At 41.3% G+C, this 57,130-nt stretch carries 62 protein-coding genes and 1 riboswitch (2 of these 63 only partly in view); of the genes, 35 read left to right on the forward strand and 27 right to left on the reverse strand.

Annotation, left to right across the window (positions count from 1 at the left end):
• On the forward strand, window positions 1–141 hold the 3' end of the coding sequence (locus tag HNR63_RS11965; protein ID WP_085788628.1) for a TerC family protein. It extends 549 nt beyond the left edge of the window; 141 of the gene's 690 nt are visible here — the last part of the coding sequence; its start codon lies beyond the left edge, outside the window; its stop codon occupies window positions 139–141.
• A gap of 127 nt (window positions 142–268) precedes the next feature.
• Here HNR63_RS11965 and cdr read toward each other — a convergent pair whose 3' ends face one another.
• Window positions 269–2,707, reverse strand: coding sequence for a CoA-disulfide reductase (cdr, locus tag HNR63_RS11970; protein WP_181520855.1), 2,439 nt, complete (start codon window positions 2,705–2,707; stop codon window positions 269–271).
• Between the two features lie 179 nt (window positions 2,708–2,886).
• On the opposite strand from cdr, the gene HNR63_RS11975 reads away from it, so the two are divergent.
• From HNR63_RS11975 to HNR63_RS11990, 4 genes are all read left to right on the forward strand, one after another.
• Window positions 2,887–3,603, forward strand: coding sequence for an arginase family protein (locus tag HNR63_RS11975; RefSeq protein ID WP_085788626.1), 717 nt, complete (start codon window positions 2,887–2,889; stop codon window positions 3,601–3,603).
• Window positions 3,604–3,700: 97 nt separating this feature from the next.
• Window positions 3,701–3,931, forward strand: a complete 231-nt coding sequence (locus HNR63_RS11980; RefSeq protein ID WP_009360812.1) for a FeoA family protein — start codon at window positions 3,701–3,703, stop codon at window positions 3,929–3,931.
• Window positions 3,928–5,931 (forward strand): ferrous iron transport protein B, encoded by a 2,004-nt coding sequence (gene feoB / locus HNR63_RS11985; protein ID WP_181520856.1) that lies wholly within the window; start codon window positions 3,928–3,930, stop codon window positions 5,929–5,931. The genes HNR63_RS11980 and feoB overlap by 4 nt, the downstream gene beginning before the upstream one ends.
• Before the next feature lie 14 nt (window positions 5,932–5,945).
• Window positions 5,946–6,092, forward strand: a complete 147-nt coding sequence (locus HNR63_RS11990; RefSeq protein ID WP_085789030.1) for a FeoB-associated Cys-rich membrane protein — start codon at window positions 5,946–5,948, stop codon at window positions 6,090–6,092.
• 16 nt (window positions 6,093–6,108) lie between these two features.
• Here the strand turns inward: HNR63_RS11990 and HNR63_RS11995 are convergent, their stop codons facing one another.
• A complete protein-coding gene (locus tag HNR63_RS11995) occupies window positions 6,109–6,387 on the reverse strand; it encodes an acylphosphatase (RefSeq protein WP_181520857.1) in 279 nt (92 codons plus the stop codon).
• Between the two features lie 114 nt (window positions 6,388–6,501).
• Here HNR63_RS11995 and HNR63_RS12000 point away from each other — a divergent pair, with 114 nt between their 5' ends.
• On the forward strand, window positions 6,502–7,233 hold the full coding sequence (locus tag HNR63_RS12000; RefSeq protein WP_216367535.1) for a DUF4397 domain-containing protein: 732 nt from the start codon (window positions 6,502–6,504) through the stop codon (window positions 7,231–7,233).
• Between the two features lie 25 nt (window positions 7,234–7,258).
• Here the strand turns inward: HNR63_RS12000 and HNR63_RS12005 are convergent, their stop codons facing one another.
• From HNR63_RS12005 to HNR63_RS12035, 7 genes are read right to left on the reverse strand one after another with little or no spacing between them, the layout of a single operon-like run.
• On the reverse strand, window positions 7,259–7,756 hold the full coding sequence (locus HNR63_RS12005; protein WP_181520858.1) for an NAD(P)-dependent oxidoreductase: 498 nt from the start codon (window positions 7,754–7,756) through the stop codon (window positions 7,259–7,261).
• Window positions 7,757–7,760: 4 nt separating this feature from the next.
• The gene (locus HNR63_RS12010; protein WP_181520859.1) at window positions 7,761–8,468 is read right to left on the reverse strand and encodes a sirohydrochlorin chelatase; all 708 of its coding nucleotides are present in this window, start codon (window positions 8,466–8,468) and stop codon (window positions 7,761–7,763) included.
• Window positions 8,469–8,471: 3 nt separating this feature from the next.
• Window positions 8,472–9,245 carry a uroporphyrinogen-III C-methyltransferase gene (cobA, locus tag HNR63_RS12015; RefSeq protein WP_171335077.1) on the reverse strand — a complete coding sequence of 258 codons (774 nt, stop codon included), beginning with the start codon at window positions 9,243–9,245 and terminating at the stop codon, window positions 8,472–8,474.
• Between the two features lie 9 nt (window positions 9,246–9,254).
• Complete coding sequence (gene cysC / locus HNR63_RS12020; protein WP_171335076.1) at window positions 9,255–9,842, reverse strand: adenylyl-sulfate kinase; 588 nt, start codon at window positions 9,840–9,842, stop codon at window positions 9,255–9,257.
• Window positions 9,839–10,918: a sulfate adenylyltransferase gene (gene sat, locus HNR63_RS12025; protein WP_099668961.1), complete on the reverse strand. Its 1,080-nt coding sequence runs from the start codon at window positions 10,916–10,918 to the stop codon at window positions 9,839–9,841. Before sat ends, cysC begins: the two co-directional genes overlap by 4 nt.
• A gap of 44 nt (window positions 10,919–10,962) precedes the next feature.
• Window positions 10,963–12,009, reverse strand: coding sequence for a sulfate permease (cysP, locus tag HNR63_RS12030; RefSeq protein WP_181520860.1), 1,047 nt, complete (start codon window positions 12,007–12,009; stop codon window positions 10,963–10,965).
• Window positions 12,010–12,023: 14 nt separating this feature from the next.
• On the reverse strand, window positions 12,024–12,731 hold the full coding sequence (locus HNR63_RS12035) for a phosphoadenylyl-sulfate reductase (RefSeq protein WP_181520861.1): 708 nt from the start codon (window positions 12,729–12,731) through the stop codon (window positions 12,024–12,026).
• A gap of 183 nt (window positions 12,732–12,914) precedes the next feature.
• On the opposite strand from HNR63_RS12035, the gene HNR63_RS12040 reads away from it, so the two are divergent.
• Window positions 12,915–13,892: an HD-GYP domain-containing protein gene (locus HNR63_RS12040; RefSeq protein WP_181520862.1), complete on the forward strand. Its 978-nt coding sequence runs from the start codon at window positions 12,915–12,917 to the stop codon at window positions 13,890–13,892.
• Here the strand turns inward: HNR63_RS12040 and HNR63_RS12045 are convergent.
• Complete coding sequence (locus tag HNR63_RS12045) at window positions 13,887–14,105, reverse strand: DUF1128 domain-containing protein (RefSeq protein ID WP_035062907.1); 219 nt, start codon at window positions 14,103–14,105, stop codon at window positions 13,887–13,889. The two genes, HNR63_RS12040 and HNR63_RS12045, sit on opposite strands and share 6 nt — an antisense overlap.
• Window positions 14,106–14,162: 57 nt before the next feature.
• Between HNR63_RS12045 and HNR63_RS12050 the strand changes: the two genes are divergently transcribed.
• Genes HNR63_RS12050 through HNR63_RS12060 form a run of 3 tightly spaced genes read left to right on the forward strand, consistent with a single transcriptional unit; the run spans window position 14,163 to window position 15,761 of the window.
• On the forward strand, window positions 14,163–14,633 hold the full coding sequence (locus HNR63_RS12050) for a low molecular weight protein-tyrosine-phosphatase (protein ID WP_181520863.1): 471 nt from the start codon (window positions 14,163–14,165) through the stop codon (window positions 14,631–14,633).
• Window positions 14,634–14,645: 12 nt separating this feature from the next.
• The gene (locus tag HNR63_RS12055) at window positions 14,646–14,909 is read left to right on the forward strand and encodes a glycine/betaine ABC transporter substrate-binding protein (protein WP_181520864.1); all 264 of its coding nucleotides are present in this window, start codon (window positions 14,646–14,648) and stop codon (window positions 14,907–14,909) included.
• 18 nt (window positions 14,910–14,927) lie between these two features.
• Window positions 14,928–15,761 carry a YihY/virulence factor BrkB family protein gene (locus tag HNR63_RS12060; protein ID WP_181520865.1) on the forward strand — a complete coding sequence of 278 codons (834 nt, stop codon included), beginning with the start codon at window positions 14,928–14,930 and terminating at the stop codon, window positions 15,759–15,761.
• Window positions 15,762–15,967: 206 nt separating this feature from the next.
• Here the strand turns inward: HNR63_RS12060 and HNR63_RS12065 are convergent, their stop codons facing one another.
• Window positions 15,968–16,117 (reverse strand): BH0509 family protein, encoded by a 150-nt coding sequence (locus HNR63_RS12065; protein WP_009360828.1) that lies wholly within the window; start codon window positions 16,115–16,117, stop codon window positions 15,968–15,970.
• Between the two features lie 62 nt (window positions 16,118–16,179).
• Entirely contained in the window at window positions 16,180–17,352 is a 1,173-nt protein-coding gene (locus tag HNR63_RS12070) for an MFS transporter (protein ID WP_181520866.1), read from the reverse strand.
• Window positions 17,353–17,491: 139 nt separating this feature from the next.
• Between HNR63_RS12070 and cax the strand changes: the two genes are divergently transcribed.
• Window positions 17,492–18,541 (forward strand): calcium/proton exchanger, encoded by a 1,050-nt coding sequence (cax, locus tag HNR63_RS12075; protein ID WP_181520867.1) that lies wholly within the window; start codon window positions 17,492–17,494, stop codon window positions 18,539–18,541.
• Between the two features lie 124 nt (window positions 18,542–18,665).
• Window positions 18,666–19,418 (forward strand): YfkD famly protein, encoded by a 753-nt coding sequence (locus HNR63_RS12080; RefSeq protein WP_235341072.1) that lies wholly within the window; start codon window positions 18,666–18,668, stop codon window positions 19,416–19,418.
• Between the two features lie 40 nt (window positions 19,419–19,458).
• Here the strand turns inward: HNR63_RS12080 and yfkAB are convergent, their stop codons facing one another.
• Complete coding sequence (yfkAB, locus tag HNR63_RS12085; protein WP_085789017.1) at window positions 19,459–20,583, reverse strand: radical SAM/CxCxxxxC motif protein YfkAB; 1,125 nt, start codon at window positions 20,581–20,583, stop codon at window positions 19,459–19,461.
• A gap of 113 nt (window positions 20,584–20,696) precedes the next feature.
• Between yfkAB and HNR63_RS12090 the strand changes: the two genes are divergently transcribed.
• The 6 genes from HNR63_RS12090 (at window position 20,697) to HNR63_RS12115 (ending at window position 26,470) form a co-directional block, all read left to right on the forward strand.
• Window positions 20,697–20,891, forward strand: a complete 195-nt coding sequence (locus HNR63_RS12090) for an SE1561 family protein (protein ID WP_026011859.1) — start codon at window positions 20,697–20,699, stop codon at window positions 20,889–20,891.
• 91 nt (window positions 20,892–20,982) lie between these two features.
• Entirely contained in the window at window positions 20,983–22,506 is a 1,524-nt protein-coding gene (locus tag HNR63_RS12095) for a fumarate hydratase (RefSeq protein ID WP_181520868.1), read from the forward strand.
• 150 nt (window positions 22,507–22,656) lie between these two features.
• Window positions 22,657–23,373 (forward strand): delta-lactam-biosynthetic de-N-acetylase, encoded by a 717-nt coding sequence (gene pdaA, locus HNR63_RS12100; protein ID WP_395857491.1) that lies wholly within the window; start codon window positions 22,657–22,659, stop codon window positions 23,371–23,373.
• 52 nt (window positions 23,374–23,425) lie between these two features.
• Window positions 23,426–24,262 (forward strand): DNA-3-methyladenine glycosylase family protein, encoded by an 837-nt coding sequence (locus HNR63_RS12105; protein WP_181520869.1) that lies wholly within the window; start codon window positions 23,426–23,428, stop codon window positions 24,260–24,262.
• Window positions 24,263–24,273: 11 nt separating this feature from the next.
• Window positions 24,274–25,635: a 23S rRNA (uracil(1939)-C(5))-methyltransferase RlmD gene (rlmD, locus tag HNR63_RS12110; RefSeq protein WP_181520870.1), complete on the forward strand. Its 1,362-nt coding sequence runs from the start codon at window positions 24,274–24,276 to the stop codon at window positions 25,633–25,635.
• Between the two features lie 430 nt (window positions 25,636–26,065).
• Window positions 26,066–26,470 (forward strand): (deoxy)nucleoside triphosphate pyrophosphohydrolase, encoded by a 405-nt coding sequence (locus HNR63_RS12115; RefSeq protein WP_085789014.1) that lies wholly within the window; start codon window positions 26,066–26,068, stop codon window positions 26,468–26,470.
• On the opposite strand, the gene HNR63_RS12120 is transcribed toward HNR63_RS12115, so the two are convergent.
• Window positions 26,447–29,584 carry a DUF3427 domain-containing protein gene (locus tag HNR63_RS12120; RefSeq protein WP_181520871.1) on the reverse strand — a complete coding sequence of 1,046 codons (3,138 nt, stop codon included), beginning with the start codon at window positions 29,582–29,584 and terminating at the stop codon, window positions 26,447–26,449. The genes HNR63_RS12115 and HNR63_RS12120 overlap by 24 nt on opposite strands.
• Window positions 29,585–29,744: 160 nt before the next feature.
• Between HNR63_RS12120 and HNR63_RS12125 the strand changes: the two genes are divergently transcribed.
• Window positions 29,745–31,190, forward strand: coding sequence for a protein adenylyltransferase SelO (locus tag HNR63_RS12125; RefSeq protein WP_181520872.1), 1,446 nt, complete (start codon window positions 29,745–29,747; stop codon window positions 31,188–31,190).
• A gap of 27 nt (window positions 31,191–31,217) precedes the next feature.
• Here HNR63_RS12125 and HNR63_RS12130 read toward each other — a convergent pair whose 3' ends face one another.
• Complete coding sequence (locus HNR63_RS12130) at window positions 31,218–33,896, reverse strand: YheC/YheD family endospore coat-associated protein (protein ID WP_181520873.1); 2,679 nt, start codon at window positions 33,894–33,896, stop codon at window positions 31,218–31,220.
• Between the two features lie 138 nt (window positions 33,897–34,034).
• Between HNR63_RS12130 and HNR63_RS12135 the strand changes: the two genes are divergently transcribed.
• From HNR63_RS12135 to HNR63_RS12150, 4 genes are all read left to right on the forward strand, one after another.
• Complete coding sequence (locus HNR63_RS12135) at window positions 34,035–34,358, forward strand: alpha-helical endospore appendage domain-containing protein (RefSeq protein WP_181520874.1); 324 nt, start codon at window positions 34,035–34,037, stop codon at window positions 34,356–34,358.
• Complete coding sequence (locus tag HNR63_RS12140) at window positions 34,339–35,454, forward strand: KamA family radical SAM protein (RefSeq protein ID WP_246316795.1); 1,116 nt, start codon at window positions 34,339–34,341, stop codon at window positions 35,452–35,454. Before HNR63_RS12135 ends, HNR63_RS12140 begins: the two co-directional genes overlap by 20 nt.
• A 71-nt stretch (window positions 35,455–35,525) precedes the next feature.
• Window positions 35,526–36,143, forward strand: a complete 618-nt coding sequence (locus HNR63_RS12145; protein WP_181520875.1) for a Crp/Fnr family transcriptional regulator — start codon at window positions 35,526–35,528, stop codon at window positions 36,141–36,143.
• A gap of 69 nt (window positions 36,144–36,212) precedes the next feature.
• Complete coding sequence (locus tag HNR63_RS12150) at window positions 36,213–36,401, forward strand: YgaP family membrane protein (protein WP_019418571.1); 189 nt, start codon at window positions 36,213–36,215, stop codon at window positions 36,399–36,401.
• 58 nt (window positions 36,402–36,459) lie between these two features.
• Here HNR63_RS12150 and adhP read toward each other — a convergent pair whose 3' ends face one another.
• Window positions 36,460–37,473, reverse strand: coding sequence for an alcohol dehydrogenase AdhP (adhP, locus tag HNR63_RS12155; protein WP_075039573.1), 1,014 nt, complete (start codon window positions 37,471–37,473; stop codon window positions 36,460–36,462).
• Window positions 37,474–37,709: 236 nt separating this feature from the next.
• A riboswitch (cyclic di-GMP riboswitch) is annotated at window positions 37,710–37,797 on the forward strand.
• A gap of 104 nt (window positions 37,798–37,901) precedes the next feature.
• Here adhP and HNR63_RS12160 point away from each other — a divergent pair.
• Window positions 37,902–39,593: a methyl-accepting chemotaxis protein gene (locus HNR63_RS12160; protein ID WP_181520876.1), complete on the forward strand. Its 1,692-nt coding sequence runs from the start codon at window positions 37,902–37,904 to the stop codon at window positions 39,591–39,593.
• 45 nt (window positions 39,594–39,638) lie between these two features.
• Here HNR63_RS12160 and HNR63_RS12165 read toward each other — a convergent pair whose 3' ends face one another.
• The 5 genes from HNR63_RS12165 to HNR63_RS12185 form a co-directional block, all read right to left on the reverse strand.
• The gene (locus HNR63_RS12165; RefSeq protein WP_181520877.1) at window positions 39,639–39,827 is read right to left on the reverse strand and encodes a YfhD family protein; all 189 of its coding nucleotides are present in this window, start codon (window positions 39,825–39,827) and stop codon (window positions 39,639–39,641) included.
• Between the two features lie 74 nt (window positions 39,828–39,901).
• Entirely contained in the window at window positions 39,902–40,030 is a 129-nt protein-coding gene (locus HNR63_RS12170; protein ID WP_075039570.1) for a YfhE family protein, read from the reverse strand.
• 95 nt (window positions 40,031–40,125) lie between these two features.
• Window positions 40,126–40,683, reverse strand: a complete 558-nt coding sequence (locus HNR63_RS12175; protein WP_043966140.1) for a GNAT family N-acetyltransferase — start codon at window positions 40,681–40,683, stop codon at window positions 40,126–40,128.
• A gap of 243 nt (window positions 40,684–40,926) precedes the next feature.
• Window positions 40,927–42,054 (reverse strand): amidohydrolase, encoded by a 1,128-nt coding sequence (locus tag HNR63_RS12180; RefSeq protein ID WP_042536101.1) that lies wholly within the window; start codon window positions 42,052–42,054, stop codon window positions 40,927–40,929.
• Between the two features lie 41 nt (window positions 42,055–42,095).
• Window positions 42,096–43,004 (reverse strand): TIGR01777 family oxidoreductase, encoded by a 909-nt coding sequence (locus tag HNR63_RS12185; protein ID WP_181520878.1) that lies wholly within the window; start codon window positions 43,002–43,004, stop codon window positions 42,096–42,098.
• 68 nt (window positions 43,005–43,072) lie between these two features.
• Between HNR63_RS12185 and recX the strand changes: the two genes are divergently transcribed.
• On the forward strand, window positions 43,073–43,873 hold the full coding sequence (gene recX, locus HNR63_RS12190) for a recombination regulator RecX (protein ID WP_181520879.1): 801 nt from the start codon (window positions 43,073–43,075) through the stop codon (window positions 43,871–43,873).
• A 6-nt stretch (window positions 43,874–43,879) separates the two neighbouring features.
• On the opposite strand, the gene HNR63_RS12195 is transcribed toward recX, so the two are convergent.
• The gene (locus HNR63_RS12195; protein ID WP_181520880.1) at window positions 43,880–44,548 is read right to left on the reverse strand and encodes an SDR family NAD(P)-dependent oxidoreductase; all 669 of its coding nucleotides are present in this window, start codon (window positions 44,546–44,548) and stop codon (window positions 43,880–43,882) included.
• A gap of 157 nt (window positions 44,549–44,705) precedes the next feature.
• Here HNR63_RS12195 and HNR63_RS12200 point away from each other — a divergent pair, with 157 nt between their 5' ends.
• A complete protein-coding gene (locus HNR63_RS12200) occupies window positions 44,706–46,352 on the forward strand; it encodes an L-lactate permease (protein ID WP_181520881.1) in 1,647 nt (548 codons plus the stop codon).
• A 53-nt stretch (window positions 46,353–46,405) separates the two neighbouring features.
• Entirely contained in the window at window positions 46,406–46,726 is a 321-nt protein-coding gene (locus HNR63_RS12205; protein ID WP_021095756.1) for a YfhH family protein, read from the forward strand.
• A 24-nt stretch (window positions 46,727–46,750) separates the two neighbouring features.
• Here the strand turns inward: HNR63_RS12205 and HNR63_RS12210 are convergent, their stop codons facing one another.
• From HNR63_RS12210 to HNR63_RS12220, 3 genes are all read right to left on the reverse strand, one after another.
• Window positions 46,751–46,915 (reverse strand): YpzG family protein, encoded by a 165-nt coding sequence (locus HNR63_RS12210; RefSeq protein ID WP_006322047.1) that lies wholly within the window; start codon window positions 46,913–46,915, stop codon window positions 46,751–46,753.
• Window position 46,916: 1 nt separating this feature from the next.
• Window positions 46,917–47,084: a small, acid-soluble spore protein K gene (locus tag HNR63_RS12215; RefSeq protein WP_019418561.1), complete on the reverse strand. Its 168-nt coding sequence runs from the start codon at window positions 47,082–47,084 to the stop codon at window positions 46,917–46,919.
• 91 nt (window positions 47,085–47,175) lie between these two features.
• The gene (locus HNR63_RS12220; RefSeq protein ID WP_181520882.1) at window positions 47,176–48,153 is read right to left on the reverse strand and encodes a metal-dependent hydrolase; all 978 of its coding nucleotides are present in this window, start codon (window positions 48,151–48,153) and stop codon (window positions 47,176–47,178) included.
• A 55-nt stretch (window positions 48,154–48,208) separates the two neighbouring features.
• Between HNR63_RS12220 and mutY the strand changes: the two genes are divergently transcribed.
• The gene (mutY, locus tag HNR63_RS12225; protein WP_181520883.1) at window positions 48,209–49,297 is read left to right on the forward strand and encodes an A/G-specific adenine glycosylase; all 1,089 of its coding nucleotides are present in this window, start codon (window positions 48,209–48,211) and stop codon (window positions 49,295–49,297) included.
• A 12-nt stretch (window positions 49,298–49,309) separates the two neighbouring features.
• Here mutY and HNR63_RS12230 read toward each other — a convergent pair whose 3' ends face one another.
• On the reverse strand, window positions 49,310–49,534 hold the full coding sequence (locus HNR63_RS12230) for a hypothetical protein (protein ID WP_021095759.1): 225 nt from the start codon (window positions 49,532–49,534) through the stop codon (window positions 49,310–49,312).
• A gap of 99 nt (window positions 49,535–49,633) precedes the next feature.
• Between HNR63_RS12230 and HNR63_RS12235 the strand changes: the two genes are divergently transcribed.
• The 7 genes from HNR63_RS12235 to nikC all read left to right on the forward strand — a co-directional run bounded on the left by HNR63_RS12235 (window position 49,634) and on the right by nikC (window position 56,197).
• The gene (locus HNR63_RS12235; RefSeq protein ID WP_021095760.1) at window positions 49,634–49,786 is read left to right on the forward strand and encodes a gamma-type small acid-soluble spore protein; all 153 of its coding nucleotides are present in this window, start codon (window positions 49,634–49,636) and stop codon (window positions 49,784–49,786) included.
• Window positions 49,787–49,885: 99 nt separating this feature from the next.
• Entirely contained in the window at window positions 49,886–50,416 is a 531-nt protein-coding gene (gene ntdP, locus HNR63_RS12240; protein WP_021095761.1) for a nucleoside tri-diphosphate phosphatase, read from the forward strand.
• A 192-nt stretch (window positions 50,417–50,608) separates the two neighbouring features.
• Window positions 50,609–51,622, forward strand: coding sequence for an oligopeptide/dipeptide ABC transporter ATP-binding protein (locus tag HNR63_RS12245; RefSeq protein ID WP_181520884.1), 1,014 nt, complete (start codon window positions 50,609–50,611; stop codon window positions 51,620–51,622).
• On the forward strand, window positions 51,597–52,565 hold the full coding sequence (locus HNR63_RS12250; RefSeq protein WP_246316796.1) for an ABC transporter ATP-binding protein: 969 nt from the start codon (window positions 51,597–51,599) through the stop codon (window positions 52,563–52,565). The genes HNR63_RS12245 and HNR63_RS12250 overlap by 26 nt, the downstream gene beginning before the upstream one ends.
• A gap of 48 nt (window positions 52,566–52,613) precedes the next feature.
• Window positions 52,614–54,218, forward strand: a complete 1,605-nt coding sequence (locus HNR63_RS12255) for an ABC transporter substrate-binding protein (protein ID WP_181520886.1) — start codon at window positions 52,614–52,616, stop codon at window positions 54,216–54,218.
• Window positions 54,219–54,283: 65 nt separating this feature from the next.
• On the forward strand, window positions 54,284–55,288 hold the full coding sequence (locus HNR63_RS12260) for an ABC transporter permease (protein WP_009360861.1): 1,005 nt from the start codon (window positions 54,284–54,286) through the stop codon (window positions 55,286–55,288).
• A gap of 15 nt (window positions 55,289–55,303) precedes the next feature.
• Window positions 55,304–56,197, forward strand: a complete 894-nt coding sequence (gene nikC / locus HNR63_RS12265; protein ID WP_181520887.1) for a nickel transporter permease — start codon at window positions 55,304–55,306, stop codon at window positions 56,195–56,197.
• A gap of 33 nt (window positions 56,198–56,230) precedes the next feature.
• On the opposite strand, the gene HNR63_RS12270 is transcribed toward nikC, so the two are convergent.
• Window positions 56,231–57,130: the 3' portion of an FUSC family protein gene (locus HNR63_RS12270; protein WP_021095993.1), read on the reverse strand. It continues 174 nt past the right edge of the window; 900 of the gene's 1,074 nt are visible here — the last part of the coding sequence; the start codon falls outside the window, past its right edge — the gene reads right to left on this strand; the stop codon is at window positions 56,231–56,233.

Consider the following 57,130-nt stretch of genomic DNA (forward strand, 5'->3'; position numbering starts at 1 on the left):
TTAAAGGATGAACAAATAAAAAAATGGATGGCTTTTTCTCAAGATTCGCAATCGCTCGTATTCCTTATTGTTGTGACAGCTTCTATTTTACTAGCGGGATATGTAAAAAATAAAAAAATAGATAAACAAAAAATCGCATAAAAATGTTATGAACATATGTATAAAACAAAAAAGAACGGTCATAATGAATAATGCTAAGTGTATTCCCCCGATCCCCCTGTGAATATACTTGAAAGGGCTATCTCGATCGCGAGATAGCCCGATTTTTTTAAATAAATAAGTTTAAGCCTGCTTCTTCTGCATCACCTAAATATGTTGCGACGCCGCCCACTTCGATTCCATCAATTAATTCCTCTTTTTTAATGCCCATGATGTCCATCGACATCGAGCAAGCGACAAGTTTGACACCTGCAGCCATAGCATTTTTCATTAATGTTTCAATGTCATCCACATGTTTCTTTTCCATGACGTATTGAATCATTTTTGGTCCCATGCCTGCCATGTTCATTTTTGATAACGGGAGGTCATGAACACCTTTTGGCATCATCATGCCGAACATTTTCTCAAGCATATCTTTTTGTACCGGCGGAGCGTCTTTTTTCCGTAAAATATTTAGTCCCCAGAATGTAAAGAACATCGTTACTTTTTTGCCCATTGCCGCGGCACCCGATGCGATAATAAACGATGCGATCGCTTTATCTAAATCCCCGCTAAACACAACGAGCGTTGCCCCGTCTTTTTTCGTTTCTTTTATAGATGGAGTTGATGCTGTCGTTCCTTTTTGGATATAGGCGATAAACATTTTATTTTCGAACGTAGTCTTTAGTAACGTGTTGCCCGTTTTTTTACACCATGATTGAATGTCACGAGAAAATCCTGGATCTGTTGCTTTTACCTCTAATACATCGCCATCTTTTAGATGTTCCATCGTTTGATATACTTTCATAATTGGTCCAGGGCATTGGAGTCCGCATGCATCTAATGTTGTTGTTGCTTGAACATTCATGACATCAACACGCTCCACTTGTTTTTCTTCTTTCTCTGCTTGATGTGCTTCATATTCGTTGTAAACAGCGGCATATGTTTTATATCCGCCATCTAAGTTTTTCACGCGGAAGCTATGTTGAGTTAATATGCGTGCTGCTAAATAACCGCGTAATCCCACTTGGCAATAAACGTAGATCGTTTCATCTTTTGGTAGCTCGTGAAGTCGTTTGCGTAATTGTCCGAGCGGAATGTTGATTGAGCCCGGAATAAATCCCATGTCGCGTTCCATTTCTTCACGAACGTCAACGAGACATGCCCCGTTTTTCACTAATTGATTGACTTCATGCCATTGAATTGTTTCGACCATGTTTTCAATGATATTTGATGCAACATACCCTGCCATATTGACTGGGTCTTTAGCCGATGAATATGGCGGTGCGTAAGCTAATTCTAAGTCTGGTAAGTCGAATACTGTCATTCCACCTTTGATCGCCGTTGCAATGACATCAATTCGCTTATCAACCCCATCGTAACCGACCGCTTGGGCACCGAATATGCGACCGGTTTTGCGATCGAACAATAATTTTAGGGCGATTGGAAACGCACCTGGATAATAGCTCGCATGTGAATTTGGATGAATGTGTAACACTTCATATGTGATGCCGAGACGTTGTAGCGTTTTTTCGTTGTTTCCTGTTGCCGCAACGGTCATATCAAACACTTTTGCAATCGCTGTGCCAAGCGTTCCGTTGTAACGTACGTTCCGTCCATAAATATGGTCGGCAACGATTCGACCTTGACGATTTGCGGGCCATGCGAGTGGAGTGTGAGTCGGCTTGCCGTTAATATAGTCAATCACCTCAATCGCATCACCAATCGCATAGATGAATGGGTCAGACGTTTGCAAATATTCATTGACTTGAATGCCACCACGTTCGCCAATAGCTAGTCCTGCTTGTTTAGCTAGTTCATTTTCTGGCTTTACGCCAATAGCTAAGACGATCATGTCCGTTTCGATCGTTGTTTCACTTTGCAAGCGAACGATTTTTCCTTTTTGCTCAAATGATGCAACGCCATCTTCTAAAATGAGACGTACGCCTTTATCTCTTATATGTTGATGAAGAATCGCCGCCATTTCGTAGTCGACAGGCGCCATAATTTGTTTCGCCATTTCAACGAGCGTCACGTCTATGCCGCGCTCCCATAGGTTTTCCGCCATTTCTATACCGATAAAGCCGCCACCGATGACGACAGCTTTTTTCGGCTTCTTTTCATCTACATATGATTTGATTCGATCTGTATCCGGAATGTTGCGCAATGTAAATAAGTCGTTTGCTTCTTCTATGCCTGGAATGTTTGGTTTGATCGGGCTTGCTCCAGGTGATAAAACGAGATAGTCGTAACTTTCTTCGTACGTTTCACCTGTTGGTAAATGTTTCACGGTTACTGTTTTACGTTCGCGGTTGATCGCAATGACTTCACTTTGAATGCGGATGTCGAGATGAAATTTTTCCGCCATGCCTTCAACCGTTTGAACGAGCAAAGCATCACGCTCTGTAATAGCGCCGCCGATATAATATGGAAGACCACAGTTTGCAAATGAAATATATTCCCCACGTTCAAACATCACGATTTCCGCTTGTTCATCTAAACGGCGTAGACGGGCCGCTGTTGTTGCGCCACCAGCTACACCACCAACAATGACAATTTTTTTGCTCATTATTGATCAACCTCCTTACATTGTGAATTGTATCACAATAAAAATTATAGATAAAGGGGTATTAGTATTTATTTGTGACTAATATGTGAATGTTTTCACGAGAGAACATCGTTGTATTGATTATAGAGATGTTTGTATAATTTTGTTGAAGAAAAAACTTGCACAAGGGTGGGGAAAGTATGCATCCAAGTGTAACGTTTTTAAACTTCGACAACACGTATACGTGGCAACGAAATCTTCTCCGTTTTCCTCATGAATGGATCGATATGTATGACATCGAAGGAACAAATTTATATTGTGATGATGATGCGATAAAAGAAATTGAAAAAAGAATTGCACGTCGCCATACGAGAGGGATGACGTTGATCGGAAGCGGCAACTATCATTATGTTTCATACGTATTGCTTAAGCAGTTTCATGAGCCGTTTACACTCGTATTGTTTGATCATCATACCGACATGAATGAACAAACGTTGTTTCCACTTCTTTCGTGTGGCTCATGGGTATCATATGCTCAAAAACATGTTCCGACATTAAAACACGTTGTCATTATCGGTTCAGCAACTTCATACGTATCTTCACATGTCACAACTTTTCCAAAAAATGATGTGATGTATGCGCCAATGACAATTGTGCGCGCCATTCCGACAAAACATGTATACATTAGCATAGATAAAGATGTGCTTCGCCCACAAGATGCACAAACAAACTGGGACCAAGGGACGATGTCGTTACAAATGCTTTTGACTTACATCGACTATCTTTTTCGGTACAAGCATGTGCTCGGTGTTGATGTATGCGGTGAAGATCGAACATTTTGTGTGAAAAATGAGCAAGCAAACGAAGCAATTATACGCGCATGTTTCAAACATATGCCGATATCATCTGCGTCGTAACATTTTGTGAATACAATAAAAAAAGATAGATGTTTTCCGCCTTGCGTACTATAATGAATATTGAAAAAGGTTATCATTATTAATTGGGGGATTACGTATGGTTGCGATGACGCAATTACGGGTTGGGGAACGCGCAAAAATTGTTGATTTATCGCGAGTAAGCGATTTAGTAAAAAGAAGATTGCTAGATATGGGAGTTACAGAAGGGGCGGAAATTTGTTTAAAATGTACGATGCCGCTTGGTGGTCCATTTATGATTGAAAATTGCGGACAATGCGTCGGCATTCGTCGCAATGAAGCGATGAACATTCAGGTGAAGCCGTTATGATGCATATTGCGCTTGTAGGTAATCCAAATACAGGAAAAACATCGTTGTTTAATCAGTTAACCGGGACGTACGAATATGTTGGAAACTGGAGCGGTGTGACCGTTGAAAAAAAGGTAGGTGTTTTGCGCAACAAGCAAGCCAAAGTAATCGATTTGCCTGGCGTATATTCGCTCCATCCACTTTCTCGTGATGAGCGAGTGGTGACGCAATTTTTATTGACAGAGTCGTTCGATGAAATGTTAAATATCGTCGATGCCTCACAACTAGAACGAAATTTATTGTTAACTGTTCAACTTTTAGAATTCGGTAAACCGCTAGCGATTGCTTTAAATATGGTTGATGTAGCAGAAAGAAGAGGGATCTTCATCGATCAAACAAAATTAGCTACAATGTTGCGCGTACCTGTTGTCCCTGTCGTTGCTCGCACAGGAAAGGGATGTGATCAAGTAGAGCATATGTTGCTTGAAAAAGCAACAGAGCAAACAGAGCCTCTTACTCTTTTTTATGGTGGGGCGATGGAACGAGCAATTGAACGCTTTCGTGCCGCATGGGGAACAGAAGAGAAATTCCCTGTCCGTTGGTTAGCGATTCAGTTTTATGAAGGGAATAGCTACGTTCGTGATTACGTAGCAGAAAAGTTGCCAGAAGCTACATGGCGCTCATTATATGAACAAGCAGAAAAAGAAGTGCAACAGGCAGAACAAATGTCGCTTGCTCAGCTCATTTATGAACGGCGTCGTTCGTTTGTAAAAGAAATCATCGAACAATCTGTACAGCGCAAAGAAATCGAACGGGTGACGTTGACGGAACGTATTGATGCTGTTGTCACAAATAAATATGTCGGCATTCCCATTTTTTTATTGGCGATGTATGTTTTATTTCAGCTGACGTTCGACTGGCTCGGAGCACCGCTTTCCGACTTGCTTGATGCATTTTTTGCAGGTCCGCTAACAGATTCAATGACAGCAGTGTTAAAAGCAATCGGTGCTTCTGAATTTATTCGCGCCCTTATCGTCGATGGCATTATCGCAGGGGTAGGTGGCGTGCTTGTATTCGTGCCACAAATTTTCATTTTGTTTTTCTTTATTTCGTTTTTAGAAGATTCGGGGTATATGGCGCGTGTAGCCCTTGTCATGGATCGATTAATGGAAGCGGTCGGATTAAACGGAAAAGCATTTATTCCGCTTATTATTGGATTTGGTTGTAATGTTCCTGGCGTCATGGCAGCACGGACGATCGAACAACCGCGTGAACGGCTTGTGACGATGTTGTTAACACCACTGATGTCTTGTTCGGCACGTTTGCCGGTATATGCTTTATTTGTCGGGGCGTTTTTCGCGACACATCAAGCGCTTGTCGTTCTTTCTTTATACGTTCTTGGCGTCTCACTTGCTCTTATACTTGCTAAGCTATTTTCATTAACAATCTTAAAAGAAGAAGCATCCGTATTCGTCGTTGAATTGCCGCCATATCGTATGCCACAATGGCAAGCATTATGGCGCAGTACGTGGGATAAAGGAAAAGGATTTGTGAAAAAAGCAGGGACGTTCATTTTCGGGGGTTCTGTTGCCATTTGGCTCTTATCTTATGTTGGTCCACATGGTGTCAATGTAAATATGGACGACAGCTTTTTAGCGATGATTGGTGGTGTGCTTGCGCCGTTGCTTGCTCCGCTTGGATTTGGTACGTGGCAAGCGGGTGCCGCGTTATTAACCGGATTTTTAGCAAAAGAAGTCGTTGTGTCGACGATGAACATTATTTATCACGTGCCGGATGTTGAATCGCTTCAAGGACTCATGGCATCGCACTTTACCGCCCTATCGGCATTTAGTTTTATGGCATTTGTCTTATTATATGTTCCATGTTTAGCGACCGTTGCGACGATTTATAAAGAAACACGTTCGCGAAAATGGACGATGTTTTCGATTGGCTATGCGCTAGTTTTAGCATATATCGTTTCGTTTGTCATTTACCAAGCCGGAAGCTTATTCGGCTTCTAAAGGAAGGGATATACATGATCGCAAATGTTGTCATCGGATCTGTCATTTTTGGATATGCAGGGTGGACGCTTTTCCGCTTTATTCAAAAAAGTAAACGAGGCACATGCGCTGCCTGCTCAGTCAAGGGTGCATGCGGCACAAGTTGTCATGAAAAAAGCTGACTTCGGTCAGCTTTTTTCAATATATAATGCGAAAGGTCGTTTCGTGGGGGACGGTAGGAATGGCGTATTGTTCTACTCGTTCTACACGCGCAAATGGTGGCCCTTTTTTTATTTCATCTACAAACGCCTCCACTCGTTCTACTTCTCCTTGAACTTCCATTTCGATCATGTGATCGGCCCCGCAATTTTTTACCCAACCGGTCAAACCTCGTCTTCTTGCTTCATATTGGGCAAAGTAGCGAAACCCTACACCTTGTACCCGACCGTGCGCAACAACGGAATAACGAACGATCATTTGTTTATCTCCTTCGCAAAAAAATTTTCTATAAAAATCATACAACAGCCTACCTTGTATTGCATACGTTGAATACGTAAAAAAGATTTATGAGGAGGAACTGTTGTGAATGAAATGGATCGCTACATTCAAAAAGCTGTGATGTATGATTTGTTAGCGCGTTATTATCAATATAAAGATCGTGATCAATATGAAAAGTATATGCGAAAACATATGGAGTATGTGGAAAAAATCGTGAAGTCACGCGAGGAAGAGAGGGTTGATGACGCTGGACGCATTCGCGTATTTCATGCCTCACCAAATGCTCCTGCAGTTGATGTATATGTGAATGGGCAAAAAATATTACGCAATATGAAATATAAACAACTAAGCCAATATATGAAAGTGCCAAAAGGAGAGCATCGCATCGACGTGTATCCAGCAGGACATACGACGTCTCCAGTTCTTAGTCAAACCATTCAAGTCTTGCCGAAAATGACGTATACGCTTGCGGTCATTGGTGACGTACATCGTTTGCAACTTCTTTCTATTCTCGACGAACCATATGCGCCGTACGGAAAAGCGAAAGTGCGTTTTGCTCATTTTTCACCAGATGCGCCAGCAGTAGATATTGCGCTACGTGGTGGGGATGTATTGTTCCAAAATGCTTCGTTTGGAAAGGTGACGAATTATATTGAAGCGCCAGTTAACGAAAAATTGCATGTTGATGTGAGGGTAGCAGGGACAAATCAAGTCGTTTTATCGATTCCCAATGTGCGCTTCCAACCGAATAAGTCTTATACGGTCGTTGCCGTCGGTTACGTATCCCGCACTCCTTCATTAGAGGTGCTCGTATTAGAGTCATAAACAAAAAGAGCTTTGATCGAAATGATCAAGGCTCTTTTCGCTGTTTGCGTTGTTTATATAATTCTTCGACATGTTGAGCGACCGATTCATCAAATTGTTGTTCAAGTTGCTTTTTGATTTGTTTCGCAAATGCAGGGCTTGCTCCTCCTGTTGTGATGGCAATTTGTAATTTCCCTCTTGAAAAAAAAGTAGGTACATGAACGTTGCCGATAAGATGATTGCTTGCCACATTGACAAGCTGGTTTGGTGATGCATAGGTAGCGATTTGTTCATTAACGTTCGGATCGTTCGTTGCCGCAATAATGAAAAAAGCATCGGCATAGTCGCTCGGTTCAATCGAACGTGCATGCCATGTAATTCGTTTTTGTTCGGCTAAATGAACAATGGCATCGATCGCTTTTGGGCTAATGACGGTAATGCAAGCCCCTTCATCAAGAAGAGGGAGGAGGCGGCGATACGCAATTTGTCCGCCACCGGCAATGACAACTTTTTTTCCTTTCATTCGGATGAAAAGGGGAAACATACGCCTACCTCCATTCTTTTACTTGCTGTTCAACGAGACGGTCTAATACGTCATACGTCCGAATCGGAGGATATAATGTAAACGATACGTCACTCGTTTGTTGTGCTTGAAGCGTTTCATGAATATAGTCAAGCAGCTGCCCGAAAAATAAAATGTATGGGACAACAGCTACTTGTTTGTGCTTCGCTGCTTTTGCAAGCGAAGTGACAACATCAGAAAAGGAAGGAGAAGCAGCTGCTAAATAACATGGATAGACGGGTATGTTTGTTTCGTGTTGCAATAGATGAGCAATTTGTTTAAAATCTGCTTGCGCATCTATGTCGCTGCTCCCACGGCCAACGAGCACGATCGCATCAGCATGTTCGATTGTTTTCGAAATGGCAGAAACGATATGACGTTGTACACCGAACGGTTTTCCATATGTAATCGTTACAGAAGGAAACATCTTTTTTGCTTTTTCTAACTCATATGGAATGTCGCGTTTCGCGTGGTTAGCCGACAATAGTAAAAGCGGAATGGCATAAATCGTCGTTGCTCCATCATGAACGCAACGTTCCACCCCTGCGACAATATTCGGTTCACACAATTCTAAAAAGCATATGTGTTGAATAGGGATTGAAATGGAAGAAGAGAGGCGTTCGACGAAAGCGACCGCCTCTTTTTGTCCTTCTGCTGAACGACTTCCGTGACAAATGTATAAAACAGCTTTCATATGCTACCTCATTCCATGTGCAATTTTTTCCTCTAACATTGTTTCAAACCACTGTAGCTGTTCATGTAGCCGGACAACTTCTCCGACAATGATGATACTCGGATTCGAGATACAGTTTTTTCTTACAGCATCCGCAATCGTATGTAACGTCGCTACGATCGTTTTTTGCTCAGGAAGCGTTCCCCACTGGATGACGGCAACAGGGGTTTGTGGCTGTCTGCCGTACAACTGTAATTGTTTACAAATGAATGGGAGATGTTTCACGCCCATATAAATGACGAGCGTATCGACTCCCTTTGCTAAATGCTCCCATTGTACCGCATCTGTTGCATCGAGTCGGCGATGACCTGTGACAAATGCAACGCTTCCGCTAAAATCGCGATGAGTGACAGGAATTCCCGCATATGCTGGAACGGCGATGCCAGATGTCACTCCGGGAACGATTTCAAACGGAATGCGATGTTTGATAAGTGCTTGCGCTTCTTCACCACCACGTCCGAATAGAAAAGGATCGCCGCCTTTTAATCTCGTGACGTATTTTCCTCTTTTCGCATGCTTCACTAAAAAATGATTAATCGTCTCTTGTTTCATTGTATGGTAATTTGGTAACTTTCCGCAATAAATCAAATCAGCATCGCGCTTGGCGTACGACAGTAGCTGTTTGTTAATGAGGCGGTCGTATAAAATAACATCTGCTTGTTGAATACATTTTAACCCTTTGACTGTAATGAGCTCAGGATCCCCAGGACCAGCGCCGACTAAATATACTTTCCCCATTGTCTCCTCCTAAATCCACTGTTTATTTTTTAGATAGGAAATGATTTGTTGAACGCATTGTTCAATTGAATATTGATCTGTATCGACGACAAGTTCTGGCGAAAGCGGTGGTTCATATGGTGAATCAATGCCGGTAAAGTCGCGAATTTCTCCATTTCGTGCTTTTTTATACAATCCTTTTGGATCGCGTTGCTCACACGTTTCAAGCGGACAATGAACATAAACTTCAATAAATTCATCTTGCTCGAGCTTGCTGCGAACGAGTTGACGATCTTGACGGAACGGAGAAATAAAGGCAGTCAGCACGATTTGTCCACTGTCTACGAACAATTTTGCTACTTCACCAATGCGGCGAATGTTTTCTGTACGATCTTCGGCAGAAAAACCTAGATCGCTATTTAAGCCGTGACGCACGTTATCGCCATCAAGCACGTAACATTGAATGTTTTGTTCAAATAATGTTTTCGCGACCGCGTTTGCTAATGTGGACTTCCCAGAACCTGACAATCCTGTAAACCAAAGAACGAAGCTATGATGTTTATTTTTTTTTCGTCGCTCTTCTTTTGTTACACTTTCTTGATGCCAAACGATATTCATGAACGGCCACCTCCGACTGTTTGTAAACCATCCATCAGCACGCGCACAACTTCTGGGCGACTGAATGTGCTTGGTGGCATTTCGCCAGCGCGCAACATTTCCCGTACTTTTGTTCCAGAAAGAACGACATGAGCGGTTGCATCGTGCGGGCACGTTTTCGTTGACGCCATCGCTTCACATTTTGTGCAGTAAAAGCTATGTTCGAAAAAGAGAGGGGTAATGCCTAGCTCTTCGTTTGTAAACTGCAAGAAAATTTTTTGAGCATCATACGTGCCATAATAATTGCCAACTCCCGCATGGTCACGGCCGACGATAAAGTGGGTGCAACCAAAATTTTTACGTACGAGCGCATGAAAAATAGCTTCACGTGGACCTGCATAGCGCATTGCAGCTGTAAATACACCGAGAAAGACGCGATCTTTTGGATAATAATGTTCAAGTAATACTTGATAGCTTTTTAAGCGAATGTCTGCAGGAATGTCATCTTCTTTCGTTTCGCCAACGAGCGGATTTAAATAAAGACCGTCGACGATTTCAAGTGCACATTTTTGAATGTATTCGTGGGCGCGGTGAACGGGATTGCGCGTTTGAAACCCGACGACTGTTTTCCAGCCAAGTTCCGCAAACCGTTGCTTTGTTTCTTTTGGTGTAAAAAAGAATGGCGAAAAAATTCCTTTATCTGTTTGACGCACAAGCTTCACAGGTCCACCGATATATATATCCGGTTTTTCAAATAATTTTTTTACACCAGGGTGTGCTACGTCTTCTGTTTGGTATACAAGACGCGCTTCTTTTCGCTTGTCTGGGCGATATATATGTTGCACTTCCATTGTGCCGTACACCGTTCGGTCATACACGAGTTCGACTTCGTCCCCGAGCGATAGTTGTTTCGCTTGTTGTTCTGTTACGGCAAGCGTAATGGGGATGCTCCATACCGATCCGTTTGTAAGCCGCATCGTTTCGACAACCGACTCATAATCATCTTTTCCTAAAAAGCCAGTGAGCGGTTCATATCCGCCGACGGCAAGTAATTCAAGGTCACTTAACTCCGCTTTACTTAATACGATTTGTTTCATGTTTAATCCCTCCTAAACTTATTATCCTTATAAAATAACTATGTTTAAATGCCACCACCATGTTCGTGAAACGAGCGGCGTTCCTCTGTGATTGTTTTTTTTAAGCTAATCGTTCCAAGTGTGGCGAAACAAACGCTCACAATCGCAATGGCTGTATAGACGTCGCTATGAAGCAATAATTTAATTAAGCTATATGAAACAGCTAATGCAAAAATAGGCGAGACAACCCACACTTTTAGCACTTGAATGACAATTTGCTTTTGCCAAATGGAAAAGCCGCTTTTCGTTGTGCCGATGCCGATAATGGCTGATGTCGTAATTTGTGTCAGTGGAACGGGAAGACCAAAAAGAGATGAAACGATGACGAGCGTTGCTCCGATTCCTGAAATAATACATCCTTCGAGTTGAGAGAACGTCGTAATTTTTTTTCCGTTCGTTTCTAATACGCGGCTGCCAAGCAAAAGCGCTCCAAGGGAAACGAACAATCCACCAAAGATGATCCCGTGTTGGACGGATAGTAAACCCGCTCCAACGAGAGGACCGACCGCGTTGGCGACATTGTTCATTCCGGCTGAAAACGCCTCGAAAAATCCGGCAATAATAAGCAAAAGGCCGATCCATTTGTTTTGTTTGACTTTTTTTCCTTTTAGCCATTTGCTAATGAAAAAAGCGAAAGAAAACGCAGCAAGCGGTGTAATGAGCCAAAACGATACGATCCATAGGAGTTTGCCAACATATACGCTTTGATACGCAATGCCTGCCCCAACGACCGCACCGACTGTAATTTCGCTTGTCGATAGCGGAATGCCAAGCACGTTGGCCGCAAATAACGAAATCGTTGCTGCTGCTAAGACGATGACAACAAGTTCTGTTTGTAAAATGGATGGAGGAACGATGCCAGAGCCAATCGTTTTCACAACTTCTCCTCCGCTTAAACTGCCGAGGAAAATGGCGACGGCGCATATGAGTAAAGCGATTCGTTTATTTGGCAATGTGCCAGAACCGTAAGCAGCTCCCATGGTCGCGGCGGCTCCGCTTCCCCCAATGTTCATCGCAAAGAAAAAAGCAATAATAAAAGCAACGATGACCAAGCCACTCCCCCCCTTTATGATTCGTGCAAGCCGCATTCTGTTTTTCCTAGCCCAGCCCATCGACCAGAACGTAAATCTTCTTCTGTATAAGCAGGGGCTGTACACGGTGCACAACCGATGCTCGGATATCCGCGGTCATGAAGCGGATTATAAGTGAGGTTATGGCGATGTACATAACGCCATACGTCTTTCCACGTCCAGTAAATAAGCGGACAAACTTTAATGTTTTGAAACTTTTTATCGCGATTAATAAATTCAACATGTTGTCGCGTTGGTGATTGTTCACGGCGCAGTCCAGAAATCCACGCTTTTTTTCCTATCATCGCTTCTCGTAGCGGAACAATTTTTCTTAGTTCACAGCATTTGTTCGGGTCTCTTTTCCAAAGTTCTGCACCGAATTGTTTTTCTTGTTCTGCAAGTGATAAAGACGGTGTTTGTAAATGAATGCGCAAGCGTGGGTATGCTCGTTTGACGCGTTCAATCGTTTCGTATGTTTCAGGAAAATGTAAATGCGTATCGAGAAACACAATGTGAGCATCATCCTTCACTTGAGAAATAAGGTCAATGAGCACGATGCCTTCAATGCCAAAACTGCACGCATACAAAAGGTCGTCGCCATAATGGGCATACGCCCATGAAAGCACATGTGATGCCCCTTTTTCATTATTATCGATTGGAAAAGTCGGTTTTTGGACCTCGTCCCACGTTTCATACGTAATCATGTCTCATCTCCCTTTCTTATTCGTCGCCCTTTCTATTTGATTGTTTTAAATTTTAACACAATTCAAACGAATGTCAATCCTAGTTTTTCTATCGGAATTTATTTTTTAAAAAACGTCATGGCAAACGAAAAAAAACATGATTATACTGTTTGTATGGGAGATGTCGAAAGGAGTGGAGTATGTTTGCGGCTCATTTTATTAGAAGACTACGATGAGCGAACGATGGAATTGGCACGTCCGATTTATGATCGCCATCGTCGAGTGCTTTTAGCAGCAGGAAGAAAAATTCATCCAAAATATGTAGAGCGTTTAAAACAAATGGACATTCGCTACGTATTTGTTGAAGATGCGGTGTCTGAAGGCATTACTTTAGAAGAATTGCTCGATATGCCGTCGTGGATGGACGCGATTGAAGTTGTTCAGCAATCGTTTGACGCGGTGCGAAAACGAGAACAATTGCCGCTTCGCTTGTTGTTTAAACTAGCGGTAAAGCTCGTTGATGAAGTGAAAAAAAGAAAAGTATTAGCGATCATCCCAGCGACGTCGCTTGAAGTGGAAGCGCAGCCGTACGCTCATGCAGTCAACGTAGCGCTGTTAGCATTACAGTTAGGGAAGAAACTACATTTGAACGATTTACAGTTGCGCGATGTCGCGCTTGGCTCGTTGTTTCACGATGTTGGGAAAGAAATAGAAGGAGAAGAGCATCATGCAGTAAAGGGATTTGAGTATTTACGAAAAGAGCGAGAACTTAGTTTATTATGCGCACATATGGCGTATCAACATCACGAACATGCAGACGGCTCAGGTATGCCGCGCGGATTAAAAGAAACGAATATTCATTTGTACGCCCAAATTTGCGCCATTGCCAATGAATATGAAAATTTAATTTCCGCTGAATTTGTTCCACCGCACGAAGCGCTTGAAATTATTATGGCGCGAAGTGGTATTCGGTATAGCCAGCATATTGTGCGGCTGTTTGTTGAGACGATTCCTGCTTATTTGCCGGGAACGATGGTCAAAATGAGCGACGGAAGAAACGCGATTGTCACAAAAATCGTTGAACATATGCAACGTCCGTACGTACGGTACACGGATACACGTGAAGAAATTGCACTCGTGGATCATCCGTCGCTGCTCATCGTTGGACAGGCGATTTTATAATTTTTTGCGTAAATTTCCGAGCTCTTCAGCGATCGCTTGCATTTCGCTCGGGCTAAATGATGACTTTTTCATCACCATATCGTATATATCTTTTAATTCATCGTATAGTTGCTCATCAAAATGATCTGGTTTAATCGCATCAAAATTTAATACTTTTAACTTTTCTTTGATTTGCTCAATCATTTGTTCAACTGATAAACGCACAATCGTCATCCTTTCGTGTGTGATTTTGTTCATTGTATCATTGTTTGATGTGTGAGGTGAAATGAAATGATTCGTGTGTTATTTGTTTGTTTAGGAAACATTTGTCGTTCTCCGATGGCGGAGGCGGTATTTCGGCATCTTGTGAAGCAAGAAGGACTTGATCACGTCATTTCTGTTGACTCAGCAGGGACAGGAAACTGGCATATTGGTAAGCCGCCTCATCATGGCACACAGCGCATTTTAACAGAAAAACAAATCGATTTTACAGGATTGAAAGCACGGCAAATTAAAAAAGAAGACTTTCATACATTTGACTATATTATTGGCATGGATAGCGATAATATCGCTCATCTTCGCCGTCTTGTCAGCGATGATTGTCGTGCTGTGATTGCTCGATTTATGGACTTTGTGCCAAACCGTCGCGTAGATGATGTACCAGACCCGTACTTTACAGGAAATTTTGAAGAAGTGTACGAATTAGTAGAGGAAGGATGTAAACATATATTAGAACGCATAAAACGAGATCATTCGTTGTAAGGAGGCATGGCGATGGGAAAGGGGAAATGGCTTGCATTGGCTGGTGTCGCTTTGTTGCTAGCGAATAAAAAAGCGCGTCAAGTGGTAAAAGAAGCGTGTCGTGAGTGGATGGATGATGTGGAAGGAGTAAAAGAGGCAGTCCATCAAACAAGACAACATGTCGACGAAATAGTGAATGATTTGCAGTTTATTGTGAATAAACTAAGTGAAGTAAAAGAAGCGACACCGCAAGTGATGGAATGGACTGGGGAGTTGATTCGCAAACGCTCGACATAAGGAGCGAGGTGGTGAAAGATGATTATTAGCTTTTCCGTCGTTCGTGAGCTCATGAAACGGTTCGATGAAGATGAAGTGTTCGACTTGTCGGCTGAGTTGGCGTATTTCTTTTTACTTTCGCTATTTCCGTTTTTACTGTTTTTGCTGACGTTTTTATCGTATTTGCCCATCCCGCATGAAGATGTGATCGCTTTTTTAAGTCAATATGCTCCGAGTGAAACGGTACATTTAATCGAAACAAACATTCAACAGCTCATGAAATCACAAAGTGGAAAATGGTTATCGTTCAGCGTTCTTGCGACCGTGTGGGCTGCATCGAACGGGATGTCAGCCATTATTCGTGCTTTAAATCGTGCATATGATGTGAAAGAAACGCGTTCCTTTCTTGTTGCGCGCGGTATTTCCATCTTACTTACATTTGCCATGATTTTCGTCATTATTGTCGCGCTTGTTTTCCCTGTATTCGGTAAAATGATTGGCACGTTTCTTTTTTCAGCGTTTGGGCTTTCGGACGTTTTTTTACGCATATGGGAAACGATTCGTTGGTTTGTTAGTTTTATCATTTTATTTTTTGTTTTTTCTGTGTTGTACGTTTTTGCGCCGAGCAAATATGTTCGTTTTCACGACGTATGGAGTGGTGCGCTGTTTGCCACAGTCGGTTGGATGGTTGTCTCGCTTGCTTTTTCGTATTATGTGAATCAGTTCGGTAACTATTCGGCGATGTACGGTAGTCTAGGTGGCATTATTGCGTTAATGGTTTGGTTTTATTTGTCCGGCATGATGATTGTATTAGGTGGAGAGTTAAACGCCATTTTTTGTTGTAAACGAGAAGGAAACATGCGCATACGGTAGACATTCCCTCTTATAGAAAAGCCCTGTTTAATCCATATTACAAGTGAACGTCATTATGAAGGGGGAATATACGTGACGAAAAAAACGAAAAAAGACGGCGGGACAAAACAAAAAGGAAAAAGCCGTCCGAAACATAAAACGAGCAGTAGCGCAAACGGACAAAACGGATATCATTAAAAAGAAAAGGGATGTGTTGCACATCCCTTTTATTCTGCAATTTCTTCGTGATGATAATATGTTTGGTTGTAAATATGTTCGATTTCTGCATCTGTCATATAAACAAGTTGTTCTTGATTAAAGCCACGCAATTTTGTAATAAACTCAATCATATTTTTTCTTTCTTCTCTACTCATCATGATCGCTCTCCCCTCTGTTTTAAAACAGTTTATTTTGTTTAATTGTATTATATAACAGAGGTTTAAAAAGCGTCAACGTTTTTTTCTTGTTTTTCAGAAAAACATTTTGAAAATTTTGTGAACGGGCGCTGGGCGAATAGTAAAAAAAGCAAAAGAGAGCTCATGGTAAAGAAAAATAATTCCTCTTGCTGTTGTAATACAACGCCACCGATTGCAGGACCGCATATGCTCCCAATACTATATAGCATACCGCATAAAATGTTACCGACAGGAAGAAGCGACGTTGGCAGCAAGTCCGCCATATACGCCATGCCGAGTGAAAAAAGCGAACCGACAAACATACCGGCAACGAAAAACGTTGTTGTTAGTTGCACAGGAGAAGAAAACCATGTAGCGATAGCAAAACAAAGGGCACCTACGGCTAATGCAATCATAATCATCGTTTTTCGTGAAAAGCGATCGCTTAACGTTCCGAGCGGAAGTTGAAAAGCGATGCCGCCAAGGGCAAATGCAGGAAGCATCATCGCAACTGTCTCAACACTTAACTCGCTTCTTAACGCATAAATCGGAAACATGCTATGAAGCGACGCCTCTAAAAAGCCGTAGCCGAATGGCAACAACAAAGCTGGCCAAGCTTGCTTCCAAGCGTGAAAAAAGCGTGTCGCTCCAACTTTTTCTGCTTCTTCCATCTCTGGATACGTATGTGGCAAGAAAAATAATAATATCCAGCCACATAAGCTGAGCAAAGATGAAACGATAAACGGCAACGCTTCATGTATGTGGACGAGCGGAACGAGAAGCGGTCCGATCATAAAGCCGACGCCAAACGATAAACCATATAGCGAAATGTTGCGACCACGCCGATGAGTAGGAGAAGCGTATGTAATCCACGTTTGCGAACCGAAATGAAGAATGTGATCGCCAATTCCGATGAATAGCCGAAGCATAAACCAAAACAATAACGAAGATGAGATCGGAAAAATCGCCAAGGAAACGATTACGATCGCTCCACCGGCCATAATTAAATGCTTAAAGCCGTAGCGACGAAGCGGACGCTCTAAAAAAGGTGACACGACAAGAACGCCGATGTACATCGCTGTTGCATGCATGCCGCTAAGCGACGAATGAATACCATTTTGTTCAAAAATGATAGAAATGAGCGGCAACAATAGCCCTTGAGAAAGACCTGAAATCATGACGATGCTAACTAAAATAAAAAAATGACGTCGTTGCATAATTCCCTCCTGTAATATGTTCACTATGTTCGATATTAAAGCGTTTCACGAGAAGAAGCAACGAAAAAAACGGATGAAAATGGGAGTAGATTTGTGTAAAATATGGTTGATATCCCATAAATGAAAAGGAGACGATTGGATGGAACGCATCTTTTTTTTATTAACGGTCATCGGTGTTCCACTTTCTGTTGCAGGGAGGTTACTTCATTGGCCTGCAACGCCGATGTTTGTCGTGTATTGTGTCACAATTATTGCGCTCGCTAGCTATATGGGACGAGCGACAGAAAGTTTGGCAATCGTGGCAGGTCCTCGCATCGGTGGACTTTTGAATGCGACATTTGGCAATGCCGTAGAATTGATTATATCCATTTTTGCGTTGAAAGCTGGCCTAGTGAGTGTCGTGTTGGCGTCGTTAACGGGTTCCGTGCTTGGCAACTTATTGCTTGTGGCAGGTTTATCGTTTTTTGTTGGTGGTTTGAAATATAAACGGCAATCATTTAACGTATATGATGCGCGGCATAATTCAGGGCTATTAACATTCGCTATTTTAGTTGCTTTTGTCATTCCAGAAGTATTTTCGATGACGATGAATGAACAAAAAACGTTATCATTAAGTATCGGTATTTCGATGATTATGATCGCCCTTTATTTAGCTGCGTTATATTTTAAACTCGTTACTCATCGCGGTGTATATCAACATAAAGAAGATGCGGAAGAACATGAAGAGCCAGAATGGTCAAAAGGAAAAGCGATGCTCATTCTAGCTCTTGCCACTGTTGCAGTCGCTTACGTATCAGAAAGTTTAGTTCATACGTTTGAAGTCGTCGCTCATTCATTCGGATGGAGTGAACTATTCATCGGGGTCATTATTGTTGCCATTGTCGGAAACGCTGCGGAGCATGCCTCGGCCATTATTATGGCGTATAAAAATAAAATGAACGTTGCTGTTGAAATTGCGATCGGTTCGACGCTGCAAATTGCGATGTTTGTTGCACCTGTATTAGTGCTCGTTTCCCTCTTATTCCCGACGCACATGGCGCTCGTTTTTACGCTTCCAGAGCTTGTTGCGATGGTCACAGCTGTTTTATTAACGATTGTTCTTTCCAACGATGGAGATACGAACTGGTTTGAGGGAGCGACACTTCTTGGGGCGTATATGATTATGGGAATTGGATTTTATTTGTTGTAATCCGTCAGTTGTCGCTGGCGGATTTTTTTTATGGAGAGGATAAATTGTTGACTTTTGAAAAAAATAACGATGAACGATGTAAAAAGAAAGGAGTTTACGCATGAAAAGATGGTTTGCTTTAAGTATGATGTTCATTTTCTTCTGTATTCCAACCGTTAGTGAAGCAACTGTCAAGCTCCCGTCATCGGTTATTGACATTTCAAAAGAAAATACGTATCCGAATCCGACGCAAAATTTGCCTTATTTGCAACCAAGTGAATTAGCGAAACAACTGCTTCAATCGGCGAATGTGAAAATTGAAAATCCGGAATTAATTCGTCTTTTAAATGAATCGTCGATTTCGAGCACGCCGTTTGCGATCGGTTATGAGGCAACGATTTATTTAGGGCAATGGCCGTTGAATTATGAATCGACGGAAACATCGACGAATTGGGAGTATCAAAAAGTAAATACAAACTTCATTGACAATCGCGGGGGGAAAACAGCCGCGCGACTGACATATCGACAAGAGATGCAAAAACAAGTGCGGGGTGGGCTAACCGCAAGCATTCCGAATGAAGAAGATGTGAAAAAAATGATGTTATTAACAGCGATGAAAAAAACAAACTTGCCGCTCTCGTTTAGTACGTGGATCGGCATCGGGACGAAAAAAGAACAAGCATATAACGTCCCACCGAAAAAATTAGGATATTTATACGCCTACGCTCCTGCGGTAAACGAGAAAGGAAAAGTGACGTACGGTGAAGTATATATCGTCCTAAAAGGAAAGAAAAAGAGCATTGTCGTAAAAAACGTGACGTCGCAAGGAATTGGCGCTTGGATTCCAGTACAAGACCGCCTATCATTCGCATTTGTCGCAAGCGACGTACCGAGATGATGAAAAAAGCTTGTCGAGCGCCCCGACAAGCTTTTTCGTCTTACCGTTCAATTTTTGCTTTTCTTGTTGTAAAATCGACATTCGGATAATAGCGGTTTTTCACAAGCACATTTGGTCCTAAACATTTTACCGCAGGGCAATGGCAGTTCAATGATTTGGCTAAGTCAGATGCCATCCATTTGTCATAAGCAGAAAGAAGCGAGTTGGTTTGAATGTTGCCAAGCGTCGGTTCATCGCCAAAATCAGTGACAATAATGTCCCCTGTAAAAATGTTTACATTTAAACGTGAACGTCCATCAGGGTCGTTTCGTACCGTTACATTTTTACTCTCGTATAAACGTTTTAATAGCGCTAAATCTTCTTCGTTGTCGCTACATGGATAAAAAGGCAGCGTACCAAACAACATCCATACGTTCTCGTCCCGTATATCAAGTAAATGATGAATCGTCTCACGTAATTCATCTAACGTTAATGTTTCTAAACTGCTAGCGAAGTCGCTCGGATACATCGGATGTACTTCATGACGTTTACAGCCCATTTCGTTTACAATTTGGCGATGAATCGTTTCTATATGTGGACGCGTCCGTTTATTTAACATCGTTTCAGCTGAAACGATGACCCCCATGTTTGAAATGGCACGCGCATTTTCGATCATGCGTATAAAATAGCGCTCGCGTTGTGCGACGGTTGGTTTTTTCTCCATCATCGCAAATCCGCCTTCAATAAAATCATCAATCGTGCCCCAGTTATGCGAAATGTGTAAAACGTCTAAGTAAGGAATAATTTTTTCGTACCGTTCTAAATCAAGAGTTAAGTTCGAATTTATTTGCGTGCGCACCCCGCGTTCATGTGCATATTTTAACAACGGCACGACGTATTGTTCGACCGATTTCAGTGAAAGCATCGGCTCACCGCCTGTAATGCTTAACGAACGCAAATGTGGAATTTCATCAAGACGGCGAAGAAGAAGATCGAGTGGTAGCGCCTCAGGATCTTTCGTGCGCAACGTATAACCGACGGCACAATGTTCGCAACGCATATTGCAAAGTGTCGTTGTTGTAAATTCGATATTCGTCAACTGCATGCTTCCGTACTGTTCAACATCCATATATGCTTCCCAAGGATCAAATGTCGGAGTAATCGCTTGACGCAACAATGTTTCCATAACCAATCTCCTTTTATTTTAAAATAGGACTAACGATTATTATGCAAACGAAATGGAATGATTGTCAATGATGTTTCGATCGTGTACGATAAAGAAAAAGCGAGGTGACGATGTTGGGCAACGCAGTATCAGATCAAAATCTACAACTAACATATTTAAAAACGCGCTTAAATATGTTTCTTGAAGTGCTCGAAGCGCTCGATCCAGAAACGGCTGAATTAGAAGATATTGACCGCCTTATTCAAATGATTGATGATTTAGAAATGAAATACGAGCGGTTTAAAAAAGATTGGGAAAAAAGTCGCTAAGCGGCTTTTTTCATGTTCAAAAAAGAGGTATAATACAGATGGAGAATTCGAAAAATTGTTACATATTGAACAAAGGGGAAGGGAAATGGTGATGGAAAAGTTTCAAGAAAGTATGTACAAGCTAATTGTTGAAACGTCAACAAAGTTGCCAAAAGATGTACGACGTGCCATTGCGAAAGCAAAACTGCGTGAAAACGCAGGAACGAGAGCAGCGATGTCGCTTGCTACGATCGTGCAAAATATTCAAATGGCCGATGAAAATGTATCGCCAATTTGCCAAGATACAGGGTTGCCGACATTTAAAATTAAAGTGCCGGTTGGGGTCAATCAAATTGAAATGAAAGAGGCGATTCGCCGAGCGGTCGCTCAAGCAACGAAAGACGGGAAACTGCGTCCAAACTCGGTCGATTCATTAACAGGTGAAAATAGCGGCGACAATTTAGGGATCGGGTTGCCTGTCATGAAATTTGAACAATGGGAAAAAGATTACATTGACGTTCGCTTAATTTTAAAAGGTGGCGGCTGTGAAAATAAAAACATTCAATATAGCTTGCCTTGCGAGTTAGAAGGGCTTGGCCGCGCAGGCCGCGATTTAGATGGCATTCGTAAATGTATTTTACATGCGGTATACCAAGCGCAAGGGCAAGGCTGTAGCGCAGGATTTATTGGCGTTGGGATCGGTGGCGATCGTTCTGCGGGGTACGACTTAGCAAAAGAACAACTATTTCGTCCTGTTGACGATGTCAATCCGAACGAAGATTTGCGCAAAATAGAAGAATACATTATGGAAGCTGCCAATAAACTCGGTATCGGCACGATGGGATTTGGCGGAGAGACGACGCTTCTTGGCTGTAAAATTGGCGTCATGCACCGCATCCCAGCCAACTTTTTCGTTTCTGTCGCATACAATTGCTGGGCGTTTCGCCGTTTAGGCGTCATCATTGACCCACACACAGGCGACATTCAAGAATGGTTATATCAAGAAGGAGAAGATGTCGATTTAAAACAAGAAGAAACCGAAATGACAGGCGAAGCGCGTGAAGTTGTGCTTGAAGCGCCAATTACAGAAGAGCAAATTCGCTCGCTAAAAGTAGGCGATGTCGTTCGCATTAACGGCATGATTTATACAGGCCGCGATGCGATTCATAAACATTTAATGGATCACGATGCTCCTGTTGATTTAAACGGTCAAATTATTTATCACTGTGGACCGGTTATGTTAAAAGATGAAAACGGCAAATGGCACGTCAAAGCAGCTGGTCCGACGACGAGCATTCGTGAAGAGCCGTATCAAGGAGAAATTATGAAAAAATTCGGCATTCGCGCTGTCATTGGAAAAGGTGGGATGGGAGCAAAAACGCTCGCCGCGTTAAAAGAACATGGCGGCGTGTATTTAAATGCCATCGGTGGTGCAGCGCAATATTATGCTGAATGTATTCAATCAGTAGAAGGCGTCGACTTTTTGGAATTCGGTATTCCGGAAGCGATGTGGCATTTGCGTGTGAAAGATTTTACAGCTGTCGTCACGATGGACTCGCACGGAAACAGCTTACATGAAGATATCGAAAAATCGTCGCTCGAAAAATTAGCTCAATTTAAAGAACGTGTATTTTAATGGAAATCCGTCTAGCGTTAGCTAGGCGGATTTTTTATGCTTCTTTTTGCACAACCTATCATTGAAATGAATATGGAGGTGCAAGCAGTGAAAAAAACGATCATCTTCTTTCTCTTCTTTTTATGTTTGCCGTTTAGTCACATAGAAGCGATGTCATGGGGATTTAAGCGAAGTGAAAATCATCTCCCTCCTTCTGCAGGAAAACAGTTAGATGAACTACTTGCTAAATACGATGCGTTTTATTTAGGTAATCCAACAAAAAAATATATTTATTTAACGTTCGATAACGGATACGAAAATGGTTATACGGCACAAATTTTAGACGTGCTCAAACAAAGAAGAGTTCCCGCTACGTTTTTTGTGACCGGCCATTATTTGCAATCTGCTCCTGACTTAGTGAAACGGATGGTTAACGAAGGGCATATTGTTGGCAACCATTCATGGCATCATCCTGATTTAACGACCGTTAGCGATGAAAAATTGCGTGAAGAGCTTGAAATGGTTAGAAAAAAAACAGAGTTGTTGACGGGGCAAAAACATATGCGTTACATCCGCCCTCCGCGCGGCATTTTTGATGAACGGACGCTTGCGGTCGCACGCGAACTCGGCTATTACCACGTCTTTTGGTCATTAGCGTTCGTCGATTGGCACATTCACGATCAAAAAGGATGGCAATACGCTTACAACAATGTGATGAAGCAAATTCATCCCGGGGCCATTATATTGTTGCATACAGTGTCTAAAGACAATGCCGATGCGCTCGGTAAAATCATTGACGATTTGCGAAAAGAAGGATACGTTTTTAAAAGCTTAGACGATTTCATGCTTGAAAAAATGAATGTCCCTTCTTGGCTTTTTTCCCTTTGACGATGTGCAAAGGGATTTGTTTTGATACAATGGGGGAAAGAGGTGAAGTTTAATGACCCCATACGATTTTACACGTGTATGTGAACGGCTAGCACGCGATCCGCTTGTACGCATTCAACATAACGAAATCGCTGTTCCGCTGTATGTAAAAGAAACACCGGTTGTTGTATATGTGAAAAGCACCGGGACAAAAGAGAAGCCATCGTTCGTTGTGTCGTGTGATAACGAACAGCATAAAGAAGAAGCGATCGCGCGCATTTCGCGCATTTTTCATTGGGACAGGTCACTTGCGCCTATCCACGACCATTTTATGCAAACCAATTTACGAGACTTATTTATCGCTCACGAAGGAACGCCGATTGTATTGGAGTTTGATTTATATTTTTGCTTAATCAAATGCATCATCCACCAACAAATTCATATGAAAGTCGCTTATCGGCTCACCGAACGTTTTGTGCATACATTCGGCGAACGCCTCGGGGATTTATACATATATCCTCGGCCAGAACGAATCGCTAATGCTTCATACGACGAGTTGCGCGCTTTATCTTTGAGCGAGCGAAAAGCACAATATATTGTTGATATTTCGCGTCTTATTGTAGAAGGGAAGTTGCGTTTAGAAGAGATGCATTCGCTTTCCGATGAAGAAGTGGCCAAACAGCTTCTTTCTATACGCGGCATCGGTCCGTGGACAGTGCAAAACTTTTTATTGTTTGGTTTAGGTCGTCCAAATGTGTTCCCGAAAGGAGATGTTGGTTTGCAGCGAGCGATTGAACGATGGTTTCAGCTTGATCATCGTCCGACAGCAAAGGAAATGGACGAATTTCGACAAATGTGGGAACCGTATGCAAGCTACGCAACATTTTATTTGTGGAGAAGTATCGAATAGGAGAGAGAATCATGCTACAGCAAGGACAACAATTTCCACTAACAATTAAACGGCTTGGCATTAATGGGGAAGGAGTCGGTTATTTTAAAAAACAAGTCGTGTTCGTTCCGGGAGCGCTTCCGGGAGAAGAAGTCGTCGTTCAAGCGACGAACGTATACCCGACGTATGCGGAAGGAAAAATCGTGCGCATTCGTAAACGATCCCCACATCGCGTTAAACCGCTTTGTCCTGTATATGACCAATGTGGCGGCTGCCAACTGCAACATTTAGACTACAACGCGCAGCTTGAAGCAAAGCGCGATATTGTTATTCAAGCGCTGGAACGACATAGTCGACTCAATATTGAAGCGCTCGATATTCGTCCGACGATTGGGATGGACGATCCGTGGCATTATCGCAACAAAAGCCAATTTCAAACAGGAGTGAAAAAAGGGCGCGTCATCGCTGGACTTTACAGCATGAACTCGCACGAACTGATTGACATTGACCGTTGCTTCATTCAACATGACGCTACAAACCGCGTCACAACGGTCGTCAAAACGATTTTACAAGATTTGCGCATACCCATTTATCACGAGCGAAAGAAAACAGGCGTTGTGCGCACAATCGTTGCCCGCGTTGGTTTTTATACAGGAGAGGTGCAACTTGTCATTGTGACAGCGACGAAAGAACTGCCGCGTAGAGAGTTGTTTGTAGCGGAAGTGAAGCGCCGGTTGCCAGAAGTGAAATCAATCGCGCAAAACATAAACGGGCAAAAAACGTCGCTTATTTTTGGCGACGAAACGATCGTTCTCGCAGGAGAGCCATACATTCAAGAAGTGCTTGGCGACTTATCGTTTGAACTATCTGCCCGCGCCTTTTTCCAACTTAATCCGATTCAAACGGTCAAGCTATACGACGAAGTGAAAAAAGCAGCTGCGCTCACGAAAAACGAACGCGTCGTCGATGCGTATTGCGGCGTCGGCACAATCGGGCTTTGGCTTGCCCGCGAGGCGAAAGAAGTGCGCGGCATGGACACGATCCCTGAAGCGATTGACGATGCGCGTCAAAATGCCAAACGTCACGGCTTCACAAACGTCACATATGCGGTCGGAAAAGCGGAAGCGTTGTTGCCAAAATGGGTGAAAGAAGGTTGGAAACCGGACGTCATCGTCGTCGACCCACCGCGAACAGGCTGCGACAACGCCTTGTTAAAAACGATTTTACAAGTGAAACCAAAAACGGTCGTGTACGTTTCCTGTAACCCATCAAGCCTTGCTCGCGACATTGATACACTTGCGAAACAATATCGTGTCGAATACATTCAACCGTTTGACCTTTTCCCGCACACTGCGCATGTCGAAAGTGTGGCGAAGTTGGTGAGGAAGTTGTAGCCAATTAATAAACTCTTGCCATTCACAATAAACTCCTGCCAAAATCAAAATAAAGTTGTGCGAAAGGGCAGGAGCAAGGCAGGGGAAAGGAGAGAGGAAAAGAGGAAAACCCTTAATCCTCAAGCCTTTTCCCTGTCTTCCTATCACAACTTTATTCTCAAACATAATAAAGTTTTGGCAGAAAAAATCGAATCAAAAATCGAGAAAATGAGTGATTTGTGCACGACTTTATTATGAATGGAAAAATATAGGTGGTGTAGGAATGAGGGATGAAGGGGTGGAGAGTAGCAAGGGTTTATTATTACTGAACAGAAGTAGAAAGGCGCTCATAGGGCGTCTTTTTATGCACTCGTATGGACGTAGAAAAAAGGAAGGCTTTTTTGTAGAATGAAAGTATTCGCAAAATAATGAAGATAGAGGAGAAACGTTTATGAAAAAAACAGTTCGTGTCGTAGGAGCGGTTATATTTGACGACCAAAATCGTGTGTTGTGCGCACTTCGGTCGAATACGATGTCACTCCCTAACCTTTGGGAATTTCCTGGTGGAAAAGTTGAAAAAGGGGAGAAGGAAGAAGAAACGTTAGTCAGAGAAATTCACGAGGAATTAGGATGTACAATTCAAGTGCATGAAAAAATTGAAGAAGTGCATTATGAGTACCCTCAAGTTATTGTCAATTTACTCACATATAAAGCAACAATTATTGAGGGAGAACCGAAAGCGAAAGAACATGCTGAATTAAGATGGGTGCCACTCCGAGATCTAAAATCTCTTGAATGGGCACCCGCAGATATTCCGACTGTAGACGTTTTATTAGCGAATAAAGTCAATATATAAATCTTCCGGCACGGGATGATGTAGGCGCCATGTGATGCTCATCGGCTTATCTCCGTAGCTTGATACATAATCGACTTCACCAAGATAAGTGAATGGCCATGTCATTCCGTGCATGTCTTCAAACTTTCGAACAAATAGGTGAATATGAATTCCAAGTTCTTTATGACGAATAAAATTTTGTCCGACAGAGGAGCTATGAGACGTTTGATTTTGACTTTGCCAATGAAAATGTTTTTGGTCGAGAAAATAATCTTTGTAATGTAAATGTTCTTTCACTCTTTCCGATTTATTTAAATTGACGAACAGTAAATAATGATTTCTAACTTTACTGACTCCTTCTCGCCACGATCCTTCTTTTACTCCTGCTTCAAATAAGAAAATTAAATCGTTTCTCGTATAGTTTTGATAAAGAGTAAGCTTTTCTCCTTTAGATAAAAATCTTTCAGGACGATACGTTCTCCTAAATTCAATAAGTCCGTAATCTATACGGTCTTTCATGTAATTGAAAAACTGTTGGTTTTCTGTTAACGCAAGAATGTCGTCATTCAGTATAAATTGGCGACCATTTCGCTGTCCAAACGACCATTTTTGTTTTTTATACGGCAATGCTAGGCGGTCCATCGATTGCATAATCATTTTTTCGTGTTTTTCTAATGGCACATCTACAGCAAACTTTTTGGAAAGTTGTTTTACAACATCTTCACAAGACACAACTTTTTGTAAAAAAGCTAATTGCAAAACAGCAAAATCGTAAGGCCATTTGATCGGAAGTTGATTTTCTAGCCGTTCAACGCACTCACACATCAATGGGTGGTGTAAAATCATTTGATCAAGCTCGTTTATATCATTCATTTTTTCTTTTGTTTTGACCCATGAACGATACTTATATATAAAGAACGTTAAGCTTGGCGATTGTTCGTAATATAAAAAATCTAATATTTCTGGTGAGCGTCCAAGTTCATTTTTAAATTGTTGATATAGCATTTTTAACATATCTGTCGAGTTCATTTTAATGGAGTCAATGCGGTCTAAAATTTCTCTTTGTGTCACTGGATCTAAATCGACATATGCACCGCCTGGTAGATCGGCAAATTCATGTGTAATTGCAACACGAAGAGAATCTTTATCAAACGCTCTGTCGTTCAGTTGTCCAGCTAGAGCGAGCGGAATCATAAACGATTTTTGATAATTTCCTACAAAGTCTAAAATCGTCACAAATTCTTTTCCGTGTACTTTTCTCAATCCTCTCCCTAATTGTTGAATAAATACGGTTGATGACTCGGTAGGTCTTAAAAATAATAAAAGATTTAGACGTGGAATATCAATTCCTTCGTTAAAAATGTTAACGGTAAAGATTAGTTCAAGCGGATCGTTAGGATTTTCTAGTTTTTTAATGACCTGTTCGCGATATTCAACGCTATGTTCACCGGTTAAGTATGTTGTGCAATATCCGCGTTTATTAAATTGTTCGCTCATATATTTTGCATGTTCAATATTTACGCAAAATGCAAGCCCAATGATGCGATCACCATCGTAACCATATGTACGAATCATTTCGATAATAAAATCTGTTCGTTCATTTGTTTTTAAAGCTTTTACAAGCGATGCTTCATCAAACATGCCGTTTTTTAATGGAATTTGACTATAGTCCACCGTACGATCTGAAATGCCAAAGTAGTGAAATGGTGCAAGCAACTGTGCTTCTAACGCTTCTCGTAACCGTATTTCATATACGACATTATGGTCACAAATCGCTAAAACGTCTCTCCCATCCATTCTTTCTGGTGTTGCTGTTAAGCCGAGTAAAAATTTTGGTTGGAAATAACGAATAACTTTTTGATATGTAGGTGCTTCGGCATGATGAAATTCATCGATAATTATATAGTCAAATTCATGTTGCCCAAACTGTTGCAACGTTTCATCTTTAGATAGCGATTGAACGGTGCTAAATAAATACGGTTTATGGAATTGTTTCACCGTCCCTGTAATTTTCCCAAATAGATGATCGTTACCTAGCACATGTTTGAACGTTTCAATTGCCTTATCTAGCAATTCTTCACGATGAGCGAGAAATAAAAGCTTTTTTGGATCATATGCTTTTACGTCAAAAGCTGCTAAATACGTTTTTCCAGTTCCAGTAGCAGCGATAATGACTCCTTTTGTATTACCACTTTTTCTTGTATGTTCAAGGTTTTTTAATGCTTTTTTTTGCATATCATTCGGTTTCACATTTGATGTAACGATATATTCTTCTTTCGGCTCAGCAGCTAAAGGTTTGTTTTCTTCTCTTATTGTTTGTTGTTTATATTTTTGAATGAAGGCGTGATCAAGAGAAATCGTGTCTGTATGATCCCATATTTTCTCAAACATTTGCTTTGTATGCTCATAAATCGGTAAAAAGCTTGTATCCGGTAGTTTTACATTTAGCTCATGTCCGTTAATAAGGGCCGAGTGTGAAATATTTGATGAGCCGATGATTACTGTATTTAATCCTGAACGTCGATGGAACATGTACGCTTTCGTATGAAAAGACTGTTGTTGCGTATCAATTATTTTTACTTGTACGTTAGAAAATTGCATTAGTTTTTCAAGCGCTTTTGGTTCTGTAATGCCTAGATAGGTCGATGTGATGATGCGTACAGGAATACGTTCTTTTTCAAGCATAAGTAATGGACGAATCAATAATTGTAGTCCTGACGTCCGAATGAAGCTAACCATCAAATCAACAGAGTCAGCTGTCAGCATTTCATATTTTAATGTTTTGAAAAAGTTTTTCATTGTATGTTTGTCATTATATAGTAAGTGTAATCTAGATAAGAAAAAGTCCTCTATAATCGGTATTTCTCGTTGTCCATATGTGTATGTAACCATAGAGAGCGGCAAGGAAAAAGAATCGTTGTTATTTGATACTAATGTAGAAATGTGTTGAGTTAATTGAATGATTTCATCAAAACGGTTTTCTTCAGCCAAAGTTTTTAACTTATGAGCGAGCTGTTTGGCGGAATGAAGAACGAGAACTTCAATATAATCTTTCGGTGATAGACGTTGTATAACGCTTGCATCAGGATATTGTTTAGCAAGAAGTTGTAGTTCCTCGAAAAAACTTTTATCCATAAATAAAACCACCTAACGAATGTTTTATAAAATTTTACCATGATATATGTAGTAATTCTATTATTAAGTTAAAAATGGAAGGGGAACATTCTGCTTTCTAAAGCAGGAATGATGTTTGTGTCGTCAAGAAAAGTATATGATAAAGTTGAAAGGAGGAAATATGTTGAACGCCAACTGGAACTTTGACAATAGCTATGCTCGTTTACCCGAGCGGTTTTTTACGAAAATACGTCCGACGCCTGTCAGTGATCCAGCGCTTGTCGTGCTCAATCGTTCGCTCGCGGAGGAGCTTGGGTTATGTGCGGAGGCGTTAGCGGGCGAAGAAGGAGTGGCGGTGTTTGCAGGAAACAGTATTCCGGAAGGGGCGGAGCCGTTAGCGCAGGCGTATGCCGGACATCAGTTTGGACATTTTAATATGCTTGGCGATGGGCGCGCTATTTTACTTGGCGAGCATGTGACGCCAAACGGAGAGCGGGTTGATATTCAACTGAAAGGGTCGGGGCGGACGCCGTATTCGCGCGGGGGAGATGGACGTGCGGCGCTTGGACCGATGCTTCGTGAGTATATCATTAGCGAGGCAATGCACGCCCTTCGTATCCCAACGACTAGAAGTTTAGCGGTCGTGACGACAGGGGAAGTCGTCATGCGCGAAACGGAACTTCCAGGGGCGATTTTGACGCGTGTGGCAGCGAGCCATTTACGTGTCGGAACGTTTCAATATGCGGCGCGTTTTTTATCAAAAGAGGAGTTACAGTCGTTAGCGGATTATGCGATAAAGCGGCATTATCCGAACGGTGAACATGCGCCAAACCGCTATCTTTTTTTCCTTGAAGAAGTGATGAAAAAGCAGGCGGCGCTTGTTGCGAAATGGCAATTAGTCGGGTTTATTCATGGAGTGATGAACACGGATAATATGACGATTAGCGGAGAGACGATTGATTACGGACCGTGTGCGTTTATGGACGTGTACGATCCAGCAACGGTGTTTAGCTCAATTGATACGCAAGGTCGCTATGCATATGGCAATCAGCCGTACATTGCTGGGTGGAACATCGCCCGCTTTGCAGAAAGCCTTTTGCCGCTTTTACATGACGAAGAAGAAAAAGCGATCGGACTTGCGCAAAAAGTAATCGCTCAATTTCCAACGCTGTATGAAACGTATTGGCTGCAAGGGATGCGCGCAAAACTTGGGCTTTGTACGGAAGAAGAGGAAGATAAGCGACTGATTGGGGAGTTGCTTCATCTTATGTACACATATCGCGCTGATTATACGAATACGTTTCGCGCGTTGACGCTAGATGAATGGGAGTTTTGCGAACAAGAGTTTCGCGACTGGCATATACGTTGGCAACAAAGAATGGCCCGTCAAGATGTGACGAAAGATGAAGTGTATGAACGGATGCGACAACACAATCCTGCGATTATTCCGCGCAACTACCGCGTTGAAGAAGCGCTTGCGGCAGCGGTTGAGCATGGGGATGATACGGTCATGGAGCGACTGCTTTGCGTGTTGAAACATCCGTATGCGTACACGAAAGAACAAGAAGAATATGCCAAGCCTCCAGCACCGTCTGACCGACCGTATAAAACGTTTTGTGGGACGTAGAAAAGCTCAAGGGTCACTTGAGCTTTTTTAAAATCCTGCGAGATGCTTGGCATATGCGAGCGGATTGAAAAACGTCCGTTCAATTGTTTCACGGTCGTATGATTTATACATACAATCGAATCCAGGTTTTGCATTACATTCAATAAACCAAAGTTTTCCTTGCTTATCGATCGCGAAGTCAATTCCGATTTCTCCGAACGTTCCATACACTCGTTCAATGCTTCGATAACATGTCAACAAAAATTGGTCAATCGTTTGCTTCCACGTTTCGATTTGTTCGTCTGTATAGTGAAAGTATGTTTTAAAAAAATATTCGAAACGGTAAATTTCTGATCCTGTTTGCGAGCTTGTGATTGGGGAGCGGTGTCCACCAACGCGAACAGGATATGACGTAATATCAAGTTGACCAGTTGGCGTTCGTTGAACGGTCGCCCGTAAGTCAATATTTCGGTCGTTCCATGTGATGACATCAATTGCTTGTTGTACAATGATTTTTTTATGTTGAAAAAAAGCTACAATGGCTTCATGAAGTTCTTTCCAGCCTACGATGTTCGTTTCGTATAGTTGGCGCTCTTTGACGTAGCTGTATATAAAATGTTGTTCATCTTGTTTCACGACTCGAACGACCCCGCGCCCATTGCTGCCGTGGCAGTCTTTTAAATAAAGTGTATCGGATAGATCAAACATGTGTTGAACCGTTTCTATCCCTTTGTAACGCATCGCTTTAGGTAAATACGGTTGCATGTCTACAATTTTTTGTAGCTTTTTATGTGTTTCCCATTTATCAAAATAATGTTGTGGATTTATTTTTTTTATGCCATTGATCGTTTGCAATTGTTGACGAATGTAGTCTGATTGCACCATTTGTTTTTGTAAAACTCCTCCGCCACGATCGTACAATATATCTGGAAGTGGAAACGAACGCTGTTTCCATGTAGCGTCTTGCTCGTTGAAAAAAGTTCCGTAAATTTTTTGATGAATAAAGTTGACATCGTGAACGGAGAAAAAATAGAGAATGGTTTTCGCTTTTTTATTTGCGTGTGTGTACTCTACTTGACGAAATTTAGGGAGTTGTCGTTTCAATTTTCGTATTTGCCCGTTGCTAATAAACATGGCCACGACTGGTCCAAGATAAATGGTGTTTTCTTTAATTTTTACGTTCGTTTCGATATCGAGTAGTCCGTCAAACTGTTCAAATACGTGTGCAGGCAGTTCAATAATATCGGTGAAATCGTTTGTTTTGCACTGTCCTGTAAAAGAAAAAGCGCCAATTTGCACATGCGCACGTTCGGGATTCGTTAACTGTGCATGCATATGTTTTGGTATCGTTATGTGATGACCATTTCTTTGTTTGAGGGTTGCACTCCATTGTTGTGTATGTGGCATAGTGATGTATGTTGCGTAATCAATCGTTGCCATAAAAGAGCGAGAAGGTTGTTTTACGTACAACGGAAGACCTGGCCCTGGGTATTTTTCAGGTTTCGAGTTTGCTTCAATGAGCCATATGTGTCCTGATTTATCAATCCCTACATCTAACCCAATTTCTGCGAAATGTCCAAACTTTTTTTCGATTGCTTCACAAACGTGTTTAGCGAATGTGTGCAAATGTGCGATGGATGGAACGGGATACGTTTCACAAAGTGATGAATAAATCGCTTTGAAATCGTATTGACGGTTGTCACGTACAGTTGTAATCGATGAATGTTCTTCCGCTAAGTTAATCAGGTCGTAAATTACTTCCCAACGCCCTTCTTTATTTTTTAACATGAGTATGCGAATATCAAATGGTCGTTGTTGAAACGTCATCAGTAAAATGCCTTGTTGGATGAGAAATGGCTTATGTTTTGTAAATGACTCTACATGCTGCTTTAGTTGTTCGACATTCATTTGTTCAACCATTAAATTGTCATTTTTGATAAACATCACTTCAAATACGTTTTCTCTTTTCATAATGGACATGACTTCTCTTGCGCGGCTACCGTAAAACGATTTAACGAACACGTAGTTGTGTTGATTTATCATCGTTAACACGTCTTCGAATGATTTATATTTCATTGTTTCTGGTAAATGGTGACGAACGGTTGGAACATCGCGTAAACGTTCGTATAACTCCCATTTTCCTAAATAATCAAGTTCATTTATAAACTTTATGTTAGCGTTGTTACGCATTGTCGTACGAATATGTTGGACGAGCGATTTTTGTTCTGATTGAAATGATGCTCCGCGATCGTACATGACGTGGGGGAAAGGAACCCATCGCCGTTCAAACTGACCGTTTACGTATACGTAACCGTGAATCATTTTTGCATCCCAATCGATATCAAAAATGCTGAAAAAATAACTTAAACAACGAGCCTGTTCGCTTGCGACCGCATGGTTATAAACGAACGGTTCGACATAGTCAGTGGAAAAATCGGCGATATAGGCGGTGTTTAAAAAGACTCCGACCACTGGACCGACACATATGGAGTTTTCTTTTTTCCATATGTGTAGTTCATAGTCATCTAGTTGAAAAAAAGGAAAGAGAGAGTCCGAAATGATAAACGTATCGGCATGAGTCGGATGAATATACGCTCTCTCCATCGTCTGGCCAAATACAATATTGTACATCGTTGTTGGTTGAAGCTCAAACTGTTCGTATATAGCAATTGGTAAATAGCAAATATGTTTATTTACATATGTTTCTTTTTTTGTTTTTATAATCATATGCCATTCCTCCGATATTATCGTTTTTACAACATATGTTTGTAGTCATTTTGTTGTTTAGGCAAGTCAATCTTTGAAACAAAAAGAAACGTTAATCATACGATAAGAATAGATGTATAGAAAAAGGAGGAGAGAGCGGTGGGTTTCCCAAACATCCCTAATATTAAACCAGAAATACATGTGGATCGCGCTGATGCCCTCGATTTACTACTTATGTCTATTGCTTTAGAGGAGCTAAGTTTAGCCCACATTTTAAATGCAGAAGGAGAGAAAATTCAATTTGCCTTAGAAGCATTACAACAAAGAAAAATGAAACAAAGCGTCATCGACGATTTATTAAAAATCAATCGTAGCGTTAATAGCGTATTAAGAAATGTGATTAAAGAAGAAATGTTATTGCAATTTAAACAGGAAAATGTGTTAGATGTGATTGAAGATGAGGATGATGATGATGAAGGATGATGTTTATAAACCGAAATATATCACAAATATTGATCATATTTCGCAGTTGTCCGACCATGAAAGAGAAGCGTTAAAACAGGTCGCTAAAACGTACGTGTTTCGGATAAATGACTATTATTTAAGCTTAATTGACTGGTCCAATCTAAATGATCCTATTCGCCGCATTGTGATACCAACATTAGAAGAATTGAATGAATATGGTTCTTGGGATGCATCTGATGAGAAAAGTAACTATGTTGTACCAGGTTGTCAACATAAGTATGAGACGACGGCATTGTTGCTCGTTTCTGAAGTATGTGGTGCTTACTGTCGTTATTGTTTTCGTAAGCGATTGTTTCGTGATGATGTAAAAGAAGCACTATTGGATGTTCGTGAAGGAATAGAGTATATTGAAAAAACATCGCAAATTAATAACGTACTTCTTACAGGAGGAGATCCGCTCGCACTTTCTACGAAAAAGCTCACCACCATTATTGAACGCCTTAGAAATATCGATCATGTTCAAATTATTCGCCTCGGTACGAAAATGCCGCTGTTTTACCCGATGAGAATTTATGAAGACGAAGAACTTTTACGCGCCATTAAAAATTTTTCAACGGTTGATAAACGAATATACATCATGGCACATGTTGATCATCCACGTGAATTAACGAAAGAGGCGAAGAAAGCATTTGAGGCACTACATGATGCGGGTGCGGTCATCGTGAATCAGACTCCTGTTTTAAAAGGAATTAACGATGATCCTCATGTATTAGCCCAGCTCTTAGATGAACTGTCATGGATGGGAATTACCCCGTATTATTTTTTCATCAATCGACCTGTCGCAGGGAATAAATCGTTTGTTTTGCCGCTTCATGAAGTATACCGCATTGTCGAAAAAGCAAAAGCACAAACGTCAGGATTAGGGAAACGCGTTAAACTCGTCATGAGCCATGCTTCAGGAAAAATTGAGATATTAGCGATTGAAAATAAAAAAGCGTATTTAAAATATCATCAAAGTCGATATGGGCATCATGGAAAGTTTTTTGTTCTGGATTGTCCAGATGATGCGACATGGTTTGATGATTTACCTGGAAGTGATCAGTATGCAACGTAGAAAACGTCCCTTTTCTTATTGGAAAGGGATGTTGTTACGTTGTAATATAAGGAAAGAAAGGGGGAGGAATATTGTTTCCGTTTTTGCACGACAACGTATACATAAAGATAAAGCTTTCGAAAGGAACGGTTGTTTTTCGAGAAGGGGATATGTGTGAGCATGTCGCTTTTATCGTCTCTGGTGTCATTCGGGTCGCAAAAATAGGGGAGAATGGAAAAGAAGTGAATTTATATCGCGTTTGTCGTGGGGAGTCGTGTGTGTTGACCATTTCAAGCGTATTGTCGCATTCACCTTTTCCTGCGACCGCTATTGTAGAAGAAGATGCGGAAGTACTAATTGTTCCGAAAGATACGTTTGCGAAGATGATGACAACAAATGTTGAGCTACAAACGTTCGTTTATGACATGATGATGAATCGCTTTATGGCGATGATGCAAATGATTGAGCATATTGTATTTGAAAAGATGGATAAGCGCATGATTGAGTTTTTACTTACACGATGCGACAACAGCAAGGCAAACACGATCGAGATGACGCATGAACATATTGCTGTGGAACTTGGAACGGCACGCGAAGTCGTCAGCCGAATATTGAAGCAATTCGAGCGGGAAGGATATATTCAACTAGCTCGTGGGAAAATAAAAATTGTGGACAAAAAAGGGTTATGTGACAAATTTGCAACAATGTGACTTTATCACAGAACGTTTCTTTTTTTTCCTCTATGATTAAAGATAGATAAGAAGAGGGGAGGAAAAAAGATGAAAGCAAATGTTGGCTCTGTCGATCGCATGATTCGATTCATATTAGGTATTGCACTATTAGGATTATTTTTCCTTGAGGGAAATATAAAATATGTCGGTATTTTAGGAATTGTTCTTATCGCTACGGCATTTATGAGATTTTGTCCACTTTACGTTCCATTTCGGATCAATACGACGAAGAAATAGCTCTGTTCATTTTAGTTGAAATCAAATAAGAAGGCGCCTTCATGACGCCTTCTTTTGCTTAATCTACTTTTAACACAACGCGACCGTTAATTTGTCCTTTTAACATACGATCGAATACATCGTTAATGTTTTCAAGCGGTTGAACTTCGACAATTGTTTTTACTTTTCCTTCTGCCGCAAATTGAAGTGCCTCTTGCAAGTCTTTACGCGTACCAACGATTGAACCGATAATTCTTACTCCATTTAAAACGGTATCAAAAATCGGTACAGGCATTTCTTCTGGCGGTAATCCGACAAGTACGCAAGCGCCGCCGCGACGAATCGCTTTATAGGCCGATTCGAACGCTGCTTTCGAAACAGCAGTAACGACAGCTGCATGCACGCCGCCAATTTTTTCTTTCATCCATTGCGCGGCGTCTTCATGTTTTGGATTGACGACAAGATCAGCTCCCAGCTGTTTAGCTAACTCAAGTTTTTCATCGCCTAAATCGACAGCAACGACGTTTAGCCCCATCGCCTTCGCATATTGAACAGCGACGTGTCCGAGACCACCAATACCGTAAATGGCTACCCATTCACCAGGTTTTGCGCCTGTTACTTTTAAAGCTTTATATGTTGTTACGCCAGCGCAAAAAATTGGAGCAGCTTCTTCAAATGATAAGTTATCAGGAATTTTCACAACATAATCAGCTGCAGCACGACAATATTCAGCATAACCACCGTCAACCGAATATCCAGCGTTTTGTTGATGTTCACATAATGTTTCTTGTCCGCTTAAGCAATAGTCACAATGGCCGCAAGCGGAATAAAGCCAAGGGATACCGACGCGATCTCCGACTTTTAAGTGCGTCACCCCAGGTCCGACTTCTTCGATGACACCGACGCCCTCATGTCCAGGAATGAGCGGTAGTTTTGGCTTCACAGGCCAGTCGCCGTGTGCGGCATGCAAGTCTGTATGACATACTCCACACGCTTTAATGCGCACTAGCACTTCCCCGTATGAAATTGTTGGTTTTTCTACTTCTTTAATTTGTAATGGTTCTTTAAATTGTTCCACAACTGCAGCTTTCATGATTATAATCCTCCTTCTAAATGAAAAGGGATTTTTTGGTCTATGCATATTTAATGTAACATGCATTAAATTTGTTAAAAATATCACAATCAAACTGTTCGAAAAAATGTAAAATTTTTTTGGATAAAAAGGTAAATTTTTGTTTTTTGTCTTGACGAAGTAAAATGTTTCCCTTTTGATCACAAATCACTACTTCCTTTTTCCTAGTTGTTGTGTTAAGATGAAAATGTAAAAAATTGAATAATCGGCAAACTACTCGAAAGGGTAGGGCGCAAAGCTATAGGGGCTACGTCTATTGTATAGATATGCCAGCCAGTTGCCCTTCTTATAAGGAAATGATAAGAAGGTTTTACTGTCGAACGATAGCTGCCTATATATTTGTTTTTGGGCAGCTTTTATTTTTATTAACATAGGAGGTTGAAAGAAACATGAAGGTAACGGTAAGAAAAAAATTAGTGGCGACGTTTCTTTCCGTATTATTGTTGTTTGTCGTTGTAAGTATGTTTACATATAGTCGGCTAGAGACAATTGATAAACAATATTCAGAAGCGATGAAAAAAGGATTTGAACGGATTACGCTCGTTACAAACATGCAAAATGCGATGTTACGTGAACAAATTGCTGTACGGGGGTATTTAATTAATGGAAAGCCGGAAAGCTTAACCGCATTTGAGAAAGCAGCGAGCGAGTTTTCGACTAATCAAGAAAAAATGGAGTCATTACAGCTAGAGGGGAAAGTAAAGCAGGCCGTTGACCGTTTAGTGAAAGCAGAACAAGAGTATCGCGACATTGCGAAACAGGCGATTGAATTTAAAAAGCAAGGTCAAATGGATGAAATTTCACGGATCATGAAAGAGCGAGGAAATGCGATTACGGTTGAAGTGACAGAGGCAGGGGAACAAGCGCGCGCAGCTCAAGCGGAGCATTTACAGCAAATGAGCGAAACATTGTCCGAACAAGCGAAACAGATGAAATATATGACGCTTATTACAATCGGTGTCGCTTTTCTTGTGAGCATCGCAATTGCACTATATATTAGCGAAAAAATCTCCAGACCTGTTAAACAAATTGCTGAACATGCTGAAAAAATCGCACACGGTGATTTGTCTGTTGATGATATTTACGTGGCAAATCGTGATGAAATTGGGGATTTAGCCAAAGCGTTTAACCAAATGGTTCACAATTTGAAACAACTTATTCAACAAGTAAGCACAGCGACTGAGCATGTGTCTGCTTCTGCTCAAGAATTAATGGCAAGCGCTGAACAAGCAAGCGCAGCGACAGAAGAAGTGACGACAGCGATTCAAGAAGTAGCCCAAGGAGCAGAAATGCAAGGGAAACATGCGGAGGAGAGTTCGCAAGCCATCGGTGAAATGGCGGCAGGAATTGAGCGAATGGCTCAAACAGCAACTGTCGTGGCGAACTCAGCAACAGAAACGACAAAACAAGCTACTGTTGGACAGCAATATTTACAACAAGTTGTGACGCAAATGAATACGATTAACGAATCAACAAATGAAACGAATGTAGTTATTAAAGAGTTAAATGAGAAGTCTGCCCAAATTGGAAAAATTGTTGACGTCATCGTCGGTATTGCTGAACAAACGAATTTATTAGCACTTAATGCAGCGATTGAAGCGGCACGTGCTGGAGAACACGGAAAAGGATTTGCAGTTGTGGCGGATGAAGTGCGTAAACTCGCGGAGCAATCTCGCGAATCGGCAAATCAAATTGCGCAATTAATTGAGATGATTCAACAAAATACAGGTTATGTTGTGCAAATTGTCGGCAAAGGAACGGAAGAAGTGAAGCAAGGAACAAAATTAGTGGAACAGACCGGAACGTTCTTTGGACAAATTTTGCGTTCCATTGAACAAGTGAATGCACAAATTCAAGAGCTATCAGCGATTTCAGAACAAATGTCAGCGGGCGTCCATCAAGTGCATGCTTCAATGGATGAAGTATCTTCTATTGCGAAACGGTTTGTTGAACGGACGACCGAAATTTCTGCTTCTTCTGAAGAGCAGCTTGCTTCAAGTGAAGAAGTGACATCTGCCGCTACATCGTTAGCAGAAATGGCGGAGCAATTGCGCAATGCTGTCGCAACGTTTAAAGTATAGTTTGAAAAGGTGTCCCGTCGTTGTGTTGGGACACCTTTCTTTTATCTAGGATTTTCTTCTTTTGCTTTGGCGAATGTCAGCTGCTTCAGCGCGTGCTTGTGCCTCTAAATCTTCATGATCAGCCAATTCTGTAGAAAACTCTACATCATAGCCGTCTGATTTCATTGTTTTTGGTACTTGAGGCATCGTCGATTTGTTTTTATCTCTCGTTTTTTGACCGCGTGAACGACCCATCACTTTTCCCTCCTCTTTGCTCATCTCGTTAGTAGCATGTGATGAACGATGGAAAAAATGAATGGAGAATGTTGTTAATGACGAGCATGTTTGTCGGTAAACCCACCGGCTTGGTCCGCGCGTTTGAAATCGCGGGCGTATGTCACTTCTTGTGCGCTAGAGAGCGTACTTTTTGTTTTTTCACGTTTCTTTTTGTCAGGCATATGTATCCCTCGCTTTTATAAAAATGTCACGTTAACATTATGAACAGAAAAATAAAAAATTATCCAAATAAAAAAACCTGTTCGCACAGAACAGGTTATGCTTCTTTTCGCTGTTGTTCATCGTCAAGTTTTTGTTGGCGCATCGCATACAACGTATAGTTGTCCTTTGAAATTTCATATAAGTTATATATATCTTCGCCTTGGTTTATTGCTTCCCATAATTGCTTTCTCGTTTCATTAGCAAGGGTGACGTAAGGAAGTTTTTCAGCGGCTTTTGTGGAGCGGACGTTGACTTTGCGAATGCGCATGAAGATCGTGTTGATGGAACGTTCGTAAAACAGTTCATTAAAGAAGGCGTCTTTTGCGATTTGATTGTAACCTTTCCCATGATACGGCTTCCCAAGCCATGTGCCTAAAAAACCAGCGCCATCTTCAATGTCAAATAAGTTAATCGTTCCAATCGGATTGCCCCACTCATCTAAAATGGTGCGCGAAATAAGTTCACCGCGTTCTTCGGCTTCAATCGTTTGCTTCGTTATAAACAAAAATTCTTCGTATGAATTTGCTTTATGGCGCACGAAAGGGAAGACGTCTGGGTGCACCATAAGCTCGTATAACGCTTGACAATCTTGTAGTTCGCGTTTTTTTAACATCGAATCTCCCTCCATTCACGAGGGCAGTCGACCATAGGGAACGAGCCACCCTCGAAATTTTTTAATTTATGCAAATCAAAAAATTTCGGGGTGGGAATCGAACCCACTAGAACCAGCGCACTGCTGGTGGCGCACCATTTGCCTTCCCTTACTGTCGCATCGATATATAGTTTTGAACGTATATTTCGCATATAGCCTTTTATATCATACTTGAAACGGTGTAAAAAATAAATAGTTTTTTTGTTAATTTTTTTTGTATATTATTTCCCCATTAATCATTGTAAATATAGGGGTTGCAATATAGTGAAACGGATGGTAATTCCAAACGACAATATCGGCATCTTTTCCAACCTCTAAGCTGCCGACACGGTCGTCTACTCCTAAATTACGTGCTGGTAAAATCGTAATGCCTTCGAGCGCTTTTTGTTCATCAAGCCCTTCGCGCACAGCGATGGCAGCGCAAATGTGTAAATATTGAATTGGCGTGTATGGATGGTCTGTAGTAATAGAGACATGAACACCTGCATCACATAAAATTTTGTACGTTTTCCAACTTTTATTTTTTAGTTCTACTTTGGATCGGCGTGTTAGTGTTGGTCCGACAGACACTTGTAAGTTTCGGCCTTGTAGCTCCTCAGCGATTAAATGTCCTTCTGTACAATGTTCGATGCGTAAATCAAGCCCAAACTCGTCGGCTAGGCGAATGGCGGATAAAATATCATCAGCGCGATGGGCGTGAACACGAATCGGAATTTCACGATTTAATGCTTGAATGATCGGGATCGTGCGAAAATCGTGCGGCCAATCGCTATATTTCGCGTTGTAAAACGTTTCGCGAAGCATTCCCATAATGCCCATGCGGGTAAGTGACTCTTTATTCCCTTGGCTATGCATTCGTTTCGGGTTTTCACCAAGGGCGATTTTTAAGCCAGCTGGTTGTTTAATAATCATGTTTTCGACGTTTTTTCCGTACGTCTTAATGACTGCCGTCGTTCCACCGATGACATTCGCGCTTCCAGGCATAATATGAACCGTTGTAATGCCGTGTTCAATCGCATCCCGAAAGCCGGGGTCGAGCGGATATACGCTATCAATAGCACGTACATGTGGAGTCATCGTTTCAATCGTTTCATTTGCATCGTTACCTGCCCATCCGGTTCCTTCATCATACAAACCGAGATGTGTATGCACATCAATGAAGCCAGGGAAAACATATTTTCCAGATACATCGATCACTTCTGTTCCTTCGTGAACAGGAAGATCATAACCAATATGTGTGATTTTCCCGTTTTCAATACGTACATCTGCCCCCTTCATCGGAGGAGAAGTAATTGGATATACGATCCCGTATTTGAGCAATATGCTTTTCATTCCAAGAAGCTCCTTTATTTCTTTTTCGTATAGTGTATTCGTCACGATTTTAGTATGTTCGCTAGCGCTCGATCAATAGTGGGAAATGCAAAATGATATCCTGCTTGAAGTAGTTTTTCAGGGATGACACGTTGTCCTTCTAACACAAGCATGCTCATTTCCCCTAATAATACTTTTAGGGCGAAGGATGGAACAGAAAGCCAATGTGGGCGATGTAATATGTTTGCCACCGTTTTTCCAAACTGCTCCATCGTTACAGGATATGGAGCGGTGACGTTAATCGGGCCTGATACGTTTTCGTGTCGAATAACAAAATCAATGGCACCAACGATGTCCTCTATATGCACCCATGACATCCATTGTTTACCGTGTCCAATCGTTCCACCAATGAACCATTTGTAAGGAAGAACGATGCGTGGAAGAGCCCCACCGTCTCTTCCTAAAATAATGCCGAAACGCATAAACACCGTTCGGACGCCGAGCGCTTCCATGCGCCGTCCAGCTTCTTCCCATCGTTTTACGGTTTGAGCTAAAAAGTCTGTTCCTGTCGTTTCATTTCGCTCTGTAAACGTCTGATCAAGCGACGTGCCATAAATGCCAATGGCGCTCGCTTGAATGACAACGTTTGGCATTTGTTTCATATTGGAGATGAGGTCATGTATCGCATTTGTTGCTTGTAATCGACTTTCTACAATGGCTCGCTTTCTCGCTTCGTTCCACCGTCCACTATTAATCGATTCACCAGCTAGATTAATGATAACATCGATCGAAGGCAATTGTTCGATAGGATTCGCACCGTCAGTTAGCCATTGCACATAATGAACATACGGATCGTTCTCCCGTTTTTGAGCGTTTCGCGTTAATATATACATATGATGGCCATTTCGTGTAAAATATGTCGTCAATGCTTTACCGACAAATCCGGTTCCTCCAGCAATTAAAATATTCATTATTTTCCCTCCTTTCCTTATATTATGCGTTTTTTTAAAAGAAAAAGAAAGAAAAGGTGTGTTCAACGATGCGAATTGAAAAAATTGAAGTAGATAAGAAAAATGCTGAACGTTTTTACGTCCATCTTGTCAAAGAAGATGGAGAGAAACAACTCGTTTCTGTTGATCAAGACGTATTGATTGAGTATCGGCTGAAAAAAGGAATGACAGTAACAGAAAAGCAATGGATGGAAATGATAAAAAAAGATGACGAAACACAAGCATATAAGATGGCGCTTCGTTTTTTAGCTTACCGTATGCGTTCGAAACAAGAAGTTATGGATCATTTAGAAAAAAAAGGAGTAGATCATGGGACGATCGAACGAGTAATTGGGAAGCTACAAAATGAGCGATATATAGACGATGAACAATTTGCACATGCGTACGTACAAACGCAATTGAATACGACGATGAAAGGGCCTTATGTTATTTATAAAGAACTGATAGATAAAGGAATATGTGAAGATACGATTGCGAAAGCGATGGAGCGTTATACGGAAGAGATGCAACAGGATAAAGCGATGAAGTGGGTTGAAAAAGTAAATAAACAATCAAAAAGACGATCATATCAAGAACAAAAAGCGTATATAGCGCAACTGTTGCATATGAAAGGTTTTCCTGCCCATATCATTGAGAGGGTAAAGCAACAGGTCACTTTAAATGATGAAGAACAATGGAAAGCGCTCGTATATCATGGAGAAAAGGCACATCGTCGCTATGAAACATATGACCGTTATACGTACGAACAAAAAATGAAACAAGCACTATACCGAAAAGGGTTTCCAATTTCGTTAATTGAGAAATTTTTGGAAAAGAAAAAGGAGGATTAATTCCTCCTATTCAACGATTATTTCTGGTTGGCGTTTGTATTCATTTACGATCGTTTTCGCTACTTGTTTAGGAGAACGAAGACGAGAGCGATCTTGAATATGGTTGCAATCGTCCCAAAAAGGTGTGTTCATCCCACCCATATATACAGCGGTGACGGCAACGTTCGTTTCCGCAAGCTCCTTTACAAGACTTTCGCTAAATCCGCGCACAGCAAATTTGCTTGCGACATATACACTTTCGTTTACTTTGCCACGCAACCCAGCTGTCGAAATAATGTTCATCATATTTGCTTCTGGCAACGTCTTAAAATACGGAAGAAACGCTTTTGTCATATATATTGTGCCTTTGACGTTAATGTCGATCATTTCATGAATATGTTGCTCCGTCATTTGTTCAAGCGGTCCGAAATAGCCGACGCCTGCATTGTTAATGAGCATCGTTACGTTATGCTTCTGACAAAGCATTTCCGCTGCTTTATGCACTTGTTCATTATTTGTAATATCAAGCGAAAAAGCGACTGCCTTCCCTCCAAAAGATTCAATTTGTCGTTGGACAGATTGTAGTGGCTCCTTTCTTCTCCCGACTAAAATGATTTCGTACCCTCGTTGTGCATATAAAAGGGCAAGTTCTTTTCCGAGACCCGTTCCAGCCCCTGTGATAATGATACTTTCCATTACTTTCATCCTTTCGTATATCATATATTCACAACAATATGGAAAACGTATACATAAGTAGTTGTCAAGAAGTAGTCAAATGTAATTGTGAATATATGCACAAACATATGGTATAATGTCTTATGTCATTATATTACAACAAAGAAAGGGGAACAATATGAGCTTTTCACAAGTGATTACAGCTTCTACACCGGTATTGGCTGTCTTTCTTTTTCTCGTTTTACTGCGTTTACCGGCGGCAAAAGCGATGCCGATTAGTTTTCTTATTACTGTTATTTTATCATTATTTGTTTGGAAAATGTCCGGCATTCAAGTGGCAGCTGCAACGATTGAAGGGATTATTGTAGCTATTTCAATTTTATGGATTATTTTCGGTGCGATTTTGTTGTTAAATACGTTGACGAAAAGTGGAGCGATGGATACGATTCGAAGCGGATTTTTAGGCATTACGCGCGACCGGCGTGTGCAAGTTATCATTATCGCATGGTTGTTTGGTGCATTTATTGAAGGAGCGGCAGGATTCGGCACGCCTGCAGCCATCGGGGCCCCACTTCTTGTTGCTTTAGGGTTTCCGCCACTTGCCGCGGTTGTTGTTGCGCTTGTCGCAGATAGTAGCCCTGTTTCGTTCGGAGCGGTCGGAACACCAATTATTGTCGGGGTAGACCAAGGGCTTCGCGAAGGAAATTCTGTTGCCCAACAAGTGCAACAAGTGATCGGCACAGCCGATTTATCTACGTTTCTTCAAACGCTCGCAAAACAAGCAGTGTCGTTTGACATTGTAATCGGTACGTTCATTCCGCTTATTTTAGTGCTTATTTTAACGCGCTTTTTTGGAGAAAATCGTTCGTGGAAAGAAGGATTCGAAATTTGGAAGTTCGCCTTATTTGCGGGGCTTAGCTTTACACTTCCAGCCTTTCTCGTTGCTTCTTTTCTCGGACCAGAGTTTCCGTCCATGATCGGTGGATTAATTGGCTTGGCGATCGTTGTGCCGGCAGCGAAAAAAGGATTTTTATTGCCAAAAGAGCCATGGGATTTTAAGAAAACAGATGGAATACAACATGTCGCGAACGTACAAAAAAATGAAATGCCACTTTTACTTGCATGGATGCCGTATGTTCTTGTGGCGATTATTTTAGTGTTGACACGTTTGCAAAACTTGCCGCTAAAAGCATGGTTACGTTCTGTGAAAATACAGTTCAACAACATTTTAGGAACAAACATTAGCACATCGATTGAACCGCTATATTTGCCAGGAACGATTTTCCTTGTCGTCATCTTTATTACGATTTTTATGCATAAAATGAAGCGAGAAGATGTCGTGGCAACGATGAAAGAATCGGCATATACGCTGATCGGTAGCGCCATTGCGCTCGGAACAGCTGTGCCGATGGTTCGCATTTTTATTAACTCTGGTGTAAACGATGCAGGGCTTGCTAGTATGCCAATTGAGTTAGCGTCGATGGTCGCTGGGGGAGTAGGGGCTGCTTGGCCGTTAGTTGCTCCTTTGATTGGGGCCCTTGGTTCGTTTATTTCCGGTAGTGCGACGTTTAGTAATATGATGTTTTCATTATTCCAATTTAGCATTGCTGATCAAATTCAAGTGCCTCATCATATCGTCATCGCTGGCCAAATGTTAGGGGCGAATGCAGGTAACATGGTTTGTGTATTAAACGTTGTTGCAGCGGCTTCCGTTGTTGGTCTAGCTGGGAAAGAAGGAACGATCATTCGTATGACGCTCATCCCGATGCTTTATTACGTATTGATGACTGGAATATTTAGCCTTCTCTTGATCTATGTATTTTAGCTTCACTTTATGATACGATGAAAATGAAGTTGTCATAAAGTGGAGTGGGGAGAATGGACCAAAAACGGTATAGTGAAATGAGCGAATGGGAATTAAAACAAGAGATTGCCACATTAACTGAAAAAGCACGCAAAGCAGAACAAATGGGAATGGTAAACGAATACGCTGTGTATGAGCGGAAAATTGCCATGGCTAAAGCATACTTATTAAATCCCGATGACTTTCTACCGGGAGAATTTTACGAAATTGAAGGAGATCCGCAGTCGTTATTTAAACTTCAATATATAAACGGCGTATTCGCATGGGGGTATCGTTTGAATGATCCGAACACCGAAGTGGCGTTGCCCATTTCATTGCTAAAGAAAAGAGGTTGACACGTCCGCCAACCTCTTTTTTCATTAAATTTTCCTTTTACTTACTTCGGAATGTAAAATCATTAAACTTTGTGATTGTTGTGTTTCGCCATTTACTTGGGCATGAGCGTGTTTCGGGTTTGCCCATGGTTGTGGGAACGGATCGGAATAGCGGTTATCATAAAATTTTTTACGCCAATGTTTACCCATTTTATTCCTCCTCGATGTCGCCTCGTTTATTGGACGCGTGCATTCGTTCTTGAGGGTGCGTATTAATCGTGCCGTTCGCACGTTTTGATGCGTACTCTGCTTTTGCGCGTGGCTCGCCTTCTAATTTTTCATTGTTTTGATTCGGAAAGCCTCGTTCTTTATTGCTCAATGTTAGTCCCCCCAGCCGTTCATTTCGTGCTTTTTGAGCACACGTATAGTATTCGTTAATAAACGTCTATTTATGAACGAGCCTCGTTGCTTTAGCTTGGAATAAGTTCTAATTTTTTGCGCAATTTCTTTTCGCTAAAAATCCATCCTGTATATGAGCTAACAATATTTAGGTCGAGATCGAGTTGGACGACTGCCACAAACGGATAATAATTTTTGCTTCGGTAACGCAAGTCGATGAAGCGCACTTCATAATGATCGTTATATTCATGAATTTCCCAACGATATACAGGGGAAAACGATAAAAATGCAGCTAAATTTTCATCTTGTTTTGCTTTTTCAATGATTGGGATGTCTGGAATCGGACATTTTTCGAATATGTCAAGTACATCAATTGTCCCGTTTTGTGCGCGCGCAACGTAAAAATGGTTTGATGTCGTCACAGCTAAATGCCATTCGTTCCATTTTATTGTCGGAACGGTAATGACTTGTTCAACATCCGGAAACATTTGTTTCAACTTGCGTTTTATTGCTTGTTGTTGACGAAAACGAATGATATAGTAACCAATGAGCACGACATATACAGCTAGAAACGTATACCCCGCATGTTGTCCGTTCAACCATAAGACGACGCCAGCTAAGTGAACAATAAAAATAAACGGATCGAACGTGTTAATGATACCGAGCGCAACCCATTTTTTTGAAAAAGGACGCAACGCTTGCGTGCCATATGAATTGAAAATATCGACAAACACATGTACGCTAACGGCGATAAATGTCCAAAGGGCTACATGGAAAAAAGACGTGTCATATATATAAAAGAGAGTGACGCTAATGAGCAATGTCCAAATGAACAAAGCGGGGATCGAATGTGTCATGCCACGATGATTGCGAATATATTTCGCGTTATTTTTTAATTTAAAAACGGTGTCAATATCAGGTGCTTGTGACCCAACGAGCGTGCCGATCAGCACGGCATGCGCAAGCGTTGGATCGTTAGCGATCGCTGGATCGAACGTAGCTAATCCACCTAATGCAAACCCCATTAAAACGTGTGTACCTGTATCCAAATAAAAGGCCTCCTTTTTCTGATTGGACTTACTTTTAGTTTACCACCTTGGAGGAATGAACGTGAAAGAAAATGTACAACAAATATTGGCTCATTTTCATATTAAGCAGTTTCAACATGATTTAATTCATTGGTTTCAAACAGAGCAGCGCGATTTACCGTGGCGAAAAGATAAAGACCCTTACAAAATATGGGTATCTGAAGTGATGCTTCAACAAACGCGAGTCGATACAGTCATCCCCTACTTTTATCATTTTATCGAAAAGTTCCCGACTTTAGACTCCTTAGCTGAAGCAGAGGAAGAAGAAGTGTTGAAGGCGTGGGAAGGGCTCGGCTATTACTCGCGTATTCGTCATTTGCATGAAGCGGTAAAAGAAGTGAAAGAAAAGTACGGAGGGTGTGTACCTGCGTCCAAAGAACAGTTTTCTTCATTAAAAGGGGTTGGGCCTTATACAACAGGGGCGGTGTTAAGCATCGCTTATGGCATTCCGGAACCAGCGGTAGATGGAAATGTCATGCGAGTATTGTCGCGCATTTTTTATATAACAGACGATATTGCGAAAGGAAGTACAAGAAAAAAGTTTGAAAACATTGTTTCCCATATTATTTCACACGACAATCCGTCTGATTTTAATCAAGCGTTAATGGAACTTGGTGCACTCGTTTGCACGCCGAAAAACCCGAGTTGCTTTCTATGTCCTGTTCAGCGCCATTGCCGTGCGTTTGCAGAAGGGGTAGAAACAGAGCTACCTGTAAAAACAAAAGGGAAAGCACCGAAACGTGTTTCTTTTCGTGCCATTGTGCTTATGAATGAAAAGGGAAATATACTCATTCAAAAACGCCCGCCTCGTGGATTATTGGCGAATTTATGGCAATTCCCAAATGATGAACATGCTCCAACACGAAACGATGAATCCTTTGTAAAAGAAATAAGTGAACGATATCATGTCGTCATTCGTTCGATGGAGCGAATCGGTTCATTTGAGCACGTATTTTCCCATGTTGTATGGCATATTGAAGCATATAAAGGGAAAGCGCTTGAATTACAAATGGGAGATGAAACGAACAAATGGGTGACGATCGATGAACTTAAGCAATATGCGTTCCCGGTTATATATCAAAAAATATGGCAAGCGTACGAGTAAAGGCAACTGCCTTTACTCGTAAAATACGCGCGTTCCGTTCGTATATGTCGCTTCGTTTCGCTGTAAACCGCCTCTTGCTTCAATTTCTTCCACAATTTCACGATGCATTGTTTGTCCCTCCGCGTTTAAATACGGAGTGACTTGTTGAAGAGCATGATGAAAAAACGCTAACTCGCTATCTTTCCACTGCTGCTTAGGAATCATTTGCAAGGCTGTCAAATCGCGTCCAATATACATCGTTCTCACCTCTTTATGTAGTGTAGAAAGTGAAACAAAAATTATTCATACGGATATTTTTTAAACGGATAGTACAAAGTAATGAGCGTGGAGGTGAGAATGATGAAGCCAAACAAAACAGTTGCAGGAACAAACATTCAACATGTGAAACAGCAAAATGCTGGTCAGTACGGAACAGAGTTTTCAACTGAAACAGATGTTCAACATGTGAAACAACAAAACGCAAAAGCAGAAGCGAAGAAAAATCAATAACAGGCAAAGGGCATCGGTTTTCGTCCGATGCTCTTTTTCTTCATTGCTTATTAACGGTATAATAGAGGAAAAAGCGTCGAATGAAAGTAGGGAATGTGTATGGAGTATCCACAAACAGGGGCGATCATTCAAATTCATAGTTATAAACATGACGGCCATATCCATCGTGCATGGAAAGAAACCGTTGTGCTAAAAGGAAGCGAAGAAGAAGTGATTGGCGGCAACGATCGTACACTTGTGACAGAGGCGGATGGGAGAACGTGGGTGACGCGTGAGCCGGCCATTTGTTTTTTTTATGCAAAACATTGGTTTAACATTATTGCGATGATTCGCGCTGAAGGAGTATATTACTATTGCAACATTAGCTCGCCTTACGTTTGGGATGGGGAAGCGTTAAAATACATCGATTATGACTTAGATATTAAAGTATTTCCGAACGGTCAATACGACATATTAGATCACGATGAATATGAGCGTCATCGCGAACAAATGAACTACCCTGAAATTATTGATAAAGTTTTAAAAAATAATGTTCAAAAATTAATTCAATGGATTAAAGAGAAAAAGGGGCCATTTGCTCCTGAAGTAGTTGAACATTGGTATAAAAAGTTTATTATGTGTAGAAAGTGAAAATGATACATACATGAACAAAAAAACAACGGTTACTTACTAATGGCCGTTGTTTTTTATTTTTTATAAACAATGATTAAATTTTTTGAATTTTTTTATTGTATTTTTTTAATATTCGTGTAATAATTTGAAACGTAACATAAAAGTTATTTTAAAAATATAAATTTTCTGTATATAGAAGGAGTGGCTTCCGTGGGAGATGAAGCGATTTTACGAATAAAAAGCTTAAAAACATGCTTTTTCACAGACGAAGGGGAAGTTCCTGCGGTTGATGGCGTAGACTTTTACATAAATAAAGGCGAAATTTTAGGCGTTGTCGGTGAATCGGGCTGTGGAAAAAGTGTTACATCGCTCTCTATTATGGGATTGTTGCCAAAAGGAATCGGAAAAATTACAGATGGAGAAATATGGTTTAAAAATGAAAATATTGTGCTAGCATCGGAAAAACGGATGAAAGAAATACGTGGGAATGAAATGGCGATGATTTTCCAAGAGCCGATGACATCGTTAAATCCGCTTTTTACGATCGGTAACCAAATGATTGAAGCGATTCGTATTCATCAAAAAATAAGCAAATTAGAAGCGCGAAAGCGGGCCATTGATATGCTGAAACTTGTCGGCTTACCTCGTGCTGAGGAGATCATTGATGAATATCCGCACCAGCTATCAGGAGGCATGCGGCAGCGTGTAATGATTGCGATGGCGATGGTATGCAATCCATCTTTATTAATTGCAGACGAGCCAACGACTGCTTTAGACGTGACGATTCAGGCGCAAATTTTACATTTGATGAAACAGTTAAACGAACAATTCGGCACAGCGATTATGATGATCACACACGATTTAGGAGTCGTAGCTGAGATGTGTCATCGCGTCGTTGTTATGTATGCGGGAAAAATCATTGAAGAAGGGGACGTTCAAACGATTTTTCGAAATCCAAAACATCCATATACGATTGGACTTATTCGTTCTGTTCCAGATATTCGGGAAAGAAAAGCACGTTTATATTCTATTCCAGGAAGCGTACCGAAGCCGGGCTCGATTAAACAAGGTTGTCGTTTTGCGGCAAGATGCGAGCAAGCATTTGAGCGGTGCTTTTCCAAAAATCCTGATTTATACGAAGTAGAACAAGGCCATCGCGCGCGTTGTTTTTTGTATACAAAGGAGGAAAATGTCATCCATGAACGAACCGTTACTACAAGTTAAAGGGTTAAAAAAATATTTTCCGCTTACGGCAGGTTTGTTTAATAAACAAATCGGTCAAGTGAAAGCGGTCGATGATTTATCGTTCGTTGTTTACAAAGGAGAAACGTTAGGCATTGTCGGGGAGAGCGGCTGTGGAAAATCGACGACGGGGCGTATGCTTATGCGGCTTATTGAGCCAACGGAAGGATCTATTTTATTTGAAAATGAAGAAGTGACAAAACTATCGCCCCAACAATTAAGAAAAGTGCGTCGCGATATGCAAATGATTTTTCAAGACCCGTTTGCATCGCTCAATCCGCGCCATACAGTAGAAAAAATTTTAGAAGAGCCGCTGATCGTCCATGGAATTGGTTCAAAGGAAGAGCGACGAAAAAAGGTGCGGGAGATGTTAGAAGTCGTTGGATTAAGTAGCTATCATGCGAAACGCTATCCGCATCAATTTAGCGGAGGTCAACGACAACGTATCGGTATCGCTCGTGCATTGATGACGAAGCCGAAGCTCATTATCGCGGATGAGCCCGTTTCAGCACTAGATGTTTCCATTCAGGCACAAGTGCTTAACTTACTAGAGGACTTGCAAAAAGAGTTTGGTTTGACATATATTTTTATCGCTCACGACCTTGGTGTTGTGCGTCATATTAGCGATCGTGTTGGCGTCATGTATTTAGGACGAATGGTTGAACTCGCTAACAGCGAAGAGCTATATCGCCATCCGAAACATCCGTACACAAAAGCGTTGCTTGAAGCTGTTCCGATTCCAGATCCGGAATATAAAAAAGAAAAGCAACTGCTTACCGGGGATTTACCGAGTCCATCGAATCCGCCAACAGGTTGCGCTTTTCATACACGATGTCAAGCATGTATGGATATTTGTAAAACGACAAAACCAGAATGGAAAGAAGTTGGAAATGGGCATTACGTCGCCTGCCATCTTTATACATAAAGATGGCTAGGCGATGAAATATATATTATTCACTAAGGGGGAAAAGAAATGAAGAAAAAATGGTTATTAACCATGCTTACGTTTCTTCTTGTAGCAGCGACTGCGCTTGCAGGTTGCGGCAAGTCGGAACAAACAGGTGGAGGCAAAACGGAAGAAGCTGAAAAGCAAACGACGCTCGTCTATGGACGCGGCGGTGACTCTGTTGGATTAGACCCAGCCACAGTGACAGATGGTGAATCGTTTAAAGTAACAAAAAACATTTTTGACACACTTCTAGACTATAACGATGGTGATACAACGATTCAACCAGCATTAGCGAAAGAATGGACAATTTCTGACGATGGCTTAACGTACACGTTCAAGCTTCGTGAAGGTGTAAAGTTCCATGACGGAACAGATTTTAACGCAGAAGCTGTTGTATTTAACTTTGAACGTTGGGCAAACGGGAATGCAGATACGTTCCCTTATTATGGTTCAATGTTTGGTGGATACAAAAATGATGAAGGGCATGTCATTAAAGAAGTAAAAGCGTTAGATGAACATACTGTGCAGTTCGTTTTAAAACGTCCGCAAGCGCCATTCTTAAAAAATCTTGCGATGGTACCGTTTGCGATCGCTAGCCCTGAAGCAATTAAAAAATATGGCGACAAGTTTGGTGAAAATCCTGTTGGAACAGGTCCATTTGTCTTTAAAGAGTGGAAGCGCAATGAGCGCATCGTGCTTGAGAAAAACAAGGAATATTGGTTAGAAGGTCATCCAAAACTTGATAAGTTAATTTTCGTATCGATTCCAGACAACTCTGCACGCCTCAATGCGTTGTTAAAAGGCGAGATTGATATTATGGAAGATTTGAATCCTTCTGATTTAGCTCAAGTAGAAGGAAATAAAGATTTCCAAGTGTTTAAACGTCCTTCGATGAACGTCGGTTATGTCGGATTAACTGTTACACGCGGCCCATTAGGAAATAAACTCGTTCGTCAAGCGTTGAATCATGCGGTAGATAAACAAGCGATCATTGATGCGTTTTATGCAGGTCAAGCACAACCAGCGAAAAACCCATTACCGCCAAGCATTCCTGGCTACAACGACGCGATTCAAGACTATCCGTATGATTTGGAAAAAGCAAAACAATTACTTGCAGAAGCTGGTTATCCAAACGGCTTTGAAATGGAATTATGGGCGATGCCTGTTCCACGTCCATACATGCCAGATGGACAAAAAGTAGCCGAAGCATTACAAGCAAGCTTTGCGAAAATTGGCGTAAAAGCAAAAATCGTCACGTACGAATGGGCCACATACTTAGATAAAGTGGCAAAAGGAGAAGCAGACGCCTTCTTGCTCGGTTGGACGGGCGATAACGGTGATGCAGACAACTTCCTATATGCGTTGCTTGATAAAGACAGCATTGGCAGCAACAACTACACGTACTATGCAAACGATGAGTTGCACAACATTTTAATCGAAGCACAAACAGTTAGCGATGAAAACAAACGAAACGAATTGTACAAGAAAGCACAAGAAATTATTAAAGAAGACGCACCATGGATTCCGCTCGTACACTCAACACCGTTATTAGCAGGTAAGGCAAACATTGATGGATTTAATCCGCATCCGACAGGAACGGATAAATTTACAAAAGTACAGTTTAAATAACATTTGTGTTGAGGGAGGGGAGGGAATCCTCTCCCTTTCCATCATGTCAGAAAGGAGTGAAACGTATGTTTTCATATACGGTCAAACGCATTTTAACGGTCATTCCTGTTTTGCTTGGCATGTCGCTCGTCGTGTTTTTTATGATTCGTGCCATTCCGGGAAATCCTGCGCAAGTCATTTTAGGACAAAAGGCGACGAAAGAAGCGGTAGAGGCGTTAACGCATAAACTCGGATTAGACCAACCGTGGTACATTCAATACATGAAATACCTTGGCGGATTATTAAAAGGGGATTTAGGGGAATCGATTCGCACGGGGGTTGCGGTTTCACAAGAAATTTGGCCATATTTAGCGGCGACATTAGAACTATCGCTCGCAGCGATGTTCATTGCTGTGGTTATTGGTGTCAATGCTGGTATTATTAGCGCATGGTTTCAAAACTCTTGGTTTGATTATGTTGCGATGGTTTTAGCGCTGATTGGGGTTTCGATGCCTATTTTTTGGCTCGGGTTGATGGAACAATGGATTTTTGCGATTAACTTAGATTGGTTCCCGACATCTGGACGAGAAGATGTACGAAATCCAATTGAACCGATCACCCATTTATATGTCATTGATACGTTGATTCAAGGAAATACAGATCAGTTTTTTCAAACATTGCAACACTTAGTGCTTCCGAGTGTCGCTTTAGCGACAATTCCAATGGCTATTATTGCTCGCATGACTCGTTCAAGCATGCTTGAAGTGATGAAGTCAGATTATATTCGTACAGCACGTGCGAAAGGATTAAGCATGTTTTGGGTTGTGTACAAGCATTCGTTAAAAAATGCGATCATTCCTGTATTGACAGTCATCGGTTTACAAATGGGATTGTTACTTGGTGGGGCGATTTTAACGGAAACGATTTTCAGTTGGCCGGGAATTGGTCGGTACATTTATGAAGCGATTGGCTATCGCGATTATCCTGTGATTCAATCAGGCATTTTAATTGTTGCGATGATTTTTATTTTTATTAATTTAATTGTTGACCTTCTATATGCTGCAATTGATCCGCGAATTAAATATAACTAAAAGGAGGGGAGCGCATTGGCTGAGCTGGCACGAAACGAGGGAAATGTTGTACAGCAAGAAGAAAAAGCAACATCGTTATGGAAAGAAGGATGGATTCGGTTTCGAAAAAATAAAATGGCACTCATCGGAAGTGGCATTGTGTTATTTTTCATTTTGCTTGCCATTTTTGCACCATTCATTGCTCCGTACGATATGAACGACCAACAACTATCCATGCGTTTGCAAGCACCATCGAAAGATCATATATTTGGAACAGATGATTTTGGACGAGACATTTTTTCTCGTGTTGTTTATGGGGCACGCATTTCGTTATGGGTCGGATTTTTTTCTGTGTTAGGTTCGGTTGTAATCGGCTCTTTACTTGGGATTATCGCAGGATACTATGGACGATGGGTTGATGCGGTGATTTCGCGTATATTTGACATTATGCTCGCATTTCCGAGCATTTTATTAGCGATTGGAATTGTGGCGGTTTTAGGACCGTCATTGAAAAATGCGCTCATCGCGATCGCGGTCATTAACATTCCGAACTTCGGGCGTCTCATTCGTTCGCGTGTATTAAGCATTAAACAGGAAGAATATATTACAGCGGCGAAAGCAATTGGCATGAGTGATGCACGAATTTTATTCCACCACATTTTGCCGAATAGTATGGCGCCTATTATTGTCCAAGGCACGCTTGCGATCGCGACGGCTATCATTGAAGCGGCAGCCCTCGGATTTCTTGGGCTAGGGGCACAGCCACCAAACCCGGAATGGGGGAAAATGCTAGCTGATTCAAAAGCATATTTAACGCAAGCACCATGGACGATGATTTTTCCGGGCTTGGCAATCATGTTAACAGTATTAGGATTTAACTTAATGGGTGATGGATTGCGCGATGCGCTTGATCCGCGTATGAAAAGCTAAAAGATGTCCCGTTTGTATGTCGGGACATCTTTTTTATTCTTGTTCTGGGGTAGGGACGACATGCTCTTCTTTATGGTAATGATGGAAGCTTTCGATCAGCGTGTCTAAATGTTCAAGCTGATGGCTATACTCAATAATCGCTCCGATAAGTGGAAATAGTTGATAATTTTCTTGCTTAATGCTTTGCTCAGCATAATGGTTTAAAAACGAGTGGATTAATCCTTTTTTTCCAGAGCATGCTTCTGTAACGAATTGTGATTGTGGATCAGACTTTACCTTCCCAATGAACTTTAGCAATATTTGATCGTGATAATTTAACAAACAGTCGAGTTCATTTTTTATGGCGTCTTGAAGTTCAGCAGATGTATGTGCTAGCTCGTTTTCTAAACGATGCAACAATTTTAATGTTTCTAGCGCTCGATTTGTTGCGACAATCATTTGGCGATATAACACAAGTTTACGCGATTTGCTATATTTATGCTTGCGAAAATATGTCCGTTCTTCTTTGTAAAGCAAATAAAGTTGGTCTAGTTTCATCATGTTTTCTTTAAATTTTTCGATGTCTTCTTTTAATAAATGATGTTCAGACGCGTGTCGTACATTCATGCGAATCCATTTTAAAATATGTTCGGTATATTCCACAATTTTAGTATACAGCTTCTTTTCATACTTTGGTGGAAGAAATACTAAATTAACGATAAATGCTGCAAACACGCCTAACATAATTGTTGAAAAGCGAATAAGCGCAAATTCAATAAAGTGTTCTTCGGTATATTCCATAATTGCAATAACTGTCACAAGCGCAACAGAAATAGAAGATTCTAAACGAAGACGAAGAAATAACGCAATGACTAAAATGGCGGTTAGCCCAATAATAAATGGATCGTGTCCGAAAACAAGTGTAAAAACGATCGCGAAAACTGCACCAATGAC

The sequence above is a fragment of the Anoxybacillus ayderensis genome (assembly GCF_013761015.1).
In the GTDB taxonomy this organism is placed as follows: Bacteria; Bacillota; Bacilli; order Bacillales; family Anoxybacillaceae; genus Anoxybacillus; species Anoxybacillus ayderensis.

Bases quoted from the DNA above. Each gene is read 5' to 3' on its own strand.
- cdr (WP_181520855.1), bottom strand. From the start codon at position 2,707: ATGAGCAAAAAAATTGTCATTGTTGGTGGTGTAGCTGGTGGCGCAACA.
- HNR63_RS11975 (WP_085788626.1), top strand. From the start codon at position 2,887: ATGCATCCAAGTGTAACGTTTTTAAACTTCGACAACACGTATACGTGG.
- HNR63_RS11980 (WP_009360812.1), top strand. From the start codon at position 3,701: ATGGTTGCGATGACGCAATTACGGGTTGGGGAACGCGCAAAAATTGTT.
- feoB (WP_181520856.1), top strand. From the start codon at position 3,928: ATGATGCATATTGCGCTTGTAGGTAATCCAAATACAGGAAAAACATCG.
- HNR63_RS11990 (WP_085789030.1), top strand. From the start codon at position 5,946: ATGATCGCAAATGTTGTCATCGGATCTGTCATTTTTGGATATGCAGGG.
- HNR63_RS11995 (WP_181520857.1), bottom strand. From the start codon at position 6,387: ATGATCGTTCGTTATTCCGTTGTTGCGCACGGTCGGGTACAAGGTGTA.
- HNR63_RS12000 (WP_216367535.1), top strand. From the start codon at position 6,502: ATGGATCGCTACATTCAAAAAGCTGTGATGTATGATTTGTTAGCGCGT.
- HNR63_RS12005 (WP_181520858.1), bottom strand. From the start codon at position 7,756: ATGTTTCCCCTTTTCATCCGAATGAAAGGAAAAAAAGTTGTCATTGCC.
- HNR63_RS12010 (WP_181520859.1), bottom strand. From the start codon at position 8,468: ATGAAAGCTGTTTTATACATTTGTCACGGAAGTCGTTCAGCAGAAGGA.
- cobA (WP_171335077.1), bottom strand. From the start codon at position 9,245: ATGGGGAAAGTATATTTAGTCGGCGCTGGTCCTGGGGATCCTGAGCTC.
- cysC (WP_171335076.1), bottom strand. From the start codon at position 9,842: ATGAATATCGTTTGGCATCAAGAAAGTGTAACAAAAGAAGAGCGACGA.
- sat (WP_099668961.1), bottom strand. From the start codon at position 10,918: ATGAAACAAATCGTATTAAGTAAAGCGGAGTTAAGTGACCTTGAATTA.
- HNR63_RS12035 (WP_181520861.1), bottom strand. From the start codon at position 12,731: ATGATTACGTATGAAACGTGGGACGAGGTCCAAAAACCGACTTTTCCA.
- HNR63_RS12045 (WP_035062907.1), bottom strand. From the start codon at position 14,105: ATGACGATTGTGCGTTTATCAGTTGAACAAATGATTGAGCAAATCAAA.
- HNR63_RS12050 (WP_181520863.1), top strand. From the start codon at position 14,163: ATGATTCGTGTGTTATTTGTTTGTTTAGGAAACATTTGTCGTTCTCCG.
- HNR63_RS12055 (WP_181520864.1), top strand. From the start codon at position 14,646: ATGGGAAAGGGGAAATGGCTTGCATTGGCTGGTGTCGCTTTGTTGCTA.
- HNR63_RS12060 (WP_181520865.1), top strand. From the start codon at position 14,928: ATGATTATTAGCTTTTCCGTCGTTCGTGAGCTCATGAAACGGTTCGAT.
- HNR63_RS12065 (WP_009360828.1), bottom strand. From the start codon at position 16,117: ATGATGAGTAGAGAAGAAAGAAAAAATATGATTGAGTTTATTACAAAA.
- HNR63_RS12070 (WP_181520866.1), bottom strand. From the start codon at position 17,352: ATGCAACGACGTCATTTTTTTATTTTAGTTAGCATCGTCATGATTTCA.
- cax (WP_181520867.1), top strand. From the start codon at position 17,492: ATGGAACGCATCTTTTTTTTATTAACGGTCATCGGTGTTCCACTTTCT.
- HNR63_RS12080 (WP_235341072.1), top strand. From the start codon at position 18,666: ATGATGTTCATTTTCTTCTGTATTCCAACCGTTAGTGAAGCAACTGTC.
- yfkAB (WP_085789017.1), bottom strand. From the start codon at position 20,583: ATGGAAACATTGTTGCGTCAAGCGATTACTCCGACATTTGATCCTTGG.
- HNR63_RS12095 (WP_181520868.1), top strand. From the start codon at position 20,983: ATGGAAAAGTTTCAAGAAAGTATGTACAAGCTAATTGTTGAAACGTCA.
- pdaA (WP_395857491.1), top strand. From the start codon at position 22,657: ATGTCATGGGGATTTAAGCGAAGTGAAAATCATCTCCCTCCTTCTGCA.
- HNR63_RS12105 (WP_181520869.1), top strand. From the start codon at position 23,426: ATGACCCCATACGATTTTACACGTGTATGTGAACGGCTAGCACGCGAT.
- rlmD (WP_181520870.1), top strand. From the start codon at position 24,274: ATGCTACAGCAAGGACAACAATTTCCACTAACAATTAAACGGCTTGGC.
- HNR63_RS12115 (WP_085789014.1), top strand. From the start codon at position 26,066: ATGAAAAAAACAGTTCGTGTCGTAGGAGCGGTTATATTTGACGACCAA.
- HNR63_RS12120 (WP_181520871.1), bottom strand. From the start codon at position 29,584: ATGGATAAAAGTTTTTTCGAGGAACTACAACTTCTTGCTAAACAATAT.
- HNR63_RS12125 (WP_181520872.1), top strand. From the start codon at position 29,745: ATGTTGAACGCCAACTGGAACTTTGACAATAGCTATGCTCGTTTACCC.
- HNR63_RS12130 (WP_181520873.1), bottom strand. From the start codon at position 33,896: ATGATTATAAAAACAAAAAAAGAAACATATGTAAATAAACATATTTGC.
- HNR63_RS12140 (WP_246316795.1), top strand. From the start codon at position 34,339: ATGATGATGATGAAGGATGATGTTTATAAACCGAAATATATCACAAAT.
- HNR63_RS12150 (WP_019418571.1), top strand. From the start codon at position 36,213: ATGAAAGCAAATGTTGGCTCTGTCGATCGCATGATTCGATTCATATTA.
- adhP (WP_075039573.1), bottom strand. From the start codon at position 37,473: ATGAAAGCTGCAGTTGTGGAACAATTTAAAGAACCATTACAAATTAAA.
- HNR63_RS12160 (WP_181520876.1), top strand. From the start codon at position 37,902: ATGAAGGTAACGGTAAGAAAAAAATTAGTGGCGACGTTTCTTTCCGTA.
- HNR63_RS12165 (WP_181520877.1), bottom strand. From the start codon at position 39,827: ATGGGTCGTTCACGCGGTCAAAAAACGAGAGATAAAAACAAATCGACG.
- HNR63_RS12170 (WP_075039570.1), bottom strand. From the start codon at position 40,030: ATGCCTGACAAAAAGAAACGTGAAAAAACAAAAAGTACGCTCTCTAGC.
- HNR63_RS12175 (WP_043966140.1), bottom strand. From the start codon at position 40,683: ATGTTAAAAAAACGCGAACTACAAGATTGTCAAGCGTTATACGAGCTT.
- HNR63_RS12180 (WP_042536101.1), bottom strand. From the start codon at position 42,054: ATGAAAAGCATATTGCTCAAATACGGGATCGTATATCCAATTACTTCT.
- HNR63_RS12185 (WP_181520878.1), bottom strand. From the start codon at position 43,004: ATGAATATTTTAATTGCTGGAGGAACCGGATTTGTCGGTAAAGCATTG.
- recX (WP_181520879.1), top strand. From the start codon at position 43,073: ATGCGAATTGAAAAAATTGAAGTAGATAAGAAAAATGCTGAACGTTTT.
- HNR63_RS12195 (WP_181520880.1), bottom strand. From the start codon at position 44,548: ATGGAAAGTATCATTATCACAGGGGCTGGAACGGGTCTCGGAAAAGAA.
- HNR63_RS12200 (WP_181520881.1), top strand. From the start codon at position 44,706: ATGAGCTTTTCACAAGTGATTACAGCTTCTACACCGGTATTGGCTGTC.
- HNR63_RS12205 (WP_021095756.1), top strand. From the start codon at position 46,406: ATGGACCAAAAACGGTATAGTGAAATGAGCGAATGGGAATTAAAACAA.
- HNR63_RS12210 (WP_006322047.1), bottom strand. From the start codon at position 46,915: ATGGGTAAACATTGGCGTAAAAAATTTTATGATAACCGCTATTCCGAT.
- mutY (WP_181520883.1), top strand. From the start codon at position 48,209: ATGAACGTGAAAGAAAATGTACAACAAATATTGGCTCATTTTCATATT.
- HNR63_RS12230 (WP_021095759.1), bottom strand. From the start codon at position 49,534: ATGTATATTGGACGCGATTTGACAGCCTTGCAAATGATTCCTAAGCAG.
- HNR63_RS12235 (WP_021095760.1), top strand. From the start codon at position 49,634: ATGATGAAGCCAAACAAAACAGTTGCAGGAACAAACATTCAACATGTG.
- ntdP (WP_021095761.1), top strand. From the start codon at position 49,886: ATGGAGTATCCACAAACAGGGGCGATCATTCAAATTCATAGTTATAAA.
- HNR63_RS12250 (WP_246316796.1), top strand. From the start codon at position 51,597: ATGAACGAACCGTTACTACAAGTTAAAGGGTTAAAAAAATATTTTCCG.
- HNR63_RS12255 (WP_181520886.1), top strand. From the start codon at position 52,614: ATGAAGAAAAAATGGTTATTAACCATGCTTACGTTTCTTCTTGTAGCA.
- HNR63_RS12260 (WP_009360861.1), top strand. From the start codon at position 54,284: ATGTTTTCATATACGGTCAAACGCATTTTAACGGTCATTCCTGTTTTG.